The 56,336-nt window shown below is 62.1% G+C and carries 55 protein-coding genes and 1 tRNA gene (1 of these 56 running past the window's edge); 41 read left to right on the top strand and 15 right to left on the bottom strand.

Annotated elements, in window-relative coordinates; genetic code table 11:
* The 6 genes from F757_RS0117885 to F757_RS0117860 all read left to right on the top strand — a co-directional run.
* On the top strand, positions 1 to 1,330 hold the 3' portion of the coding sequence (locus tag F757_RS0117885; protein ID WP_027212585.1) for an acetolactate synthase 3 catalytic subunit. The gene continues 434 nt to the left of window position 1, outside the view; 1,330 of the gene's 1,764 nt are visible here — the last part of the coding sequence; its start codon lies off the left edge, out of view; its stop codon occupies positions 1,328 to 1,330.
* A gap of 112 nt (positions 1,331 to 1,442) precedes the next feature.
* Entirely contained in the window at positions 1,443 to 1,934 is a 492-nt protein-coding gene (gene ilvN, locus F757_RS0117880) for an acetolactate synthase small subunit (RefSeq protein ID WP_007175629.1), read from the top strand.
* Positions 1,935 to 2,052: 118 nt separating this feature from the next.
* Positions 2,053 to 3,069, top strand: a complete 1,017-nt coding sequence (gene ilvC / locus F757_RS0117875) for a ketol-acid reductoisomerase (protein WP_008920617.1) — start codon at positions 2,053 to 2,055, stop codon at positions 3,067 to 3,069.
* Positions 3,070 to 3,202: 133 nt separating this feature from the next.
* Positions 3,203 to 3,841: a phosphatidylserine decarboxylase gene (locus F757_RS0117870; protein ID WP_027212584.1), complete on the top strand. Its 639-nt coding sequence runs from the start codon at positions 3,203 to 3,205 to the stop codon at positions 3,839 to 3,841.
* 24 nt (positions 3,842 to 3,865) lie between these two features.
* The gene (gene pssA / locus F757_RS0117865; protein WP_013339882.1) at positions 3,866 to 4,732 is read left to right on the top strand and encodes a CDP-diacylglycerol--serine O-phosphatidyltransferase; all 867 of its coding nucleotides are present in this window, start codon (positions 3,866 to 3,868) and stop codon (positions 4,730 to 4,732) included.
* Between the two features lie 579 nt (positions 4,733 to 5,311).
* A complete protein-coding gene (locus tag F757_RS0117860) occupies positions 5,312 to 6,859 on the top strand; it encodes a 2-isopropylmalate synthase (RefSeq protein WP_027212583.1) in 1,548 nt (515 codons plus the stop codon).
* 130 nt (positions 6,860 to 6,989) lie between these two features.
* Here the strand turns inward: F757_RS0117860 and F757_RS0117855 are convergent, their stop codons facing one another.
* The 3 genes from F757_RS0117855 to F757_RS0117845 all read right to left on the bottom strand — a co-directional run bounded on the left by F757_RS0117855 (position 6,990) and on the right by F757_RS0117845 (position 10,067).
* A complete protein-coding gene (locus tag F757_RS0117855; protein ID WP_027212582.1) occupies positions 6,990 to 8,558 on the bottom strand; it encodes a SulP family inorganic anion transporter in 1,569 nt (522 codons plus the stop codon).
* Between the two features lie 75 nt (positions 8,559 to 8,633).
* Positions 8,634 to 9,269 (bottom strand): carbonic anhydrase, encoded by a 636-nt coding sequence (locus F757_RS0117850; protein ID WP_027212581.1) that lies wholly within the window; start codon positions 9,267 to 9,269, stop codon positions 8,634 to 8,636.
* A gap of 234 nt (positions 9,270 to 9,503) precedes the next feature.
* Positions 9,504 to 10,067, bottom strand: a complete 564-nt coding sequence (locus F757_RS0117845; protein ID WP_035467101.1) for a hypothetical protein — start codon at positions 10,065 to 10,067, stop codon at positions 9,504 to 9,506.
* Positions 10,068 to 10,277: 210 nt separating this feature from the next.
* Here F757_RS0117845 and F757_RS0117840 point away from each other — a divergent pair, with 210 nt between their 5' ends.
* From F757_RS0117840 to F757_RS0117695, 31 genes are all read left to right on the top strand, one after another.
* Positions 10,278 to 11,591 (top strand): branched-chain amino acid ABC transporter substrate-binding protein, encoded by a 1,314-nt coding sequence (locus F757_RS0117840; RefSeq protein ID WP_027212579.1) that lies wholly within the window; start codon positions 10,278 to 10,280, stop codon positions 11,589 to 11,591.
* A gap of 241 nt (positions 11,592 to 11,832) precedes the next feature.
* Complete coding sequence (gene rpsO, locus F757_RS0117835; protein ID WP_006048211.1) at positions 11,833 to 12,105, top strand: 30S ribosomal protein S15; 273 nt, start codon at positions 11,833 to 11,835, stop codon at positions 12,103 to 12,105.
* Between the two features lie 69 nt (positions 12,106 to 12,174).
* The gene (locus F757_RS0117830; RefSeq protein WP_035467066.1) at positions 12,175 to 12,393 is read left to right on the top strand and encodes a hypothetical protein; all 219 of its coding nucleotides are present in this window, start codon (positions 12,175 to 12,177) and stop codon (positions 12,391 to 12,393) included.
* A 214-nt stretch (positions 12,394 to 12,607) separates the two neighbouring features.
* Positions 12,608 to 14,749, top strand: a complete 2,142-nt coding sequence (gene pnp, locus F757_RS0117825) for a polyribonucleotide nucleotidyltransferase (protein ID WP_027212577.1) — start codon at positions 12,608 to 12,610, stop codon at positions 14,747 to 14,749.
* 243 nt (positions 14,750 to 14,992) lie between these two features.
* The gene (locus F757_RS0117820; RefSeq protein ID WP_027212576.1) at positions 14,993 to 16,009 is read left to right on the top strand and encodes an NAD(P)H-quinone oxidoreductase; all 1,017 of its coding nucleotides are present in this window, start codon (positions 14,993 to 14,995) and stop codon (positions 16,007 to 16,009) included.
* A 180-nt stretch (positions 16,010 to 16,189) separates the two neighbouring features.
* The gene (gene tpiA, locus F757_RS0117815; RefSeq protein ID WP_027212575.1) at positions 16,190 to 16,969 is read left to right on the top strand and encodes a triose-phosphate isomerase; all 780 of its coding nucleotides are present in this window, start codon (positions 16,190 to 16,192) and stop codon (positions 16,967 to 16,969) included.
* A gap of 80 nt (positions 16,970 to 17,049) precedes the next feature.
* Positions 17,050 to 17,436, top strand: a complete 387-nt coding sequence (gene secG / locus F757_RS0117810) for a preprotein translocase subunit SecG (RefSeq protein WP_027212574.1) — start codon at positions 17,050 to 17,052, stop codon at positions 17,434 to 17,436.
* A 112-nt stretch (positions 17,437 to 17,548) separates the two neighbouring features.
* Positions 17,549 to 17,633 (top strand) — tRNA-Leu (locus F757_RS0117805).
* A gap of 161 nt (positions 17,634 to 17,794) precedes the next feature.
* The gene (locus tag F757_RS0117800; RefSeq protein ID WP_013339872.1) at positions 17,795 to 18,154 is read left to right on the top strand and encodes an NADH-quinone oxidoreductase subunit A; all 360 of its coding nucleotides are present in this window, start codon (positions 17,795 to 17,797) and stop codon (positions 18,152 to 18,154) included.
* A gap of 63 nt (positions 18,155 to 18,217) precedes the next feature.
* Positions 18,218 to 18,697, top strand: a complete 480-nt coding sequence (locus tag F757_RS0117795) for a NuoB/complex I 20 kDa subunit family protein (protein WP_006052903.1) — start codon at positions 18,218 to 18,220, stop codon at positions 18,695 to 18,697.
* 21 nt (positions 18,698 to 18,718) lie between these two features.
* On the top strand, positions 18,719 to 19,321 hold the full coding sequence (locus F757_RS0117790) for an NADH-quinone oxidoreductase subunit C (protein ID WP_027212573.1): 603 nt from the start codon (positions 18,719 to 18,721) through the stop codon (positions 19,319 to 19,321).
* 9 nt (positions 19,322 to 19,330) lie between these two features.
* Positions 19,331 to 20,584 (top strand): NADH-quinone oxidoreductase subunit D, encoded by a 1,254-nt coding sequence (locus F757_RS0117785; RefSeq protein WP_027212572.1) that lies wholly within the window; start codon positions 19,331 to 19,333, stop codon positions 20,582 to 20,584.
* Between the two features lie 131 nt (positions 20,585 to 20,715).
* Entirely contained in the window at positions 20,716 to 21,201 is a 486-nt protein-coding gene (gene nuoE, locus F757_RS0117780; RefSeq protein ID WP_013339869.1) for an NADH-quinone oxidoreductase subunit NuoE, read from the top strand.
* Positions 21,198 to 22,526, top strand: coding sequence for an NADH-quinone oxidoreductase subunit NuoF (gene nuoF, locus F757_RS0117775; RefSeq protein WP_027212571.1), 1,329 nt, complete (start codon positions 21,198 to 21,200; stop codon positions 22,524 to 22,526). The genes nuoE and nuoF overlap by 4 nt, the downstream gene beginning before the upstream one ends.
* A gap of 170 nt (positions 22,527 to 22,696) precedes the next feature.
* On the top strand, positions 22,697 to 25,030 hold the full coding sequence (nuoG, locus tag F757_RS0117770; RefSeq protein ID WP_027212570.1) for an NADH-quinone oxidoreductase subunit NuoG: 2,334 nt from the start codon (positions 22,697 to 22,699) through the stop codon (positions 25,028 to 25,030).
* Positions 25,031 to 26,095 carry an NADH-quinone oxidoreductase subunit NuoH gene (gene nuoH, locus F757_RS0117765; RefSeq protein WP_027212569.1) on the top strand — a complete coding sequence of 355 codons (1,065 nt, stop codon included), beginning with the start codon at positions 25,031 to 25,033 and terminating at the stop codon, positions 26,093 to 26,095.
* A 15-nt stretch (positions 26,096 to 26,110) separates the two neighbouring features.
* Positions 26,111 to 26,599, top strand: coding sequence for an NADH-quinone oxidoreductase subunit NuoI (gene nuoI, locus F757_RS0117760; protein WP_013339865.1), 489 nt, complete (start codon positions 26,111 to 26,113; stop codon positions 26,597 to 26,599).
* Positions 26,600 to 26,812: 213 nt separating this feature from the next.
* Entirely contained in the window at positions 26,813 to 27,499 is a 687-nt protein-coding gene (locus tag F757_RS0117755) for an NADH-quinone oxidoreductase subunit J (RefSeq protein WP_027212568.1), read from the top strand.
* A gap of 20 nt (positions 27,500 to 27,519) precedes the next feature.
* Entirely contained in the window at positions 27,520 to 27,825 is a 306-nt protein-coding gene (nuoK, locus tag F757_RS0117750; protein WP_013339863.1) for an NADH-quinone oxidoreductase subunit NuoK, read from the top strand.
* Between the two features lie 17 nt (positions 27,826 to 27,842).
* Positions 27,843 to 29,912: an NADH-quinone oxidoreductase subunit L gene (gene nuoL / locus F757_RS0117745; protein ID WP_027212567.1), complete on the top strand. Its 2,070-nt coding sequence runs from the start codon at positions 27,843 to 27,845 to the stop codon at positions 29,910 to 29,912.
* Positions 29,913 to 29,926: 14 nt separating this feature from the next.
* Positions 29,927 to 31,417 carry an NADH-quinone oxidoreductase subunit M gene (locus F757_RS0117740; RefSeq protein WP_027212566.1) on the top strand — a complete coding sequence of 497 codons (1,491 nt, stop codon included), beginning with the start codon at positions 29,927 to 29,929 and terminating at the stop codon, positions 31,415 to 31,417.
* A 24-nt stretch (positions 31,418 to 31,441) separates the two neighbouring features.
* On the top strand, positions 31,442 to 32,914 hold the full coding sequence (gene nuoN / locus F757_RS0117735; RefSeq protein WP_035467062.1) for an NADH-quinone oxidoreductase subunit NuoN: 1,473 nt from the start codon (positions 31,442 to 31,444) through the stop codon (positions 32,912 to 32,914).
* Positions 32,914 to 33,210 (top strand): DUF2818 family protein, encoded by a 297-nt coding sequence (locus F757_RS0117730; protein ID WP_007175603.1) that lies wholly within the window; start codon positions 32,914 to 32,916, stop codon positions 33,208 to 33,210. The genes nuoN and F757_RS0117730 overlap by 1 nt, the downstream gene beginning before the upstream one ends.
* Before the next feature lie 43 nt (positions 33,211 to 33,253).
* Positions 33,254 to 33,844, top strand: a complete 591-nt coding sequence (locus F757_RS0117725) for an NUDIX domain-containing protein (protein ID WP_027212564.1) — start codon at positions 33,254 to 33,256, stop codon at positions 33,842 to 33,844.
* Between the two features lie 310 nt (positions 33,845 to 34,154).
* A complete protein-coding gene (locus F757_RS36635) occupies positions 34,155 to 34,412 on the top strand; it encodes a hypothetical protein (RefSeq protein ID WP_084530955.1) in 258 nt (85 codons plus the stop codon).
* Positions 34,413 to 34,449: 37 nt separating this feature from the next.
* Entirely contained in the window at positions 34,450 to 34,974 is a 525-nt protein-coding gene (locus F757_RS0117720) for a helix-turn-helix transcriptional regulator (protein WP_027212563.1), read from the top strand.
* A gap of 282 nt (positions 34,975 to 35,256) precedes the next feature.
* A complete protein-coding gene (locus tag F757_RS0117715; RefSeq protein ID WP_027212562.1) occupies positions 35,257 to 35,682 on the top strand; it encodes a DUF1178 family protein in 426 nt (141 codons plus the stop codon).
* A gap of 47 nt (positions 35,683 to 35,729) precedes the next feature.
* Positions 35,730 to 36,926: an acyl-CoA dehydrogenase family protein gene (locus F757_RS0117710; RefSeq protein ID WP_027212561.1), complete on the top strand. Its 1,197-nt coding sequence runs from the start codon at positions 35,730 to 35,732 to the stop codon at positions 36,924 to 36,926.
* A 10-nt stretch (positions 36,927 to 36,936) separates the two neighbouring features.
* Positions 36,937 to 38,064, top strand: coding sequence for an acyl-CoA dehydrogenase family protein (locus tag F757_RS0117705; RefSeq protein WP_027212560.1), 1,128 nt, complete (start codon positions 36,937 to 36,939; stop codon positions 38,062 to 38,064).
* A gap of 35 nt (positions 38,065 to 38,099) precedes the next feature.
* Positions 38,100 to 38,558, top strand: coding sequence for a MaoC family dehydratase (locus F757_RS0117700; protein ID WP_027212559.1), 459 nt, complete (start codon positions 38,100 to 38,102; stop codon positions 38,556 to 38,558).
* Positions 38,555 to 39,031, top strand: a complete 477-nt coding sequence (locus tag F757_RS0117695) for a MaoC family dehydratase (RefSeq protein ID WP_027212558.1) — start codon at positions 38,555 to 38,557, stop codon at positions 39,029 to 39,031. Before F757_RS0117700 ends, F757_RS0117695 begins: the two co-directional genes overlap by 4 nt.
* A gap of 135 nt (positions 39,032 to 39,166) precedes the next feature.
* Here the strand turns inward: F757_RS0117695 and F757_RS0117690 are convergent, their stop codons facing one another.
* From F757_RS0117690 to F757_RS0117665, 6 genes are all read right to left on the bottom strand, one after another.
* Positions 39,167 to 39,868, bottom strand: coding sequence for a glutathione binding-like protein (locus F757_RS0117690; RefSeq protein WP_027212557.1), 702 nt, complete (start codon positions 39,866 to 39,868; stop codon positions 39,167 to 39,169).
* Between the two features lie 258 nt (positions 39,869 to 40,126).
* Complete coding sequence (locus F757_RS0117685; protein ID WP_027212556.1) at positions 40,127 to 41,386, bottom strand: acyl-CoA dehydrogenase family protein; 1,260 nt, start codon at positions 41,384 to 41,386, stop codon at positions 40,127 to 40,129.
* Positions 41,387 to 41,469: 83 nt separating this feature from the next.
* Complete coding sequence (locus F757_RS0117680; RefSeq protein ID WP_027212555.1) at positions 41,470 to 42,576, bottom strand: phosphotransferase; 1,107 nt, start codon at positions 42,574 to 42,576, stop codon at positions 41,470 to 41,472.
* A gap of 20 nt (positions 42,577 to 42,596) precedes the next feature.
* On the bottom strand, positions 42,597 to 43,313 hold the full coding sequence (locus tag F757_RS0117675; RefSeq protein WP_027212554.1) for a histidine phosphatase family protein: 717 nt from the start codon (positions 43,311 to 43,313) through the stop codon (positions 42,597 to 42,599).
* Between the two features lie 20 nt (positions 43,314 to 43,333).
* Positions 43,334 to 44,122: an oxepin-CoA hydrolase, alternative type gene (locus tag F757_RS0117670; protein WP_027212553.1), complete on the bottom strand. Its 789-nt coding sequence runs from the start codon at positions 44,120 to 44,122 to the stop codon at positions 43,334 to 43,336.
* A complete protein-coding gene (locus F757_RS0117665; RefSeq protein ID WP_027212552.1) occupies positions 44,119 to 45,675 on the bottom strand; it encodes a 3-hydroxyacyl-CoA dehydrogenase in 1,557 nt (518 codons plus the stop codon). The genes F757_RS0117670 and F757_RS0117665 overlap by 4 nt, the downstream gene beginning before the upstream one ends.
* Before the next feature lie 127 nt (positions 45,676 to 45,802).
* Between F757_RS0117665 and F757_RS0117660 the strand changes: the two genes are divergently transcribed.
* Positions 45,803 to 46,450 carry a glutathione S-transferase family protein gene (locus F757_RS0117660; protein ID WP_027212551.1) on the top strand — a complete coding sequence of 216 codons (648 nt, stop codon included), beginning with the start codon at positions 45,803 to 45,805 and terminating at the stop codon, positions 46,448 to 46,450.
* A 118-nt stretch (positions 46,451 to 46,568) separates the two neighbouring features.
* On the opposite strand, the gene F757_RS0117655 is transcribed toward F757_RS0117660, so the two are convergent.
* Complete coding sequence (locus F757_RS0117655; protein ID WP_027212550.1) at positions 46,569 to 47,741, bottom strand: pyridoxal phosphate-dependent aminotransferase; 1,173 nt, start codon at positions 47,739 to 47,741, stop codon at positions 46,569 to 46,571.
* 168 nt (positions 47,742 to 47,909) lie between these two features.
* Entirely contained in the window at positions 47,910 to 48,461 is a 552-nt protein-coding gene (locus F757_RS0117650) for a putative toxin-antitoxin system toxin component, PIN family (RefSeq protein ID WP_027212549.1), read from the bottom strand.
* Between the two features lie 57 nt (positions 48,462 to 48,518).
* Between F757_RS0117650 and yaaA the strand changes: the two genes are divergently transcribed.
* Positions 48,519 to 49,301, top strand: coding sequence for a peroxide stress protein YaaA (gene yaaA, locus F757_RS0117645; RefSeq protein ID WP_027212548.1), 783 nt, complete (start codon positions 48,519 to 48,521; stop codon positions 49,299 to 49,301).
* A 51-nt stretch (positions 49,302 to 49,352) separates the two neighbouring features.
* Positions 49,353 to 50,507 (top strand): M14 family metallopeptidase, encoded by a 1,155-nt coding sequence (locus F757_RS0117640; RefSeq protein ID WP_027212547.1) that lies wholly within the window; start codon positions 49,353 to 49,355, stop codon positions 50,505 to 50,507.
* A gap of 211 nt (positions 50,508 to 50,718) precedes the next feature.
* On the opposite strand, the gene F757_RS0117635 is transcribed toward F757_RS0117640, so the two are convergent.
* The 4 genes from F757_RS0117635 to F757_RS0117620 all read right to left on the bottom strand — a co-directional run bounded on the left by F757_RS0117635 (position 50,719) and on the right by F757_RS0117620 (position 54,626).
* A complete protein-coding gene (locus F757_RS0117635; RefSeq protein WP_027212546.1) occupies positions 50,719 to 51,351 on the bottom strand; it encodes a BspC domain-containing protein in 633 nt (210 codons plus the stop codon).
* Between the two features lie 191 nt (positions 51,352 to 51,542).
* A complete protein-coding gene (locus F757_RS0117630; RefSeq protein WP_027212545.1) occupies positions 51,543 to 52,217 on the bottom strand; it encodes an energy-coupling factor ABC transporter permease in 675 nt (224 codons plus the stop codon).
* Positions 52,218 to 52,327: 110 nt separating this feature from the next.
* A complete protein-coding gene (locus F757_RS0117625; protein ID WP_027212544.1) occupies positions 52,328 to 53,206 on the bottom strand; it encodes a response regulator transcription factor in 879 nt (292 codons plus the stop codon).
* Positions 53,207 to 53,411: 205 nt separating this feature from the next.
* Positions 53,412 to 54,626, bottom strand: a complete 1,215-nt coding sequence (locus tag F757_RS0117620) for a DUF2863 family protein (RefSeq protein ID WP_027212543.1) — start codon at positions 54,624 to 54,626, stop codon at positions 53,412 to 53,414.
* 268 nt (positions 54,627 to 54,894) lie between these two features.
* Between F757_RS0117620 and F757_RS0117615 the strand changes: the two genes are divergently transcribed.
* Positions 54,895 to 56,010 carry an AI-2E family transporter gene (locus tag F757_RS0117615; protein ID WP_027212542.1) on the top strand — a complete coding sequence of 372 codons (1,116 nt, stop codon included), beginning with the start codon at positions 54,895 to 54,897 and terminating at the stop codon, positions 56,008 to 56,010.
* Positions 56,011 to 56,336 lie beyond the last annotated feature (326 nt).

The following is a 56,336-nucleotide window of genomic DNA, read 5'->3' as shown; positions in this document are numbered from 1 at the left end:
CAACTTCCTCGTGAAGGACGTGCGCGAGCTCGCCGCAACCGTCAAGAAAGCGTTCTTCATTGCCCGTACCGGTCGTCCCGGCCCGGTGCTGATCGACATTCCGAAAGACGTGTCGAAGGCGCCCTGCCAGTACGAGCCGATCAAAAGCGTGTCGCTGCGCTCGTACAACCCGGTCACGAAGGGGCACTCCGGTCAGATCCGCAAGGCGGTGTCGCTGCTGCTGTCGGCAAAGCGCCCGTACATCTACACCGGCGGCGGCATCATTCTCGCCGACGCCTCGCGCGAGCTGAACCAGTTCGCCGATCTGCTCGGCTATCCCGTCACCAATACACTGATGGGTCTGGGCGGCTACCGCGCGAGCGACAAAAAATTCCTCGGCATGCTCGGCATGCACGGCACGTACGAAGCCAACATGGCGATGCAGCACTGCGACGTGCTGATCGCAATCGGCGCGCGCTTCGACGACCGCGTGATCGGCGACCCGACGCACTTCGCGTCGCGGCCGCGCAAGATCATCCATATCGACATCGATCCTTCTTCCATCTCCAAGCGCGTCAAGGTCGACATTCCTATCGTCGGCGACGTGAAGGAAGTGCTCAAGGAGCTGATCGAGCAGTTGCAAACGGCAGAGCACGGCCCCGACACCGCGGCGCTTGCCGACTGGTGGAAGGACATCGAAGCCTGGCGCGCGAAAGACTGCCTGAAGTTCGACCGCAAGAGCGACATCATCAAGCCGCAGTACGTGGTGGAAAAGGCGTGGGAACTGACCGACGGCAACGCGTTCGTCTGTTCGGACGTCGGCCAGCACCAGATGTGGGCCGCGCAGTTCTACCGCTTTAACAAGCCGCGCCGCTGGATCAACTCGGGCGGCCTCGGCACCATGGGCTTCGGCCTGCCGGCGGCGATGGGCGTGAAGATGGCGCACCCGGACGACGACGTGCTGTGCATCACCGGCGAAGGCTCGATCCAGATGTGCATACAGGAACTGTCGACCTGCAAGCAGTACGACACGCCTGTGAAGATCATCTCGCTGAACAACCGCTATCTGGGCATGGTGCGCCAGTGGCAGCAGATCGAATACAGCAAGCGCTATTCGCATTCGTACATGGACGCGCTGCCGGATTTCGTGAAGCTCGCCGAAGCGTACGGCCACGTCGGCATGCGTATCGAACGCTCGGCCGACGTCGAACCGGCGTTGAAGGAAGCGCTGCGCCTGAAAGATCGCACGGTGTTTCTCGACTTCCAGACCGACCCCACCGAAAACGTCTGGCCGATGGTCCAGGCCGGCAAGGGCATCACCGAGATGCTCATGGGTTCGGAAGATCTATAACGACGGTCGCTAACGTCGGCTCCGTCGTGCGCGCCTTCATGAAAGGCGCGGGCGGACGAAGCGGCGCGCAACCGTTCGCAGACATCGACAAAACATCTGGAAGAAGCGAAACATGAGACACATTATTTCCGTCCTGCTGGAAAACGAACCGGGCGCGTTGTCACGCGTGGTCGGTCTCTTCTCCGCGCGCGGCTACAACATTGAAACCTTGACGGTGGCTCCGACCGAAGACCGTTCGCTGTCGCGCATGACCATCGTCTCCATTGGCTCGGACGACGTGATCGAACAGATCACGAAGCATCTGAACCGCCTGATCGAGGTGGTGAAAGTGGTCGACCTGACCGAGGGCGCCCACATCGAACGCGAGCTGATGTTGATCAAGGTGAGAGCGGTCGGCAAGGAACGTGAGGAAATGAAGCGGATGTCGGATATTTTCCGCGGCCGCATCATCGACGTCACCGAAAAGACCTACACGATCGAACTGACGGGCGCGAGCGACAAGCTCGACGCCTTCATCGAAGGACTCGACGCAACCGCGATTCTCGAAACCGTCCGCACGGGCAGTTCGGGCATCGGTCGCGGCGAGCGCATCCTGAAGGTATAGCCCGCAGCGTTTCGATCCGCGCCGGGCGGCGCTCGTCATTATCATCACGCCCGGCCTTGCAGCATCCCATTCGCAGTATTGAATCTCTGAATCATCCGAATCTAGCCAAGGAACCGACATGAAAGTTTTCTACGACAAGGACGCCGATCTCTCCCTCATCAAGGGCAAGCAGGTCACCATCATCGGCTATGGCTCGCAAGGCCATGCGCACGCGCTGAACCTGAAGGAAAGCGGCGTGAACATCACGGTCGGTCTGCGCAAGGGCGGCGCATCGTGGAGCAAGGCCGAGAACGCCGGCCTGCAAGTGAAGGAAGTGGCGGAAGCCGTGAAGGGCGCGGACGTCGTCATGATGCTGCTGCCGGACGAGCAGATCGCCGACGTGTACGCGAAAGAAGTTCACGCGAACATCAAGCAGGGCGCGGCGCTCGCCTTCGCGCACGGCTTTAACGTGCACTACGGCCAGGTCATTCCGCGTGCGGATCTCGACGTCATCATGATCGCGCCGAAGGCGCCGGGCCACACGGTTCGCGGCACCTACTCGCAAGGCGGCGGCGTGCCTCACCTGATCGCAGTCGCGCAGGACAAGTCGGGCGCGGCGCGTGACATCGCGCTGTCGTACGCAGCGGCGAATGGCGGCGGCCGTGCCGGCATCATCGAAACGAACTTCCGCGAAGAAACGGAAACCGACCTGTTCGGCGAACAGGCTGTTCTGTGCGGCGGTACGGTCGATCTGATCAAGGCCGGCTTCGAAACGCTGGTGGAAGCAGGCTACGCGCCGGAAATGGCGTACTTCGAGTGCCTGCACGAACTGAAGCTGATCGTCGACCTGATTTACGAAGGCGGCATCGCGAACATGAACTACTCGATCTCGAACAACGCGGAATACGGCGAGTACGTGACGGGTCCGCGCATCGTGACGGCTGAAACCAAGAAGGCGATGAAGGCCGTGCTGACCGACATTCAGACGGGCGAGTACGCAAAGAGCTTCATCATCGAAAACAAGGCGGGTGCTCCGACGCTGCAATCGCGCCGCCGTCTGACGGCCGAGCACCAGATCGAGCAGGTCGGCTCGAAGCTGCGCGCCATGATGCCGTGGATTGCAAAGAACAAGCTGGTCGATCAGTCGAAGAACTAAGAAGTCCGTTTTATCGCACAAAGCCGGCGCGGTGCATCGCCGCATGCGCCGGTCATGCAAAAAGCCGCCCAAGGGTGCTGAACCCTGGGCGGCTTTTGCTATCCTACGGTTTTACAAAATACTGAAGCCATCCATGAATTACCCACATCCGATCATCGCGCGAGAAGGCTGGCCGTTCATTGCCATCGCGGCCGTCGTTGCCTTGCTGGTTCACGCTTTCGCGGGGTTCGGCTTTGCTTGGATCTTCTGGCTGATCCTGATCTTCGTCGTGCAGTTCTTCCGCGATCCTGCGCGCCCCATTCCCACTCAGGCAAACGCCGTGCTGTGCCCCGCCGACGGTCGCGTCGTCGCAGTGGAAACCGCGCATGATCCGTATGCCAATCGTGAAGCGCTCAAGATCAGCGTGTTCATGAACGTATTCAACGTGCATTCGCAGCGCTCGCCGGTGGACGGCGCGATCTCCAAGGTCGAATACTTTCCGGGCGCCTATCTGAATGCGGCGGTGGACAAGGCTTCGCTCGAAAACGAACGTAACGCGGTGGTGATCGAAATGGCCGGCGGCCAGACGGTGACCTCAGTGCAGATTGCCGGTTTGATCGCGCGGCGCATTCTTTGCTACGTCCGTGCAGGTGAGCCGCTCACGCGCGGTCAACGGTACGGCTTTATCCGCTTCGGCTCGCGCGTCGACGTGTATCTGCCGGTGGGCAGCCGTCCGCGTGTGTCGATCGGCGAGAAGGTGTCGGCGTCGTCGACGATCCTCGCTGAACTGTAAAGCGGCACTAAGGAGGTTGTCCGAATGGCCGCATTCAAACCGCGCCGCCCGCGCCCCAGTGGACCGTTGCCGCGCCCGTTCCGCCGCAACAAGCCGATCGTCACGGAGTCGCCGGCCGTGGACAGCCGGCGTGCACAGCGTCAGCAGTTCCTGAGAAAGCGCGGCATCTATCTGCTGCCGAACGCGTTCACCACCGCAGCGCTCTTTTGCGGATTTTTCGCCGTCGTGCAGGCCATGAACGTGCGCTTCGAAATTGCCGCTATCGCGATCTTCGTGGCGATGGTGCTAGACGGCATGGACGGCCGGGTCGCCCGCATGACGCACACGCAAAGCGCCTTCGGCGAACAGTTCGACAGTCTGTCGGACATGGTGTCGTTTGGCGTCGCACCCGCGCTCGTCATGTATGAGTGGATCCTGAAGGACCTCGGGCGCTGGGGCTGGCTTGCGGCGTTCGTCTATTGCTCGGGCGCGGCGTTGCGGCTTGCGCGTTTCAATACCAACATCGGCGTGGTCGACAAGCGGTTCTTCCAGGGCATGCCGAGCCCGGCGGCGGCAGCGCTGATCGCGGGCTTCGTATGGCTTGCCACGGACAATCGCGTGCCGCTCAAGCTTGTCTGGCTGCCCTGGGTTGCCTTCGTGCTAACCATTTACGCGGGCGTGACAATGGTTTCGAACGCGCCGTTCTATAGCGGCAAGGCGCTTGACGTGCGGCATCGCGTGCCGTTTGGCGTGATTCTGCTCGTGGTGGTGGCGTTCGTGCTGGTGTCGTCCGATCCGCCCTTGATGCTGTTCGGCCTCTTCGTGCTGTACGGCTTGTCCGGCTATGTGTTCTGGGCCTACCAGGCGATGCGAGGCAGGGCTAATCCGGCGCGTTCGGTCGCACACGACTGATGGATAAGCGATAGCTTTTCAGCGCGTGCTTGCAGGCGAAACGCGCGCATCAGACAGCGGCGTCCTTCGGGGCGCCGTTTCTTTTTGACGAGTGCCCTTGCGAGGCTCTTTGCAAGCTACCGTCGGACGCTGCTGCCAACGCCCGCCCAACGCTTGCGCACTGCTCATCAAGCGCAGGCACGGTGCCGAGCAACGGTGAAAAAACGCCTGCCACGCAGGCCTGGCGCCAATTGCACGGCGGGTGGATTGTCGATATAGTCGGTGAATGACTGCGTCTACGTCCCCTTTTTGGGGCGGCGCCGCGGCTGTGAGCGAGGCGGGCATTAAAGTGCGCTGACGCGCGCGAACCGGCGGCAAGCATCGTGGCAATTGCTGTGGTAATTGCTGTGACAACTTCGGTGGCAACAGTCTGTCAACCTTGGTGGCAATGACCGTGGGCAATTCACCGCAGTAATCAACTTGACCGGTAATGTCGCTGTCCGCCTCGCAGGCCCGTGCGCCGCTGCGGTACCGACCGCAACAGCTTCCCGATTCCCATATCTACCTCCCCAATTGAACGACTCCGCAGGAGACTCCGACATGTCCGACAAACTCATCATATTCGACACCACGCTGCGCGACGGCGAGCAATCGCCTGGCGCGTCGATGACGAAAGAAGAAAAAATCCGTATTGCGAAGCAACTCGAGCGGATGAAAGTGGACGTGATCGAAGCAGGTTTCGCGGCCAGTTCAAATGGGGACTTCGACTCGATTCACACCATCGCGGGTCTGATCAAGGACAGCACGATCTGCTCGCTCGCCCGCGCGAACGACAAGGATATCCAACGCGCGGCGGACGCACTCAAGCCCGCCGAGCACTTCCGCATTCACACGTTTATCGCAACGTCGCCGTTGCACATGGAAAAGAAGCTGCGCATGACGCCGGACCAGGTGTTCGAGCAGGCGAAGCTTGCCGTGCGCTTCGCACGCAAATTCACGGACGACGTGGAGTTTTCGCCCGAAGACGGCAGCCGCTCGGACATGGACTTCCTGTGCCGCGTGCTGGAAGCGGTGATCGCGGAAGGCGCGACCACCATCAACATCGCGGACACGGTTGGCTACGGCGTGCCGGAGCTGTACGGCAACCTCGTCAAGACGCTGCGCGAACGCATTCCGAACTCGCACAAGGCGGTGTTCTCGGTGCATTGTCATAACGACCTGGGCATGGCGGTCGCTAATTCGCTCGCAGGCGTGCAGATTGGCGGCGCGCGTCAGGTGGAGTGCACGATCAACGGTCTCGGAGAGCGGGCGGGCAATACGTCGCTCGAGGAAATTGTGATGGCCGTGAAGACCCGCAAGGATTATTTCGGGCTCGAACTGGGCCTCGACACGACGCAAATTGTCCCGGCTTCCAAGCTGGTATCGCAAATCACCGGTTTCGTCGTGCAGCCGAACAAGGCCGTGGTGGGCGCCAACGCATTCGCGCATGCGTCGGGCATCCATCAGGACGGCGTGCTCAAGGCACGTGACACCTACGAAATCATGCGCGCGGAAGACGTGGGCTGGAGCGCGAACAAGATCGTGCTCGGCAAGCTGTCCGGTCGCAATGCGTTCAAGCAGCGTCTGCAGGAACTGGGCATTGCGCTCGACAGCGAGGCGGAACTCAACACCGCGTTCGCACGCTTTAAGGAACTGGCCGATCGCAAGGCAGAGATTTTCGACGAAGACATTATCGCGATCGTCACCGAAGAATCCGCCGAGGCGCAGGAGAAGGAGCACTACAAGTTCGTGTCGCTGTCCCAGCATTCCGAAACCGGCGAGCAGCCGCACGCGAAAATCGTGTTTGCAGTGGAAGGCAAGGAGATCACCGGCGAGGCGCGCGGCAACGGCCCCGTGGATGCCACCCTCAACGCGATCGAAACGGAAGTGGGCAGCGGCTCGGAACTGCTGCTGTACTCGGTGAACGCCATCACCACCGGCACGCAGGCGCAGGGCGAGGTAACCGTGCGGCTCTCGAAGAGCGGGCGCATCGTCAATGGTGTGGGTACCGATCCGGATATCGTCGCGGCGTCGGCGAAAGCCTATATCTCGGCGCTCAACAAGCTGTACTCGAACTCCGACAAGCTCAATCCGCAGCGTTCCGAGTGAGGTTCCACGAGGCCGAGCTCCCCGGCAGGCGCTGACTGCACAAAACATGAAGCCCCGCACCTCGAAAGGCGCGGGGCTTTTCTTTTTGATGCGGCGTGCGCGGGCTGCTCGACGCCGCGGTCTCCCCACGTTACTCGGTTGCCGCGCGTCGCATCGCCCAGCCGCGCGCCGCGCGCGCCTGAGTGCGGACCTGATGCCGCACTTCCACCGAGATGCCGCGGCGCGGCGCGTCTTCTGCGAAGCTGTCGAGCATTTCACGCACGTCGTGATCGACGAAATCGGCGCGCGTCGCATCCACGATCAGCGTTGCGCCATCGGGAATCTGCTGCAGGTAGTGCTTGAGCGGCACTTTGCCCAGAAACGACACGTCCTTGCGAAACGACAGCAGATAGTGGTCGCCATGTTGCGCCAGCACGATGGGGCGGCGCAGATTCGCATACAGCGCGAACAGCACGCTGCACAGAATGCCGAGCACGATGCCGATCAGCAGGTCGGTCGCGAGCACTCCGACCAGCGTGACGATGAACGGCGCGAACGGCGCCAACCCCTGTTTCGCGACCGCGACGAACAGCGACGGCTTGGCGAGCTTGAGCCCGGTGAAAATCAGAATCGCTGCAAGGCAGGCCAGCGGGATCAGGTTGATGACGCTCGTCAACGCGAACACACTGACGAGCAACAGCACGCCGTGAATGATCGCCGACAGTCGGCTTTGCGCGCCGGCATGGACGTTCGCCGAACTGCGCACAATCACGGCAGTGATCGGCAGCCCGCCAATCGCGCCGGCAATCAGATTGCCCACGCCTTGCGCCTTCAGTTCGCGGTCCGGCGGCGCGGGGCGGCGTTCAGGGTCGATCTGCTCGACCGCTTCCAGACTCAGCAGGGTTTCGAGGCTGGCGACGATTGCGAGCGTAATGGCCACGCGCCACACGTCTGGATTGACGAGCTGGGCGAAATGCGGACCGAAGTCCGCCCATTCGAGCGCGACGCGCAAGGCCGCGAACGACTCGAGCGACGGCAGCGCGACCCGATGCTCGGCCGGCGGCGCGAGCGACGGCGCGAGCATGTTCAGCAGCAGCGTCGCGCCGATTCCCAATAGTACGACGGCAAGCGGCGCGGGAACGATGCGCACCAGCGCGAAGCGGCGCATGGGTCGCGTTTCCCACGCCATCAGGATGGCCAGTGATAGCACCGTGATCGCGCACGCCACCACCGAAATGCCGCCGAACGACGCCATCAGCGTGCCGTCCGCCGGTGCGGCGCCTGACGCCTGCCCGTTGCCGAGCCCGAGTGCGAGCGGGAACTGCTTGACGATCAGCAGGATACCGATGGCGGCCAGCATGCCCTTGATGACCGGCGAGGGCACATACGCGGCGAAGCGGCCCGCCTTGAGCATGCCGAAGCCGAACTGGATCGCGCCGGACAGCAGCACGGCCGCGAGGAACGCGGAAAAGCTGCCGAGCTGCGCAATGCCGTCGACGACGATCACGACCAGACCCGCAGCCGGTCCGCTGACGCTCAGCCGCGAGCCGCTCAGAACCGCGACGACCAGCCCGCCGACGATGCCCGAGACGAGCCCGGCGAACGGCTCGACGCCGGATGCATTGGCAATGCCGAGGCACAGCGGCAGAGCCACGAGGAAAACGACGGTGCCCGCAAGCGCGTCGCGCTGAAACGTAGAAAAGAATGCTCGAAGATTCATGGTGTCGGTGCGCATGGGTTGATGCCTGATGACAGGCGAAGGCTGTACCGGATAAGACTCGAGCCAGGCGGCGCGCTAGGCTGCACTGTGGGCCGCTGTCTCACACGTCATGGCGTCGTCCGTCTCGTAGCCCGAAGTCAGCACCTTGAGGCGTCCGTCTTCGAGCGCGAAGATCCAGCCGTGCACGAGCGTCGCCGGCTCTGCGTCGCGCACGATTGGATGTGCGCGCAGCTGGCGCACCTGCTCGAGCACGTTCAGTTCGGCGAGGCGGTCGACGCGCTCGCGTTCGCTACCCTTGGCGTCGAGCTCGTCGCGATGGGTTTGTGCGAGCGAGCAGAGCGGGGCGATGCGGCGGTTCACGTGCGGCAGACCGGGATCGGGCGGCAGCAGCGAGGCGCGCACGCCGCCGCAGCCGTAATGCCCGCAGACAATCACATGGCCCACCTTCAGCACGCGTACGGCGTACTCGAGCACGCTCGCGGAGTTGTCGTCTCCGGCATGAAAGAGGTTGGCGATGTTGCGGTGAACGAACAGGTCGCCCGGCTCACAATGCGTAATGGTTTCAGCGGGTACGCGGCTGTCCGAGCAGCCGATCCACAGCACATGCGGGTTCTGGCCGCGCGCCAGATCGCGGAAGAACTCGGGGTTGCGCTCGGCGGTGTCATGCGCCCATGCGACGTTGGCGACGAGAAGGCGTTTGGGACGATTCATCGATAGCGGCTCCGTAAAGGGCGCATCGTCCGGCGCGGGAATCACAGCCGTGCCGTGTGGCCGCGCTTCTTTTCGAAGCCCGGCCAGCACCGGATCAATGCTTACAAAAGCCTTTCTATCAAAAAATTAATCGCTTGTGTGTGAAACAAAATTCGTCGCCATGCGAAATAAATAAAAAAAAGCCGCTTCGGGAGCGGCTTTTGGAGATGCATGCATACTGAATGACAGCGTGGGCTAGAACAGGTTCCGGCGATCGGGATCGTGCAGCGGATCGGGCGTTTTCTGCGTGAGGCGCAACACGCCCTGGTCGTCGAAATAAAAACTGAACATCATGTACCAGTAGTTGTCCTCGAGATAGCGGTAGGTCCAGACTTCGCGCTTCATCAACGGAAAGTACGAGGTCTCCACGGGGCGGCCAAAATTCACCAGCACGTCGCCCTTGGTCCACTTGCCGACCTCGGCGCGATAGAACTCGTTGGGCTGCAGGACCTGGCGCACGTTGACGATCTTGCCGGACGCGTCGATGTCCGCCGCAGTGGTGGTCTCGCCCATCGGCTGAGTGGGCCACATGAGGCGCTTGCCGCCGTTTGGCAGATCGTAGGTTTCGCGAGGCGGGCCAAGGCGCGCGACGATGGTCGACGCGTCCGCGCCTTGCTGGTACTGCTGCCAGGGCTGCGCGCAGCCGGCGAGCGTGAGCGCGGCGAGGCAGGCGAGCGCCGCGCGGCGCGCGCGGCCGGCAGGCGGCGCCCCCACAAAGGCCGCCGTGCGGCAATGGCGGGCAAGCAGGCGGTTGAGCATGAATTCCTCCAGGACTTTTTTAAAAAGCAGGTTCTTGTTGTCGACACGGACCATTTTGACATGCGCCGCCGTAAAAGATCTGCCTGCTCGAGCGGCGGCGGATTGCATGCGTGCCGGCGGAGGATCGCATGCGTGCTGTTTCACCGGCTTGCCTATTATGTTGCGAACGCCCTATGATCCGCGCTTTGACGAATCAGACGGACGCGGACGATGGCGAAGTGGCACAGCAAGACGGCAGTGATATTGGCGGCAATCTCGGCGGCGCTTGCTGGCCCGGCCGTCGCGGCCGGCATGACCGCCTCCGGGCCCGCGGCGGCCGCGGGGTCCAGGCCGGCCGGCGCGCCGATCCAGCTCGCGTTGATCGAGGGCATGTCCGGTCCGTTCGCGAACGCGGGCGCCGCGGTGGAGCGCAATCTGCGCTTCGGCGTCGAGCAGGTCAACGCGCGCGGCGGCGTGCGCCTTGCCGACGGTGCTCATCCGCTCGAGCTTGTGGTGCTGGACAGCAAGGGCGGCACCGAAGAGGCGCTCACGCAGTTGCGCGCGGCAGCCGACCGGCACATCGGCTACATCCTGCAGGGCAATAGTTCGGCGGTCGCCGCTGCACTGATTGGCGCGATCGACAAGCAGAATGCCCGCGAGCCGGACAATCGCGAGCTGTTCCTGAATTATTCCGCCGACGATCCCGCGCTGACCAACGCCAACTGCAGCTTCTGGCATTTCCGCTTCGACGCGCATGCGGGCATGCGCATGGACGCGCTCGCCGACGTGATCCAGCGCGACAAGGCAGTGAAGAAGGTGTATCTGTTGAATCAGGACTACAGCTTCGGGCATGACGTGAGCCGGCTGGCGCGCGCCGCGCTGCAAGCGAAGCGTCCGGACATCGCGGTGGTCGGCGACGAGTTTCACCCGATTGGCCGCGTGAAGGACTTCGCGCCGTACATCGCCAAACTGCGCGCGAGCGGCGCCGATGCGGTGATCACAGGCAACTGGGGCAACGATCTGACGCTGCTCGTGAAGGCGGCGCGCGAGCAGGGCCTCGACACGAAGTTCTACACGTTCTACGGCAACAGCCTGGGCGCGCCGGCCGCGCTCGGCGAAGCGGGCGTCGGCCGGGTGATCGCGGTGGCCGACTGGCATCCGAACGCGGGCGGCCCGGCTTCGGACGCCTGGTATGAGGCGTTCCGCGCGCGCTTCCCGGCCGCGCAGGACGACTACCCGGTATTGCGCATGCCCTTGATGATCGAAACCCTCGCGGCGGCGATGAACCGCGCGAAGAGCGCCGACCCGACGGCGGTCGCGCGGGCGCTGGAAGGCATCCGCTTCGACAACGGCTTTCACGCGTCGTGGATGCGCGCGGACGATCATCAACTGATGCAGCCCCTTTACGTCATGGAAATGGACAAGGCCGGCACGCGCGGCGTGCGTTTCGATAACGAAGGCTCGGGCTTCGGCTTTCGCACGGTGCTCGCGCTGCCGGCGCAACTCACGGTGCCGCCGACCACGTGCAGGATGAAACGGCCGTGAGTCCGTGAGTCCGTGAGTCCGTGACTCGCGCCGCGGCAGCATCTGCGGTTGCTATCTGGCCTTACTCAGCGGGGCTTCGCGGCGGATTCGCGCTGTGCTACAATACGCGTCCCGTTGCGGTACCGGCTGTGCGCAAACTCTCTGAAAGGTGGTTTGCAGCGCCAGTTCGCATGGGTAAATCGCAAATCCACGGCACGGCCTTTCTTCCGTGACCGCCTGTCCAGTTCTCAAGGAAATCGACATGTCCGCAGTTGACACAAGCAAGAAATCCGAAGTCGTCGCGCAATTCGCACGCGCAGCCAACGACACCGGCTCCCCCGAAGTTCAGGTCGCGCTGCTCACGACCCGTATCAACGAACTGACCGTTCACTTCAAGGCTCACGCGAAAGATCACCACAGCCGCCGCGGTCTGCTGCGCATGGTGAGCCGTCGCCGGAAGCTGCTCGATTACCTGAAGGGTAAGGACGCGGATCGTTACCGCGCACTGATCGAGAAGCTGGGTCTGCGTAAGTAAGCGGCCGGTAAGCGGCTAGTCGTTCAGCAAGATGCCTGTGTCAGTTCTGCTGATGCAGGCATTTTGTTTTTGCGCGGTCTGCTTCGTGTGAAGCGCGTCGCGGCGCTGCGCAGCAGCGTGCCGGTTCGTGCGGCGCAGCGGCAGGTGGTGACGGTAGTACGGGCAGTACAGGCAATAAATGAAACACAGGCGGTAAATGCAGCACAGGCTGCCGAAGCAGCAGAGGCAGTCAAAGCAATCAAGGCAGCAGGAGCGGTGAAACCGACTTCAGGCAGCAAAAAGCAGTAGTACAACAAGCAAAAATAGCAAGATGGCCGGGCTTCAGGGCGGAGCTTTGTGTCATTCCAGCGGTTCGCGCGCTCAGCCGGCGTTCACCTTACCGGCCAGGCAGCACGTGGCTCTCTGGAATGGCATAACACTACTCTTCCCATGCGGCGCCGGTCCTGGCGTTGCCGCGCCGCTTCTGTTCCGCGCGGCATTACGATGAGGAAAAGCAATGACTATGTTCAGCAAGGTCGTCAAAGAATTTAAGTGGGGACAACACAACGTTCGCCTCGAAACCGGCGAAATCGCTCGCCAGGCGAGCGGCGCGGTGATCGTCGACGTCGAAGACACCGTGGTTCTGGCGACCGTGGTGGGCGCCAAGACGGCCAAGCCGGGCCAGGACTTCTTCCCGCTGACCGTCGACTATCTCGAGAAGACTTACGCCGCCGGCAAGATTCCGGGCGGCTTCTTCCGCCGCGAAGGCCGTCCGTCGGAAGGCGAAACCCTCATTTCGCGCCTGATCGACCGTCCGTTGCGTCCGCTGTTCCCGGAAGGCTTCTACAACGAAGTGCAGGTCGTGATCCACGTTTTGTCGCTGAACCCGGACATTCCCGCTGACATCCCCGCGCTGATCGGCGCGTCGGCGGCACTCGCCGTGTCGGGTCTGCCGTTTAACGGCCCGGTCGGCGCAGCGCGCGTCGCTTACATCAACAACGAATACGTGCTGAACCCCACGCGTGCGCAAATGAAGGACTCGGCGCTGGACCTCGTGGTCGCCGGTACGGAGCGCGCGGTGCTGATGGTGGAGTCGGAAGCGCAGCAACTGAGCGAAGAAGTGATGCTCGGCGCCGTGGTGTTCGGCCACGAGCAGATGCAAGTGGCGATCGACGCAATCCACGATCTGGTCCGCGAAGGCGGCAAGCCGGAATGGGATTGGCAGCCGGCCGCGAAAAACGAGCCGCTGATTGCCCGTGTGACGGAACTGGCGCAAGCGGAACTGCTCGCTGCTTACCAGATCCGCGACAAGCAGGCCCGTTCGGCCAAGCTGAAGGAAGTCTACGCAGCGGTTTCGGCGAAGCTGGAAGAAGAAGCCGCGGCAAGCGGCACAGTGGCGGCCGACAAGGCGACCGTCGGCAATGTGCTGTTCGACATTGAAGCGAAGATCGTTCGTACGCAGATTCTGAACGGCGAACCGCGTATCGACGGCCGCGACACCCGCACGGTGCGCCCGATCGAAATCCGCACCGGCGTGCTGCCGCGTACGCACGGCTCGGCGCTCTTCACGCGCGGCGAAACGCAGGCGCTGGTGGTGGCCACCCTCGGCACCAAGGGCGACGAGCAGAACATCGACGCGCTCGAAGGCGAGTACCGCGAACGCTTCATGCTTCACTACAACATGCCGCCGTTTGCGACCGGCGAAACGGGCCGCGTGGGTTCGCCCAAGCGCCGTGAAATCGGTCACGGCCGTCTCGCCAAGCGGGCGCTGGCCGCGTGCCTGCCCAGCGCAGACGAATTCGGCTACTCGATCCGCGTCGTGTCTGAAATTACGGAATCGAACGGTTCTTCGTCGATGGCTTCGGTGTGCGGCGGCTGCCTTGCGCTGATGGACGCCGGCGTGCCGATGAAAGCGCACGTCGCCGGCATCGCGATGGGCCTGATTCTGGAAGGCAACAAGTTTGCCGTGCTGACGGACATTCTCGGCGACGAAGATCACCTCGGCGACATGGACTTCAAGGTGGCGGGCACCGAGCAAGGCGTGACCGCGCTGCAGATGGACATCAAGATCCAGGGCATCACGAAGGAAATCATGCAGGTGGCCCTCGCGCAAGCGAAGGAAGGTCGCATGCACATTCTCGGCAAGATGACCTCGGCTGTGTCGGGCGCGAACACGCAGTTGTCCGAATTCGCACCGCGCATGATCACCATCAAGATCAATCCGGAAAAGATCCGCGACGTGATTGGCAAGGGCGGTTCCGTGATCCGTGCGCTGACGGAAGAAACCGGCACGACGATCGATATTTCCGACGACGGCATCGTCACCATCGCAAGCACCAGCAGCGAAGGCATGGCCGAAGCGAAGAAGCGTATCGAGAACATCACGCTGGAAGTCGAGGTGGGCCAGGTGTACGAAGGTACGGTGCTCAAGCTGCTCGATTTCGGCGCGATCGTGAACATCCTGCCGGGCAAGGATGGTCTGTTGCACATTTCCGAAATCGCCAACGAGCGCATCAAGGACATCAACGACTACCTGAAGGACGGCCAGCAAGTGAAGGTCAAGGTCATCCAGACGGACGAAAAGGGCCGTGTGCGTTTGTCGGCGAAGGCGTTGCTGAACGAAGGCGCGCCGGGCGCCCCGGAAGGCGAGCCGACGCAGCAGTAACGCGTTAGCAGTACGACGGCCGGCAGCGCGAATGCGCGCCGGCCGTTTTTCTTGGTGGCCACAGGGTGGATTGCGTTGCAGGCGGATGCCGCGCGCAGGCGATACGCTGCCGGCATTGGGCGGTTCGGTGAAATGAGGGTGACTCGCACGCGATTGCCGCGATCCGGCGACAATGCGAAGGACGTCCGGATCCGCACGGACGAATCCGGTATGCAACGCAATCCAATCTTGGAGTTGACGCAGATGAAAGCGATTGAAATCACGGAATTCGGAGCCCCGGAAGTGCTCAAGCTCGCCGAGCGGCCCACGCCGCAGCCGAAAGCGGGCGAGGTGCTGATCAAGGTGACGGCTTTTGGCATCAATCGTCCCGACGTGTTTCAGCGCAAGGGCGCCTATGCGCCGCCTCCGGGCGCGTCCGACCTGCCGGGGCTGGAAGTGGCGGGGGAAATTGTCGGCGGCGACATCGACGGGAAGAACAATCCGTTTGGGCTGAAAATCGGCGATCGCGTGTGCGCCTTGCTGGCAGGTGGCGGTTACGCCGAATTCGCCGTGGCGCCGCTGCTGCAGTGCCTGCCGGTGCCCAACGGTCTGTCGGATGTCGAGGCGGCCTCGCTGCCGGAGACCTTCTTCACCGTGTGGAGCAACGTGTTCGACCGCGCGCAGCTTGGCAAGGGCGAGGGCGGTGCGAACGAAACGCTGCTGGTGCAGGGCGGTTCGAGCGGGATCGGCGTGACTGCGATCCAGATTGCGCACGCACTTGGTTTTCGTGTGTTCGCGACCGCGGGCTCGGACGAGAAATGCCGCGCGTGCGAAGCGCTGGGCGCGGAACGGGCGATCAACTACAAGACCGAAGATTTCGTCGAAGTGATCAAGTCGCTCACCAACGACCGTGGTGTCGACGTGGTACTCGACATGGTGGCGGGCAGTTACGTGTCGCGCGAACTGACGGCGCTCGCGGAAGGCGGACGCATCGTGCTGATCGCGCTGTTGGGCGGCGCGAAGGCGGAACTGAATCTGAACGAGGTGCTGCGCCGCCGCTTGACGCTGACGGGTTCGACCTTGCGTCCCCGGCCGGTGGAGTTCAAGGCGAAAATTGCCGCGCAGCTCAAGCAGCAGGTGTGGCCGCATCTCGAAGCTGGGCGGATCAAGCCGGTCGTGCATCGCGTATTCCCCGCTGCCGAGGCGGCCGACGCGCACACGCTGATGGAGAGCAGCACGCACGTCGGCAAGATCGTGCTGACCTGGGGGCAGGAGGGTTGATCCGAGCCGTTCCGTGACCATCGGCGCGTACGTGTTCGTTTGACCCGATCTCCCCCACGCAGTAAAATTGCGCGTTTTGCGCGCGCCGCATGAATCCGAAAGGCGGACTGTAAGCGCAACGAAACACGCGCCAACAAGGCCCGCCGTTTATCAAAGACGACGAGACGACAAGACGAGACGATGTCGACACAACGAGCCAAACTGGTAGTGGGTAACTGGAAAATGCACGGGCGCCTCGCCGATAACGCAGGGCTCTTGCAGGCCGTCGCGAAAGGCGCGTGCGAACTGCCGGCCACGGTGCGCGTGGGTGTGTGCGTGCCGAGCCCGTATCTCGCCCAGGCGCATTCGCTGCTCGACGGCAGTTGCGTGGCGTGGGGCGTGCAGGACGTCTCGGCGTTCACGCACGGCGCCTATACCGGCGAAGTCGCTGCGCAAATGGTGACGGATTTCGGCGCCACGTTTGCCATCGTCGGGCATTCGGAGCGCCGCGCGTATCACCGCGAGAGCGCCGAACTCGTCGCGATCAAGACGCAGCGTGCGCTGGAAGCGGGTTTGACGCCGATCGTTTGCGTCGGCGAAACGCTCGAAGAGCGGGAAGCCGGCGCGACGGAGCAGGTGGTTGGCGCTCAGCTGGATGAAGTGCTGGCAAAGTTGTCGGTGCAGGAAGCCGCGCGTATCGTGGTCGCCTATGAGCCCGTCTGGGCAATCGGCACGGGCAAGAGCGCGAGTTCGGAGCAGGCGCAGGCGGTGCACGCATTCCTGCGCGCGCGTCTCGCGGCAAAAGGCGCGGAGGTTGCAGACGTGCCGCTGCTGTACGGCGGCAGTGTGAAGCCCGACAACGCGAAAGAGTTGTTCTGTCAGCAGGATATCGACGGCGGCCTGATTGGCGGCGCGTCGCTGAAGGACCAGGATTTTCTGGCGATCTGCAAGGCGGCGGCCGAAGCGACGGCCGCTGGTTGAGCGGGGCGCCTCGTCGAGGATGACCCATCCCGAGCCTCGCAGCCGCGAGCCTCGGCTAAATAAAGACTCAGGTGAGTGTGATGCTGTATTTGAAAACTTTGATTATCGTCGTTCAGCTGTTGTCGGCACTCGGGGTCATCGGCCTCGTTCTGCTGCAGCACGGCAAGGGCGCCGATATGGGCGCGGCGTTCGGCAGCGGCGCGTCGGGCAGCCTGTTCGGTGCGACGGGTTCGGCGAACTTCCTGTCTCGCACTACGGCCGTGCTTGCGGCAGTGTTCTTTGTCACTACCTTGACATTGACGTACCTCGGTGCATATCGGGTGAAGCCTTCTGCCGGCGTGCTCGGCGCCGCGGTCACCGCGCCGGTCGCGGCTTCTGCTGCTCCTGCCGCGTCGGCAGCGGCTGGCGGTTCGGCCGCATTGGCGGCCTCGGCTGCGTCCGTGCCTGCTACAGACGTACCGAAATAAATTTTCGTAGAAAGTGCTTTTGTGCGTTGAACAAACTGTTTAAAGCAGTTACAATCTAAGTCTTGAAGCGATTCGCGGGTTTTATAAGTTGTTTTCCCGGATTGCATACAGTGCCGACGTGGTGAAATTGGTAGACACGCTATCTTGAGGGGGTAGTGGCGAAAGCTGTGCGAGTTCGAGTCTCGCCGTCGGCACCAAATGTTATCTAAATGCCAGCCGCTTGCTTCGCTTCGGCTGGCATTTTTCACTTCTGGCGCGCGGTTTGCGTTGGTCTGTGGCGTGTACGTCCCGGAAGTGATTTCGCGTCAGGGGTGCTATGCTCCTGACGGCACTCAGAACCAACCGATTGAGGATAGTCTTGAACCTCGCAGCCTATTTCCCCGTCTTGTTGTTCCTCGTTGTGGGCACTGGTTTAGGCGTAGCACTGGTCAGTATCGGCAAGATCCTCGGTCCCAACAAGCCCGATACCGAGAAAAACGCACCGTACGAGTGCGGCTTCGAAGCATTCGAAGATGCGCGCATGAAGTTCGACGTGCGCTATTACCTCGTCGCCATTCTCTTCATCATTTTCGATCTTGAAACCGCGTTCCTGTTCCCGTGGGGCGTTGCCCTGCGTGACATCGGCTGGCCTGGCTTCATGGCAATGATGATTTTCCTGCTCGAATTCCTGCTGGGCTTCGCCTATATCTGGAAGAAGGGCGGCCTCGACTGGGAATGATGGTTTAATCGCCGGTTTGCGTGGGTGGCCAAGGCTTGCCGCCCCGTCTGGAGTGGAAAGCAAATGAGTATCGAAGGGGTCTTGAAGGAAGGGTTTGTCACCACAACGGCTGACAAACTGATCAACTGGACGCGCACCGGCTCCCTGTGGCCGATGACGTTCGGTCTGGCGTGCTGTGCAGTCGAGATGATGCATGCGGGCGCGGCCCGTTATGACCTCGACCGTTTCGGCGTGGTGTTTCGTCCGAGTCCGCGTCAGTCGGACGTGATGATCGTCGCCGGCACGCTCTGCAACAAAATGGCGCCGGCTCTGCGCAAGGTGTACGACCAGATGGCCGAGCCGCGTTGGGTGATCTCCATGGGTTCGTGCGCGAACGGCGGCGGCTACTACCACTACTCGTATTCGGTGGTGCGTGGTTGCGACCGCATCGTGCCGGTCGACGTCTACGTGCCGGGTTGTCCGCCCACAGCGGAAGCGCTGGTCTACGGCGTGATCCAGTTGCAGGCCAAGATTCGCCGCACCAACACCATCGCCCGTCAATAAGGCAACGCCTCTCCCCACAATATGGCAAGCAAACTCGAGACCCTGAAAGCGAACCTCGAGGCGGCCTTTGGCGGCCTCCTGCTGAGCACTACCGAGGCAATCGGTGAGTTGACGATCGTCGTGAAAGCGAGCGACTACCTCAACGTGGCAACGCGTCTGCGCGACGACCGCTCGCTCGGTTTCGAGCAGATGATGGACCTGTGCGGCGTCGACTATCAGACCTACGCGGACGGCGCTTACGACGGTCCTCGTTTCGCGGCCGTGCTGCATCTGTTGTCGGTGCAAAACAACTGGCGTTTGCGCCTGCGCGTATTCGCTCCGGACGACGACCTGCCGATCCTGCCCTCCGTAGTCGATATCTGGAATTCGGCGAACTGGTACGAGCGCGAAGCATTCGACCTGTACGGCATCGTCTTCGAAGGTCATCCGGACCTGCGCCGAATTCTGACTGACTACGGTTTCATTGGTCACCCGTTCCGTAAAGATTTCCCTGTCTCCGGTTACGTCGAAATGCGTTACGACCCGGAAGAGAAGCGCGTCGTCTATCAGCCTGTGACGATCGAGCCGCGGGAAATCACGCCGCGCGTGATTCGCGAAGATCGCTATGGCGGTCTGAAACACTAAGAGAACGCCATGGCAGAGATCAAGAATTACACGCTCAATTTTGGCCCTCAGCACCCCGCAGCGCACGGCGTGCTGCGCCTCGTGCTGGAGCTCGACGGCGAAGTTATCCAGCGCGCCGATCCGCACATCGGCCTGCTGCATCGCGCGACTGAAAAGCTCGCCGAAACCAAAACGTTTATCCAGTCCGTGCCGTATATGGACCGTCTCGACTATGTGTCGATGATGGTCAACGAGCACGGCTATGTGATGGCGATCGAAAAGCTGCTCGGCATCGAAGTGCCGGTGCGCGCCCAATACATCCGCGTGATGTTCGACGAAATCACGCGCGTGCTGAACCACCTCATGTGGATCGGCGCGCACGCGCTCGACGTCGGCGCAATGGCTGTGTTCCTGTATGCGTTCCGCGAGCGTGAAGATCTGATGGACGTGTACGAAGCGGTGTCCGGCGCGCGCATGCACGCGGCGTACTACCGTCCGGGCGGCGTGTATCGCGACCTGCCTGACGCAATGCCGCAATACAAGGCGTCGAAGATTCGCAATGCGAAGGCATTGTCGAAGATGAACGAAAACCGTCAGGGTTCGCTGCTCGACTTCATCGACGACTTCTTCACGCGCTTCCCGACGTACGTCGACGAATACGAGACGCTGCTCACCGACAACCGGATCTGGAAGCAGCGTCTGGTCGGCATCGGCGTGGTCAGCCCTGAGCGTGCTTTGCAACTCGGCATGTCGGGCGCCATGCTGCGCGGCTCGGGCATCGAATGGGATTTGCGTAAGAAGCAGCCGTACGAAGTGTATGAAAAGCTCGACTTCGACATTCCGGTCGGCGTGAACGGCGACTGCTACGACCGTTATCTGGTTCGCGTCGAAGAAATGCGTCAATCCACACGCATCGTGAAGCAGTGCGTCGAGTGGCTGCGCAAGAATCCGGGCCCTGTGATGATCGACAATCACAAGGTTGCTCCGCCGTCGCGCGTGGGCATGAAGTCGAACATGGAAGAGCTGATTCACCACTTCAAGCTGTTCACTGAAGGGTTCCATGTGCCGGAAGGCGAGTCTTATGCGGCCGTCGAGCACCCGAAGGGCGAGTTCGGTATCTACCTGATTTCGGACGGTGCGAACAAGCCCTATCGCCTCAAGATTCGCGCACCGGGCTATGCGCATCTGTCCGCGCTCGACGAAATGGCGCGCGGTCACATGATCGCCGACGCCGTGACGATCATCGGCACGCAGGACATCGTGTTCGGCGAAGTCGATCGCTAGGACGTAATCATCGGCGCGCGTTTTCCAGTATGCCGGAGGCGCGCGTCAAGCAAAGGAACGCCGGGTCTGTCGCAGCACGAAGTGAGCGGCAGGTTTTCGTTCGGTAGGAATTGAAAGAGTCGTGTCTGAAAATGATCTCAGCTGAAGGCCTGAAAGAAATCGATCGTGCGATCGCGAAGTATCCCGCCGATCAGAAACAGTCCGCCGTGATGTCGGCGCTGGCCACTGCTCAGGAAGAGCATGGCTGGCTGTCGCCCGAACTCATGCAGTTCGTCGCGGACTATCTCGGCATGCCGGCGGTCGCAGTGCAGGAGGTGGCAACCTTCTACACGATGTACGAGACCTCGCCGGTCGGCAAGTACAAGATCACGCTCTGCACGAACCTGCCGTGCCAGCTCGGCCCGGACGGCGGCTCGGAGAGCGCCGCTGAATATCTGAAGCAGAAGCTCGGCATCGACTTCGGCGAAACCACGGCGGACGGCAAATTCACCCTGAAAGAAGGGGAATGCATGGGTTCGTGCGGCGACGCGCCGGTGATGCTGGTGAACAACCATCGCATGTGCAGCTTCATGAGCCGCGAGAAGATCGACCAGCTGCTCGAGGAACTTTCGAAATGACGTCTTTACACGATCGTCACATCAAACCGCTGATTCTCGCTGGCCTGAACGGCGACAACTGGCATCTCGAAGATTATGTGGCGCGCGGCGGTTACGCCCAGCTGCGCCGCATTCTGGAAGAAAAGATTCCGCCCGAGCAGGTGATTGCGGACGTCAAGGCGTCGGGCCTGCGCGGCCGTGGCGGCGCGGGCTTCCCGACAGGCCTGAAGTGGAGCTTCATGCCGCGTCAGTTTCCGGGGCAGAAGTACCTGGTCTGCAATTCGGACGAAGGCGAACCGGGCACATTCAAAGACCGCGACATTCTTCGCTTCAACCCGCACTCGCTGATCGAAGGCATGGCGATTGGCGCGTACGCAATGGGCATCACGGTCGGCTACAACTACATTCACGGCGAAATCTGGGAAGTCTACAAACGCTTTGAAGAAGCGTTAGACGAAGCGCGCCGTGCAGGGTTCCTCGGCGAGAACATCATGGGTTCGGGCTTCTCGTTCGAACTGCATGCGCACCACGGTTACGGCGCTTATATCTGCGGCGAAGAAACCGCGTTGCTCGAGTCGCTGGAAGGCAAGAAGGGCCAGCCGCGCTTCAAGCCGCCGTTTCCGGCGAGCTTCGGCGTGTACGGCAAGCCGACCACGATCAACAACACCGAGACGTTTGCCGCAGTGCCTTTTCTGCTTGCAATCGGCCCGCAGAATTACCTGGAAATCGGCAAGCCGAACAACGGCGGTACGAAGATCTTTTCGATCTCCGGCGACGTCGAGCGTCCGGGCAATTACGAAGTTCCGCTCGGCACGCCGTTCGCAAAACTGATGGAACTGGCGGGCGGCATGCGCGGCGGCAGGAAGATCAAGGCGGTCATTCCCGGCGGGTCGTCGGCGCCTGTGATTCCGGGCGACATCATGATGCAGACCGACCTCGACTATGACTCGATCGCCAAAGCGGGCTCCATGCTGGGCTCAGGCGCGGTCATCGTGATGGACGAGACGCGCTGCATGGTGCGGTCGTTGCTGCGTCTGTCGTACTTCTACTACGAAGAGTCGTGTGGTCAATGCACGCCTTGCCGCGAGGGTACAGGCTGGCTGTACCGCGTCGTGCATCGCATCGAGCATGGTCTTGGCCGTCAGGAAGATCTGGATCTGCTGAACTCGGTCGCGGAGAACATCATGGGCCGCACGATTTGCGCGCTCGGAGATGCAGCGGCCATGCCGGTTCGAGGCATGCTCAAGCACTACTGGGACGAATTCGAATATCACGTCGCTCATAAGCATTGCCTCATCGGCGGCCATGCGGGCGCTGCGGCGGCCGCGGAAACCGTGGCTGCCTGAGCAGGCCCGCAGTTGCCCGAGCACGCCCACACGTGCCCGGGCAAGCGCCTGAAAGAGCAGCATGCCTGACAGGTACGCACCAGAACACGTCAACCACGGGGCTCATTGTCTGAGCGGCAATGAACGGGGCGAACGATTGAGCGGTAACAGGTTAAGGAAGATTGACCATCATGGTTGAACTTGAAATAGACGGCAAGAAAGTAGAAGTGCCCGAAGGCAGCATGGTGATCCAGGCTGCCCATAAGGTCGACACGTACATCCCTCACTTCTGCTATCACAAGAAGCTGTCGATTGCGGCCAACTGCCGGATGTGTCTCGTCGATGTCGAAAAGATGCCGAAGGCCGTGCCTGCGTGCGCGACGCCCGTCTCGGCCGGCATGGTCGTGCGCACGAAGTCGGAAAAGGCAGTGAAGGGCCAGCAAGCCGTGATGGAATTCCTGCTGATCAACCACCCGCTGGATTGCCCGATCTGCGATCAGGGCGGCGAGTGTCAATTGCAGGATCTGGCGGTGGGCTACGGCAAGTCGTCGTCGCGCTATAGCGAAGAAAAGCGTGTGGTCTTCCACAAGAACGTCGGTCCGCTGATCTCGATGGAAGAAATGTCGCGCTGCATCCACTGCACGCGCTGCGTGCGCTTCGGCCAGGAAGTGGCCGGTGTGATGGAGCTGGGCATGTTGGGCCGCGGCGAGCATTCGGAAATCACGTCGTTCGTCGGCAAGACGGTCGACTCCGAGCTCTCCGGCAACATGATCGACCTGTGCCCGGTCGGCGCGCTGACCAGCAAGCCGTTCCGCTACAGCGCGCGTACATGGGAACTGTCGCGCCGCAAGTCGGTAAGCCCGCACGATTCCGTCGGCGCCAATCTGGTGGTGCAAGTGAAGAACAATCGCGTGATGCGGGTTCTGCCGTTCGAAAACGAAGCGATCAACGAGTGCTGGATTTCGGATAAGGACCGCTTCTCGTACGAAGGCCTGAACAGCCCCGAGCGTCTCACGCAGCCCATGCTGAAGCAGGGCGGCAAGTGGGTCGAAACCGACTGGCAGACGGCGCTGGAATACGTGGTGAAGGGCCTGAAGGGCATCACCGGCGACCACGGCGCGAACGCGCTGGCGGCGCTCGGCAGCGCACACAGCACCGTCGAAGAACTGTTCCTGCTCAAGCAACTTGCGCAAGCGGTCGGCACGCCTAACGTCGACTTCCGTCTGCGTCAGTCGGATTTCTCCGCGCCGGTGAGCGGCACGCCGTGGCTCGGCACTGCGATTGCAGACCTGTCGAATATCGACTCGGCGCTCGTGATCGGCTCGGACCTGCGCCGCGATCATCCGCTCTTCGCCGCGCGTCTGCGTCAGGCTGCAAAGGGCGGCGCGAAGCTCACGCTGCTGCAGGCCACTGGCGACGACGCGCTGATTCCGCAGGCGCAGCGCATTGCCGCAGCGCCGTCGGCATGGATCGAGGCGCTCGGTCGCATTGCATCGGCGGTCTCGCCGGCGAACGGCGCCGCGCTGCCCGAAGCCTTCTCGGACGCACAAGCCACGGAAGCCGACAAGCAGGCCGCTCAGTCGCTCGCGACCGGCGAACGCCGGCTTGTGCTGCTCGGCAATGGCGCCGTGCGTCATCCCGACTTCGCAGCCATTCATGCTGCGGCCCAGTGGATCGCCGACGCAACCGGTGCGACGCTCGGCTTCCTGACGGAAGCGGCGAATACGGTTGGCGCGCATCTCGTGAACGCATTGCCGGGTGAGGGCGGACTGAACGCTCGCGAAGTGTTCGAGCAACCGCGCAAGGGCTACCTGCTGCTGAACCTCGAGCCCGAATTCGATACGGCAAATCCGGCGCAGGCTTTGGCGGCGTTGAAGCAGGCTGAGATGGTCGTCGTGATGTCGCCGTTCCAGACCGGCGCCGAATACGCAGACGTGCTGCTGCCGATCGCGCCGTTCACCGAGACAGCCGGCACTTTCATCAATGCAGAAGGCACGGTGCAGACGTTCAACGGCGTCGTGCGTCCGCTCGGCGACACGCGTCCCGCATGGAAGGTGTTGCGCGTGCTCGGCAGCCTGCTGGGCGCGCCGGGTTTCGAATACGACACGGCGGAACAGGTTCGCGATGCCGCCCTCGGCGACGGCGATGTGCAAGCGCGTCTGTCGAACCGCACGGGCGTGGCGGTTGCTCGCGGCAAGGCGGCAAAGGCAGCAGAAGGCAAGTTCGAGCGCATCGCCGACGTGCCGATCTACCATGCCGACGCGCTGGTCCGTCGCGCGGAATCGCTGCATCTGACCGCAGCGGCGCGCGCCGCGAACAAGGTCGGGCTGCCGGCGGCTCTGTTCGACAAACTTGGTTTGAAGGAAGGCGACGCGGTTCGCGTGCGCCAGGGCGAGCAATCGGTGCAGTTGCCGGCCGTGCGCGACGCGAATCTTGCGGAGACGGTCGTCCGCGTGTCGGCGGCTACGCCTGCCGGTGCAGCGCTGGGCAGCCTGTTCGGTGAACTGGTGGTGGAGAAGGCGTAAATGAGCTTGTTCGATACGATCAACTCGGGCGGCACCCAGCTTCTCGGTGTGGCATGGCCCACGGTGTGGGCACTGGTGCGCATCCTGGTGGTGGCCGTCGTGATCCTGCTGTGCGTGGCTTACCTCATTTTGTGGGAGCGTAAGCTGATCGGCTGGATGCACGTGCGTCTCGGCCCGAACCGCGTGGGCCCTGCAGGTCTCCTGCAACCTATCGCCGACGTGCTGAAGCTGCTGCTCAAAGAAGTGATTCAGCCGAGCCAGGCAAGCCGCTGGATCTACATGATCGCGCCGATCATGGTGGTGGTGCCGGCATTCGCGGTCTGGGCGGTGATTCCGTTCCAGGCGGGCGCGGTGCTGGGCGACATCAACGCGGGCCTGCTGTATGCGATCGCGATTTCCTCGATCGGCGTCTACGGCGTGATTCTGGCCGGTTGGGCGTCGAACTCGAAGTACGCGTTCCTCGGTGCAATGCGGGCCGCAGCGCAAATGGTCTCGTACGAAATTTCGATGGGCTTTGCGCTGGTGGTCGTGCTGATGACCGCCGGCACGCTGAACCTGTCGGACATTGTCGGCTCGCAGGAACGCGGCTTTTTCGCAGCCCACGGTCTCAACTTCCTGTCGTGGAACTGGTTGCCGCTGCTGCCGATGTTCGTCGTCTACTTCATCTCGGGCATCGCCGAAACGAACCGTCACCCGTTCGACGTGGTGGAAGGTGAATCGGAAATCGTCGCGGGTCACATGATCGATTACTCGGGTATGGCGTTCGCGCTGTTCTTCCTCGCCGAGTACATCAACATGATCGTGATCTCGGCACTGGCATCCACGTTGTTCCTCGGCGGCTGGAGCGCACCGTTCGGTTTCCTGTCGTTTATCCCGGGCATCTTCTGGCTCGTCCTCAAGGTGTTCCTGTTGCTGTCGGTGTTCATCTGGGCGCGCGCCACGTTCCCGCGCTACCGCTATGACCAGATCATGCGTCTTGGCTGGAAGATTTTCATTCCGGTGTGCGTGGTGTGGCTGGTGGTGGTCGGCTTCTGGATCATGTCGCCGTTGAATATCTGGAAATAAAGGGCGGATGAACTCATGACCGCAATCCAAAACTTTTTCAAGACCTTCTTTCTGACGGAACTCGTCAAGGGCCTCGCGCTGACCGGACGTTATACGTTCCAGCGCAAGGTGACGGTGCAGTTCCCGGAAGAGAAGACGCCGATCTCGCCGCGTTTTCGCGGACTGCACGCGCTGCGCCGCTATGAGAATGGCGAAGAGCGCTGCATCGCCTGCAAGCTGTGCGAAGCAGTGTGTCCGGCGCTTGCCATCACGATTGAATCGGAGACGCGTGAAGACAACACGCGCCGTACCACGCGCTATGACATCGATCTGACCAAGTGCATCTTCTGCGGTTTCTGCGAAGAAAGCTGCCCGGTGGATTCGATCGTCGAGACGCACATTCTCGAATATCACGGCGAAAAGCGCGGCGATCTGTACTTCACGAAGGAAATGCTGCTGGCTGTGGGCGATCGCTACGAAGCGGAGATCGCCGCCAACAAGGCTGCCGACGCGCCGTATCGTTAAAGCGTTCAAGTGAAACGATAGATGCGGCAGTCGCGCATCGAGTAAATGCAGCAGTAACACGGCCTGTTGTCGGGCCGAGCGCCGCGGCGTGAATGCCGCGGCATGGCGCACCTGTGCGGTTGTGCTGGCGGTTTTGCGCTGTTGCCAGTGCGGTCGCCAGATGCACGTGCCAAAGAAAATGCCTGACGATGGCCTAACGATGAACCGGTAATCATGGAATTCACGACCGTACTGTTCTACATCTTCGCGCTGCTCCTGGTGGTTTCAGGGCTGAAGGTGATCACCTCGCGCAACCCGGTGTCGTCCGCACTGTTTCTCGTGCTGGCGTTCTTTAACGCGGCGGCTATCTGGATGCTGCTGCAGGCCGAGTTCCTCGCCATCCTGCTGGTGCTGGTCTACGTGGGCGCGGTGATGGTGCTGTTCCTGTTCGTCGTGATGATGCTGGACATCAACCTCGACGTGCTGCGCAAGGACTTCAAACGTTTCGTGCCGATGGCCACGCTGGTGGGCGCGATCATCGTGCTCGAAACCGCTCTGATCCTGTGGCACGGCTACGGTGCGACAAGCACGGTGGTGCGCGATACGACCGCCGCCGCGAGCGGCATGGGCGACTGGTCGAACACCCGCCTGATCGGCAAGGTGATTTACACCGACTACATCTTCGCGTTCGAAATTGCCGGCCTCGTGCTGCTGGTGGCAATCATCGCAGCCATTGCGCTGACCACGAGCCACAAGAAGGACAGCAAGCGCCAGAAGATCAGCCAGCAGGTCAAGGTGCGTGCGCAGGACCGCGTGCGCGTCGTGAAGATGCCGTCGGAAAAGAGCGCGGCGACTGTCGCTGCGGAAGAAGCCGCAGCGGCGGCAGCAGCGGCCGAGTCGGCGTCTGCGAAGAACAGCTGAGCGGACAGGAGATAGAAATCATGTTGACCCTCGCCCATTACCTCGTGCTCGGCGCGATTCTGTTTGCGATCAGCGTCGTCGGTATTTTCCTGAACCGCCGCAACGTCATCATCATCCTGATGGCCATCGAATTGATGCTGCTCGCGGTGAACACCAATTTCGTCGCGTTCTCGCATTACCTCGGCGACGTGCATGGCCAGATCTTCGTGTTTTTTGTGCTGACGGTGGCGGCAGCGGAAGCAGCGATCGGCCTCGCAATTCTGGTGACCCTGTTCCGTAGCCTCGACACGATCAATGTCGAAGATCTCGATCAGCTCAAAGGTTAATCTCAGGAAAAGCGGTTATGTCCACGATACTCAATGAAAACCTGCTGCTGGCGATTCCGCTGGCACCGCTGGCCGGTTCCCTGATCGCGGGGCTGTTCGGGAAGGCGGTAGGGCGCGCGGGTGCGCACTCGGTCACGATTCTCGGCGTCGCCATCTCCTTCGTGCTGTCGATGATGGTGTTCTTCCAGGTGCTGGACGGCGCAAGCTTCAACGCCACCGTCTACGAATGGATGATGATCGGCAAGACGAAGTTCGAGATCGGCTTCCTCGTCGATTCGCTGACGGCCATGATGATGTGCGTCGTCACCTTCGTGTCGCTGATGGTGCACATCTACACGATCGGCTACATGGCCGACGACGATGGGTACCAGCGCTTCTTCTCGTACATTTCGCTCTTCACGTTTTCGATGCTGATGCTCGTGATGAGCAACAACTTCCTGCAGCTGTTCTTCGGCTGGGAAGCAGTGGGTCTGGTGTCGTACCTGCTGATCGGTTTCTACTTCACGCGCGAGTCGGCCATCTACGCGAACATGAAGGCGTTCCTCGTGAACCGCGTCGGCGACTTCGGCTTCCTGCTGGGTATCGGTCTGCTGTTCGCGTTTGCCGGCTCGATGAACTACGGCGACGTGTTTGCCAAGCGTACGGAACTTGCCGCATTGAGCTTTCCGGGTACGGATTGGGGCCTGCTGACCGTGGCCTGCATTTGCCTTTTCATCGGCGCAATGGGTAAGTCCGCGCAGTTCCCGCTGCACGTGTGGCTGCCCGATTCGATGGAAGGCCCGACACCGATTTCCGCGCTGATTCACGCGGCAACCATGGTGACGGCTGGTATCTTCATGGTCACGCGCATGTCGCCGCTGTTCGAACTGTCCGATAGCGCGCTGTCCTTCGTCACGGTGATCGGTGCGATCACTGCGCTCTTCATGGGCTTTCTGGGGATCGTGCAGAACGACATCAAGCGCGTGGTGGCTTACTCCACGCTCTCGCAGCTTGGCTACATGACGGTTGCGCTCGGCGTCTCGGCTTACCCCGTTGGCGTGTTCCACCTGATGACGCACGCGTTCTTCAAGGCGCTGCTGTTCCTCGGCGCGGGTTCCGTGATCATCGGCATGCACCACGATCAGGACATGCGCAACATGGGCGGCCTGCGCAAATACATGCCGATCACCTGGATCACGTCGCTGATCGGTTCGCTCGCGCTGATCGGCACGCCTTTCTTCTCGGGCTTCTACTCGAAAGATTCGATCATCGACGCGGTGAAGCTGTCGCATCTGCCGGGTTCGGGCTTCGCGTATTTCGCGGTGGTGGCCAGCGTGTTCGTCACCGCGTTGTATTCGTTCCGTATGTATTTCATGGTCTTCCACGGCGAAGAGCGTTTCCGCCATCCGAAGCATCCGGATTCGCCGATGGGCGCCGAAGCCGCGGCACACGGTCATGCCAACGGTCACGACGCGCACGGCCACGGTCACGACGATCACGGTCACGCACATGAGCCGCATGAAACGCCGTGGGTCGTCTGGGTACCGCTGGTGCTGCTGGCCATTCCGTCTGTCGTGATTGGCGCGATTGCGGTCGGTCCGATGTTGTTCGGCGACTTCTTCCAGCATGGCGTGGCGTTCGAGAAGGTTATCTTCATCGGCGAAAACCATCCGGCACTGCATGAAATGGCCGAAGAGTTCCACGGCTGGGCGGCGATGGGCTTGCACTCGGTGACGGGCCTGCCGGTCTGGCTGGCGCTCGCGGGCGTTCTCGTGGCGTGGTTCCTGTATCTGCTTCGTCCTGAACTGCCGGCTACCATCAAGCGCGCATTCGGGCCGATCTACACGCTGCTCGACAACAAGTACTACATGGACAAGATCAACGAAGTCGTGTTCGCGCGGGGCGCGGTGGCAATTGGCCGTGGTCTGTGGAAGGAAGGCGACGTCGTCGTGATCGACGGTATCGTCAACGGCAGCGCACGCTTTATCGGCTGGTTCGCCGGCGTGATCCGCTTCCTCCAATCCGGCTACATCTACCACTACGCGTTCGCCATGATTATCGGCATGTTGGGGCTCCTGACCCTGTTTGTAACGCTCGGCGGCAAATAAGGCGAGGGACACTAATGCACGCTTATCCGATTCTCAGTATTGCCATCTGGTTACCGATCCTTTTTGGCCTGCTGGTTCTGGCCATCGGTTCCGACCGTAACCCTGGCCCTGCGCGCTGGGTCGCATTGATCGGCTCGGTCATCAGCTTCATCGTCACGATTCCGCTAATCACCGGTTTCGATTCGAGCACCGCCGATCTGCAGTTCGTCGAAAAGGCCAACTGGATCGAACGATTCAACATTACCTATCACCTGGGTGTCGACGGCATCTCGATGTGGTTCGTGGTGTTGACGGCATTGATTACCGTGATCGTCGTGATCGCGGCATGGGAAGTGATCACGAAGAACGTGGGCCAGTATCTGGCTTCGTTCCTGATCCTGTCGGGCATCATGGTCGGCGTGTTCAGCGCGGCCGACGGCATGTTGTTCTACGTGTTCTTCGAAGCCACGCTGATTCCGATGTACATCATCATCGGCGTGTGGGGCGGGGCGAACCGCGTCTACGCGGCGTTCAAATTCTTCCTCTACACGCTGATGGGCTCGCTGCTGATGCTTGTCGCGCTGCTTTATCTGTACATCCAGACGGGCACGTTCGACCTCGCCAGCTGGCAGCATGCGCAAATTGCGATGACGCCGCAGGTCCTGCTGTTCATAGCGTTCTTCATGGCGTTCGCCGTGAAGGTGCCGATGTGGCCGGTGCACACGTGGTTGCCTGACGCACACGTGGAAGCGCCGACGGGCGGCTCGGTGGTGCTGGCCGCCATCATGCTGAAGCTGGGCGCCTACGGTTTCCTGCGCTTCTCGCTGCCGATCACGCCGGACGCAAGCCATTTCCTCGCGCCGGTCGTCATCACGCTGTCGCTGATCGCGGTGATCTACATTGGCCTTGTGGCGATGGTGCAGGCCGACATGAAGAAGCTGGTCGCGTATTCGTCGATCGCGCACATGGGTTTCGTCACTCTCGGCTTCTTCATCTTCAACCAGCTCGGCGTAGAAGGCGCGATTGTGCAGATGATCTCGCACGGCTTCGTGTCCGGCGCGATGTTCCTGAGCATCGGCGTGCTGTATGACCGCATGCACTCGCGTCAGATCGCAGATTACGGCGGCGTCGTCAACGTCATGCCGAAATTCGCGGCCTTCGTGATGCTGTTTTCGATGGCCAATTGCGGCTTGCCGGGCACCTCCGGTTTCGTCGGCGAATTCATGGTGATCCTGGCCGCCGTCCAGTACAACTTCTGGATTGCGGGCGGTGCCGCCGTGACGCTGATTCTCGGCGCGGCCTATACGTTGTGGATGTACAAGCGCGTCTACTTCGGCGCGGTCGCAAACGACCACGTGAAGAGCCTGCTCGACATCGGCCGCCGCGAATTTTTCATGCTGGCAGTGCTCGCTGCACTGACGCTCTTCATGGGCCTGTATCCGAAGCCCTTTACCGATGTGATGCACGTATCCGTGGAAAACCTCCTCTCCCACGTTGCGCAGTCCAAGCTGCCGTTGTCTCAGTAACGCAGAGCGGAGGAATTAAAGACCATGCAAAACGCCCCTATGACTGCTCTGTTGCCCGACGCGCTGGTGATGCTCGCCGTTGTCGTCGCGTGGCTCAACGACACGTTCGTCGGCCAGGCCGGTCGCCGTACCACGTACTGGATCGCCGTGCTGTCGACGCTCGTCGCCGGCATCTGGTTCGCGGTCAATGCGTTCGACCCGTCCGTGCACTACTTCTTCAGCCGCATGTACGTGGTGGACTCGTTCGCGAGCCTGATGAAAGCGGTGGTGACGCTCGGCTATACCGTCACCATCGTGTATTCGCGCCGCTACCTCGACGATCGCGGCCTGTACCGCGGCGAGTTCTTCCTGCTCGGCATGTTCTCGCTGCTCGGCCAGCTCGTCATGATTTCCGGCAACAACTTCCTGACGCTGTACCTCGGTCTCGAACTGATGTCGCTGTCGCTGTACGGCGTCATTGCGCTGCGCCGTGAGGCCGCGCCGTCGAACGAAGCGGCGATGAAGTACTACGTGCTGGGCGCGCTGGCTTCGGGCTTCCTGCTGTACGGCATTTCCATGCTGTATGGCGCCACCGGCTCGCTGGAGCTGAACGAGGTCTTCAAGGCAATCGGTCAGAGTCACTATGACCCGAGTGTGCTGCTGTTCGGCGTAATCTTCATCGTCGCGGGCGTCGCCTTCAAGATGGGCGCGGTGCCGTTCCACATGTGGGTGCCCGATGTCTATCAGGGCGCGCCGACCGCAATGACGCTGCTCGTTGGCGGTGGCCCGAAGGTGGCGGCATTCGCATGGGGTCTGCGCTTCCTGGTGATGGGCCTGCTGCCGCTCGCGGTCGAATGGCAGCAGATGCTGGTCATTCTCGCGGCGCTGTCGCTGATCGTCGGCAACATCACGGGTATCGTGCAGCGCAACGTCAAGCGCATGCTGGCGTACTCGGCGATCTCGAACATGGGCTTCGTGCTGCTCGGTCTGCTGGCCGGCGTGGTCGACCACAAGACGACGGGTGCGGCCAGCGCCTATGGCTCCGCCATGTATTACAGCATCGTCTATCTGATCACGACGATGGGCACGTTCGGCGTCATCATGCTGCTGGCGCGCCGCGAGTTTGAAGCTGACACGCTCGACGACTTCAAGGGCCTGAATCAACGCAGCCCGGTGTTCGCGTTCGTCATGATGGTGATGATGTTCTCGCTCGCCGGCATTCCGCCCGCAGTCGGTTTCTACGCGAAGCTCGCCGTGCTGCAGGCGACGATGAACGCCGGCCTGACGTGGCTGACCGTGCTGGCCGTGATCACGTCGCTGTTCGGCGCGTTCTACTACCTGCGTATCGTGAAGCTCATGTACTTCGACGAGCCGCAAGACAAGTCGGCCATTACTGCTGACACCGGCACGCGCGCGTTGCTGGCGCTCAACGGCGTGGCCGTGCTGGTGCTCGGCATCGTGCCTGACCCGCTGTTGAAGGCGTGCCTGCAAGCTATCCAGCACACGCTGTCGTTCTGATGTCCGCTGCTGGCTGGTTTATCGTGCTGTTGGCGCTGGTCGGCGCCAACCTGCCGTTCCTGAATCAGCGGCTCTTCGCCGCCGTACCGCTGAAGGCGGCGAAGAAAAGCGCCTGGATCCGCATTGCCGAGCTGATCGTGCTGTACTTCGTGGTCGGCGCGCTCGGCTTTCTGCTTGAAGCGCGCGCCGGCAATCGCTTCGAACAGGGTTGGCAGTTCTACGCCATCACGTTCGCGCTTTTCGTTGTCTTCGCCTTTCCCGGCTTCACCTTCCAGTATCTCGTCAAACGCCGCTGACGGCCTCGCGCCGTCGCGCACCAAGCTGTTCCGAGGTCCGCATATGGCTGAACTTCCCGATCACGACGCCGTCCTGACCGAGACCTGTGTCGACAGCAAGACGGTTCATCAAGGGCCGTTTCTGACGCTCAAGTGCGATACCGTTCGCCTGCCGGACGGCAAGCACGCTACCCGCGAATATGTGCAGCATCCGGGTGCCGTCATGGTGATTCCCTTGTTCGACGATGACCGCGTGCTGCTGGAAAGCCAGTACCGGTATCCGATGGGTAAGGTCATGGTTGAATATCCCGCAGGCAAGCTTGACCCGAACGAGGGCGCGCTCGCTTGCGCGATTCGCGAGTTGCGCGAGGAAACGGGATACACGGCGCGCGAGTATGTGTACCTCACGCGCATCCACCCGATAATTTCCTACTCGACCGAGTTCATCGACATCTATCTGGCTCGGGGACTCACGTCCGGCGAGCGCAAACTCGACGACGGAGAGTTCCTCGAAATGTTCACCGCGACGCTTCCCGAGGTATCGGAGTGGGTGCGAACCGGCAAGATCACCGATGTCAAAACGATTATCGGCACGTTCTGGTTGGAGAAAGTGCTATCGGGCGAGTGGCCGATGGCGCAGCCCAGTAGTTCTTGAGGTACGCTGGCGCATAAGATACTTGTGCCATATTCAGAAAGCCCCTGCCGGTTCCTGACCGTCAGGGGCTTTTGTCATTCTCAGACGTGATATGACTTACCGCTTTCCTATGGCGTCTGAACAAATGCGCTGTTGTCCTAGGCCATCCGACAGTCTCGCGTCATTGCTGCGGTAACCGTAGTATGGAACGCAGGAAGAGCGCTCTAGCGTTCGGTTTAATCGGGATACCGAAATATCACCGATACGCCAACTGGCGTGCGTAAGTTGTCACTTGACAACTTACGCGGGCAGCATTAGATTGGAGGGCAGGATGGTTCGTGGAGTCCACGCTAAAAAAGAGATCGAGGCCGCGTTGGCATATGCAGAGCGGCGTGGGTGGCGCATAAAAGGCGGCGGCAAGGGCCACGCGTGGGGAAAGATGTATTGCCCTTACAAAGACGCGGAGTGCCGTTGCGGAGAATTCTGCATCTCAAGCATATGGAGTACGCCGAAGAATGCCGTTAATCACGCGCGGCACTTGCGTCGCGTGGTCGACAACTGCACGGCACACCGTGCGCATCGGCAATAAGTAAGAAGGTGTTGGCTGAACAGAGCAGGAGTGGCAAATGGAATATACGTTTACGCTGAAATACAGGCTTGCCGCGCAAGACTGCGATCTTGACGCAATTGTCGAGCGCCTGGGCGAAGCCGGGTGTGACGACGCCACCGTCGGCGTGGGACAAGCGGGGCGGCTTGCGTTGGTTTTTTCCCGGGAGGCCGCGTCCGCATTCGAGGCGCTCGTCAGTGCGCTTGGTGACGTCAAGCAGGCGGTGCCGTCGGCGCGGCTAGTCGAAGCCGGTCCGGACTTTGTGGGCCTAACCGACGTCGCGGAGATTGCCGGCGTATCGCGGCAAAACATGCGCAAGCTCATGTTGAACCATGCGGTGGAGTTTCCGTCGCCGGTGCATGAGGGAAGTGCGTCGGTCTGGCATCTGTCGGACGTGTTGGACTGGCTGAATTCGCGCGGTGGATACGACATCAAGCGAGACGTGGTCGACGTCGCGAAGTCGGCAAAGCAGATCAACCTTGCCAAAGAAGTGCGGGAACTCGAACCTCGGCTCAATCGTCGGCTGGAATGCCTGGTAGCGTGAGCGTTAAACATTGAACGGCAGAATCGTGCGGCGTGCTCGGCAAGCTTCCGGAAATCGGCCAGGCCGTCGGGTAGGTGAGTACGCGGCGCTCAGCGGGGGCTATACGGCATTTGATAGCATGCGGCAGCTGTCGGCAGCGGTTTGCGCAAAGCGTTAAAATCGCCCACCGCTTCTGGTTTCTGACCGAGCCTTGGCATTGGCGGGTCGCCCCTGAACATTTTGCGAACGACCGTTCACATATTTTCGTTTTGCGCTAAACTGGCACGCAAGCCCTAACTCAACATGAAGGTCCTCGATTTACAGTGTCCGCACGGCCATCGGTTCGAAGGCTGGTTTGCTTCGGCTGATGACTTTGAGTCGCAGCAGTCCCGCAAGCTGGTCGAATGTCCAATGTGCGGAGCGAACGAGGTGAGCCGTTTGCCGTCGGCTCCGCGCCTGAATCTCTCGGGTGCGGTACAGACGAAAGCGCCCGCGGCCCCCAACGAGCTGCAAGCGCGTGTCATGCGAGCATTGCGCGAGGTACTGGAAAAGACCGAGAACGTGGGCGACCGCTTCGCCGAGGAAGCGCGGCGCATTCACTATAACGAAGCGCCTGCACGCAACATTCGTGGCGTCACGACGCCAGAAGACGCGCGAGCTTTGGTTGAAGAAGGCATCGAAGTGATGCCGCTGCCGGTCCCGGCTGCCTTGAAGGAACCGCTGCAATAGCGCGGTGGTTCCTGGCCGCGGGTCGTAGCGGCCAGGAGACACTACGCATGAATCTGGATTATTCCCCCGCTGAGAAGGCGTTCCGCGCCGAAATCCGCGCCTGGCTCGAAGCCAGTCTACCTCGCGAACTGAGCGAGAAGGTGCTCAACCACAAGCGCTTGAATCGCGAAGACTTCGCGAGCTGGCACAAGCTGCTGGGAACGCGCGGGTGGTCTGCCGTGGCGTGGCCGAAAGAATACGGCGGTCCTGGCTGGGACGCCACCCAGCGCCATATCTGGGACGAAGAGTGCGCGCGTGTCGGCGCGCCTACGGTGTTGCCATTCGGTGTGTCGATGGTCGCGCCGGTCCTCATGAAATACGGCAACGAGGCGCAAAAGCGCTACTACTTGCCGCGCATTCTCGACGGAAGCGACTGGTGGTGCCAAGGCTATTCGGAGCCCGGATCGGGTTCGGACCTGGCGTCGCTGCGCACGCGCGCCGACCGGGTCGGTGACCATTACGTGGTGAATGGCCAGAAAACCTGGACCACACTCGGGCAACATGCGGACATGATGTTCTGCCTCGTACGCACCGACAGCGGCGCGAAAAAGCAGGAGGGAATTTCGTTTCTGCTTATCGACATGAAAACGCCGGGCCTCACGGTCCGGCCGATTATCACGCTCGACGAGGATCACGAAGTCAACGAGGTCTTTTTTGAAGACGTGAAAGTGCCCGTCGGAAACCTGGTGGGCGAAGAAAACCGCGGCTGGACGTACGCCAAATATCTGCTTGGGCATGAGCGCACAGGCATTGCACGCGTCGCGCAGTCAAAGCGCGAGCTTGTCTTTCTTAAGCGCCTCGCGCTCAATCAGAATAAGAGCGGTAAGCCGCTTTTGCACGACCCTGTGTTCGCTTCAAAAGTCGCGAATCTGGAAGTCGAGCTCATGGCGCTCGAAGTCACCGTGCAGCGCGTGGTCGCGAATGAAGCTGGCGGACGCGGACCGGGCCCCGAAGCTTCGATGCTGAAGATCAAAGGCACCGAAGTGCAGCAGGCGTTGACGGAGCTCATGTTCGAAGCCATCGGGCCGCTTGCCGCCCCGTTCGACGTGCCGTTCCTGGAAGGCGAGCGCGAGCACAGTCTTGCCGAAGACGACGATGCGGCACCGTTGGCCGCGTATTACTTCAACTTCCGCAAGACGTCGATTTACGGCGGCTCGAACGAAATTCAAAAGAACATCATCGCGCAGATGATTCTTGGACTTTGAGGAGCGGCGCATGGACTTCACTTTCAACGACGAGCAACAGCAGTTCGCCGACGCGCTGCGCCGCTATCTGGACAAGAACTACGGCTTCGAAGCGCGCCAGGCCATCGTGCGCTCGGACGCCGGTGTGTCGGAAGCTCACTGGGCGGCATTCACAGAACTGGGCCTCACGGCATTGCCGGTGCCCGAAGCTCACGGCGGTTTCAACGGCGGGCCGGTAGACATGCTGGTCGTCATGCAGGAGCTTGGCCGTGCTCTGGTCGTCGAGCCGTATTGGGCGACGGCGGTGGGCATCGAGGCCTTGCGCCTTGCCGGCACCGGGCACGACCAGGACGCATCGCTGCTACAGCGTGCTGCTCAGGGCGAGATCAAGCTTGCGGTCGCCTTCCACGAGCCGCACGCACGCTACGATCTTTTCGCTGTCGCCACCACCGCAAGCGGAACGGGCGAACAGCAAACCCTCAGCGGCAAGAAGTCGGTGGTGCTGCATGGCGCACAGGCGCAGTACTGGATCGTTCCAGCGCGCGCCAACGGCGAGATCGCTCTATTTGTCGTGGCGCGCGAGGCCGCCGGCGTGAAGCTCACCGAGTACCGCACTATCGACGGGCAACGCGCCGCTACGCTCGTGTTCGACAACGCGCCGGCACGCCGGCTGAGCGGCTTGCATTCAGGCGCCGCGGCACTCGAGCACATCGCGGACTATGCCACGCTGCTGCTGTGCGCGGAGGCGATCGGCGCACTCGACGCATTGAATACAGCCACCGTCGAGTACACCAGAACGCGCCAGCAGTTCGGTCAGCCCATCGCGCGCTTTCAGGTCTTGCAGCACCGCATGGTCGAGATGCTCATTCATACCGAGCAGGCGCGCTCCATCACTTACCTGGCGGCCATGCGCTATTCGAGTGAAGACGCCGACGAGCGCCGCCGCGCAATCTCCGCAGCCAAGGCGCGCGTGGGTCAAGCTGCGCGTTTCGTCGGCCAGCAGGCGGTCCAGTTGCACGGCGGCATGGGCGTCACGAACGAGGTGGCGGCTGCACATCTCTTCAAGCGTCTCTCTATCATTGAAACGACCTTGGGCGATGTGGACCGTCACCTCGCACGGTTTGCCGCGCTGCCCGGGTTTGTCAGCACCGAAGTCTGATTGGCCGATTCAATCGCCAGCAAGGAGATAACGAGATGGGTCTGAGTTACGAAGACATGACGGTCGGCTCCACGACCGAAATCGGCAAGCACACATTCACGCGCGAGGAGATTGTCGAATTTGCGGAGAAATTCGATCCGCAGCCTTTCCATGTCGACGAGACCGCCGCTGAGTCCTCTCCGTTTCGCGGCCTGGTCGCGAGCGGCTGGCATACCTGTTCGGTCATGATGGGCATGCTGGTGCGCAACGCGCTGGCAGGCTCCACGTCAATGGGGTCGCCTGGCATCGACGAAATACGCTGGCTCAAGCCGGTGCGTGTGGGCGACACGATCACCATGACGAACTCCGTGCTCGACAAGCGCATTTCGGAGAGCAAGCCGGACCGCGGCATTGTGTCGACGCAATGGGCCGGCATCAATCAGCATGGCGAAACGGTTATCACGGTCCGCTCCAAAGCGCTGTTTGGCTTGCGCAATCCGGGCGCTGCTTCGTGAGCACCCGGAGCGCATTGCCGGCGACGTTTCACGACGCAGCGGCGTTGCGGGGGCTCGTCGGCGGGCCGCCGCTTGTCAGCGACTGGGTGACGATCGACCAACCGAGCGTGGATCGTTTCGCCGAAGCCACGGGCGACCAGCAGTGGATCCACGTCGACCCAGAACGGGCGCGACGCGAGTCGCCGTTCGGCGGTGCCGTTGCGCACGGCTTCCTGACGCTTTCCCTGATTCCCGCGCTGCTGCAACAAACCGTACGCATCGAGCAACGCATGGCCGTCAACTATGGGTTGAATCGTGTGCGGTTTACGTCGCCGGTATTGGTGGGCTCGCAATTGCGCGCACTGTTCGCAGTCGCGTCCGTCGCCGATGTCGACAATGCAGGCGTGCAAGTGGTCTGGAACGTCACAGTGGAGCGGCAAGACGATGGCCGGCCCGTGTGCGTCGCCGAGTTCATCACGCGCCATTATTTCTGACGCTTGGCCCGCTGCATGATAAAGCGCATGGCGTGGCAGCCTGGGAGCCGCCTCGCGCCCTATGCGTCACAAAGCAACCGCGAGGAGGCGTGCACCACACGCATAGCAACACGCCGCGGTAGTACTCTCGGCACTCTAATGCTTCGCGTACTGCGTCGCGCCGAATAGCATTTCCTTGGCCTTATCGTCCATTATCGGCTTGCGAGCCGAGGCGAGCACTTCGACGCCGCGCATCACCGCTGGGCGCGCGGCAATCTCCTCATGCCATCGCTTCACGTTCGGAAACGCGTCGAGATCAACGCCCTGGTTCTGCCATGAGCGGGTCCATGGAAACGATGCAATGTCCGCAATCGTGTAGTCGTTTCCAGCGAGATACTGTGACTTGCCAAGTTGCTTGTCCATTACGCCATACAGGCGCCGCGTTTCATTTGTGTAGCGGTTGATCGCGTACTCGATCGGCTGAGGCGCGTAGATGCGGAAGTGATGCGTCTGCCCGAGCATGGGGCCGAGGCCGCCCATCTGGAACATCAGCCATTGCAGCACGCAATAGCGGGCAGAGGGGGCGGTCGGCAGGAAGCGGCCGGTTTTCTCGGCGAGGTAGATCAGTATCGCACCCGACTCGAACAGCGCGAACGGCTTGCCGTCTGCGCTGCGTGGTCCCTCGGAATCCGTGATCGCCGGAATCTTGTTGTTGGGGCTGATGTCGAGAAATTCGGCCTTGAACTGATCGCCGGCGCCGATGTCGACTGCATGCACGGTGTACTCGAGACCGGTTTCCTCGAGCATGATATGAACCTTGTGGCCGTTAGGTGTTGCCCAACTGTAAACGTCGATCATCCTCGCTCCTTTGTTCGTGACGGCGGCGCCACGGTGGGCGCTGCGCGTGCCGAAAATTAGAGCATAGATCGGGCGATGTTGCTGGCGATGCAAACGGTCACGGTCACGCTCGGCTCACCGCCGGCAAGCGGCCAGCAAGCCGCCGGTGACCCGCGGCGACCCGCGAAAAAGCGTGAAAAAGCGTGAAGAAGCGGAAAAAGCGCCCACTGAAGCAGAGCATCAAATCCGCGCAATGTGCCCGCGCATCGAACCCACCCATCAAACCCGCGTAACCGGCGTCTCCACATTGGCCGCTGCGCCAGGATCCATGTAACGCGCGAGTTCCAGTTTGGCGATCGCATTGCGATGCACTTCGTCCGGACCGTCGGCGAAGCGCAGCGTGCGTGCCGACGCATAAGCGTACGCGAGCGGGAAGTCGTCGCTGACGCCGCCGCCGCCGTGCGCCTGGATCGCCCAGTCGATCACCTGGCACGCCATGTTAGGCGCGACCACCTTGATCATCGCGATCTCGCCGCGCGCGGCCTTGTTGCCGACCGTGTCCATCATGTACGCCGTTTTCAGTGTGAGTAAGCGCGCCTGTTCGATCATGCAACGTGCCTCGGCAATGCGCTCCTGCGTAACGCCTTGCGTCGCTACCGGCTTGCCGAAAGCGACGCGTAGCAACGACCGTCTGCACATCAATTCGAGCGCGCGTTCTGCCAGGCCGATCAGACGCATGCAATGGTGGATGCGTCCCGGTCCGAGGCGGCCTTGCGCAATTTCGAAGCCGCGCCCTTCGCCCAGCAGCATATTGGTTGCCGGCACGCGCACATTGTCGAGCGTGATTTCCATGTGCCCATGCGGCGCGTCATCATAGCCAAAAACAGAAAGAGGGCGGTGCACGGTGACGCCGGTCGCGTCGGAGGGAACCAGAATCATTGACTGCTGCTGATGGCGCTGCGCCTCGGGATCGGTCTTGCCCATCACGATGTAAACCTTGCAGCGCGGATCGCCCGCGCCGGAGGACCACCACTTGTGACCGTTGATCACGTAGTAGTCGCCGTCGCGCACAATGCTGGTCTGGATATTGGTGGCATCCGACGAAGCGACTTCGGGCTCCGTCATCAAAAAGGCAGAGCGGATGTGCCCTTGCAGAAGCGGCTCTAGCCATTCGCGCTTGTTTTCCTCGCTGCCGTAGCGCTCGATCGTTTCCATATTGCCGGTGTCGGGCGCATTGCAGTTGAACACCTCGGGCGCCCACGGCACGCGTCCCATGATTTCGCACAGCGGCGCGTATTCGAGATTCGTCAGTCCGGCGCCGCGTACGGAATCGGGCAGAAACAGATTCCACAGTCCCGCGTCGCGCGCTTTCTGCTTGAGCGTTTCGATCAGTTGCGTCGGCTGCCATGCGTTGCCGTCTTGCCGGTTGCGGGCGATCTCCGCGTAAAACGCGTGTTCGTTCGGATAAATGTACTCGTCGAAAAAGGCGAGCAGCTTTTCGCGCAGCGCCTGGACCTTCGGTGTGTAATCGAAATTCATCTATGACCTCGCGGATAACGGCTGACATTTAGGGTGCGCGCTGCGGAAAACGCGCGAGCTTGTCTGTTGCTTTCGGAGCGCGCTCAGCGCACCTTTTGCGCGTAGCGCCAGGCGAGTTCGGCCATCGGCCGCGCGCGCCGGCCAGCATCGAGTGCTTGCGCGCTGGCCGCGGTGCCGTCGACGACACGCTTCATGATTCCCTGCAGGATCGCGGCGATGCGAAACATGTTGTACGCCAGGTAGAAGTTCCAGTCGCCCCGAATCTCGAACCCGGTGCGTTTGCAATAGCGCTCCACGTATTGCTGCTCGCCGGGTATGCCCAGCGCCGCCCAGTCCAGACCCCCAATGCCACGGAACTGCGCAGGATCGACGTGCCACGCCATGCAGTGATAGGCGAAATCCGCGAGCGGATCGCCGAGCGTCGACAATTCCCAGTCGAGCACGGCAAGCACTTTCGGTTCCTCGCGATGGAAGATCAGGTTGTCGAGGCGGAAGTCGCCATGCACGATCGACACACGCTCGCTGGTTTCAGCCGGCATATGTTGCGGCAGCCATTCGATCAGGCGTTGCATGGCCTCGATCGGTTCCGTTTCGGACGCCGTGTACTGCTTGCTCCACCGTCCGATCTGACGCGCGAAATAATTGCCGGGCTTGCCGTAGTCCGAAAGACCTACGTTCTGCGGGGCGACGCTGTGCAGCGCGGCGATCACGCGATTCATTTCATCGTAGACCGCGGCTCGTTCACCGGCGTTCATGCCAGGCAGCGACGGGTCCCACAGCACACGACCCTCGATGAACTCCATCACATAGAAGGCACGGCCAATCACGCTCTCGTCTTCGCACAACGCGAGCATCCGGGCAACCGGCACGTCGGTGTCGGCAAGCGCGTGCATCACACGGTATTCGCGCTCGACGGCATGCGCGGACGGCAGCAGTTTCGCCGCTGGCCCAGGCTTCGCGCGCATCACGTAAGCGCGTGACGGCGTGACGAGTTTGAAGGTGGGATTCGACTGACCGCCCGCGAACTGTTCGACCGTGAGCGGCCCCGAGAAGCCATCGACATGCTGGCTCAGCCACGCGGCGAGCGCCTCTCCGTCAAAGCGCTGACGCTCGTTGACCGGCCGCGTGCCCTCGAATGCCGAGTAATCTGCTTGTGCTTGCGGCTCGCCGCTTTTTGACGCTTGCACCATGTGTCTCCTCCGGTTCGGGTTCAGCTACGCGTGTATTGGATGAATTGTGCGTAGAGAATTTCCATCGTCGTATTGCGGATGTCGCGATGCAGCGGCGACGGCGGTGAATAGTTGATTGCGCGCAGCACCCAGTCGCGTGGTGCCGAGCCGACGTCGAGCGCGTTGATGCAGCCCGTGGCCTGAGCAAGATGGCCGAAGAAAGTGCGTCCCCCGGCCGTGAGCGCATGCGAGAGAATCGCGCGATTCACGCCGCCATGTAGCACGAGCAGTACCGTGTCCCACGAACTGTCCTTGCGCAAGGCGGCAAGCGCCGGCAGTACGCGATCGAACAGCTCGCCGATCGTCTCGCCGTCAAGAAAGCGCGTGCTTTCCGGCACGATGCCGTCGAACACCCCGAGAAACGCCGCTTCGAGATCTTGCAGCGGAATCTGCCGCAGCTTGCCGCCGCGAATCTCCTGCCACGCCGGCTCGATTTCGAGTTCGATCTGCTGGCCCGTCTCGGCCAGCACGCGCTGCGCGGTTTCCACCGTGCGCGGCAGGCCGCTCACGATCACACGATCGAAGCGCACCTGCTGCTCTGCGAACACCCGGCCCGCCGCGCTTGCCTGGTCGCGGCCGTTGGCGTTCAACGGTACGGTTTCGGGGTCGATGGTGCGGCCCGAGTCGTCGAAGTACGTCACGTCGCCGTGACGCATCAGGAATATGCGGCGACGCTTGGGTAGCTGATAGGCTGGCATGTTGCTTGGCTCGGTTGTACTCACTTGTAGACGGGCGCGCGCTTCTCGAGGAAAGCGGAAATGCCCTCGAGCCCGTCGCGGTGATGCAGCGAAGCCACGAAGTTATCGCGCTCCGCAACTAGATGCGTGGAAAGCGGCTGCGTGCCGGCGGCGCAGACGAGGGTCTTGATGCGCGCGACCGAATTGGGCGAGAGCTTGCCGAGTTCGTCGGCCCATGCGACGGCGGCCTCGCGGGCGGTGCCGGGCTTCGTCAGCTTGTTGACGACGCCCAGTTCGTGCAAGCGCGGCGCGCCGATCGGCTTGCCTTCGATCAGCACTTCGGTTGCCAGCTGGCGAGGCAGGGCCTGAGCGAGGAACCATGAGCCGCCGCCGTCCGGAGTGAGACCGACGCGCGCATACGACATCACGAATTTGGCGTCTTCCGCTGCGACGATCAGATCGCATGCAAGCGCAAGCGAAAAGCCGGCGCCGGCTGCTGCGCCGTCGACCGCCGCAATCACCGGCTTCGACGAAAAGCGCAGCGCGGAAATCCATTCGCCTAGCAGATCGATGCTTTGCGCCTGCACGGAAGGATCTTTCGCGCCGTTTTCCAGCAGACGGTTCAGGTTGCCGCCCGCGCAAAAAAAGTTGTCCGCGCCCGCGATCACGACGGCGCGAATGGACGGGTCGCGTTCCACTGAATCGAGTGCTTCGATCCCGGCTGCGTACATGTCGGGATGCAATGCATTGCGTGCGCCCGGGTTGGACAGCGTGAGGACGAGCGTCGACTCGCTTTCGGCTGGGCGCGAGGTGAGCAGTTCAGCGCTCATGGCTGAGTCTCCGTAGGGTTGTCTGCGGCGTCGCATTGAGTCAGCGACATGCCCAGTTGCGCGCGGCGCGCGAGCCACGGCGAGGGCCGGTAGCGCGGATCGCCGAGCACGTCGAACATATTGCGCAGGATGGTGAGAATGGTGTTGGCGCCGAGCGCGTCGCCCAGTGCGAGCGGCCCGCGCGGGTAGCCGAGGCCGAGCATCACGGCGAGGTCGATGTCTTGCGGCGACGCAATCTGTTTTTGCGCGATGTCGCAGCCGATGTTGATGATCGTAGCCACCACGCGTTGCGCCACGAAGCCCGTCGAGTCACGGATGACCGTGACGGGCACGCCGTCGGCGGCAAAGAGCGCGTGGCCGGCATCGCGCGCGGCGCGGGTGGTGGCGGGCGTCGTCATCAGCGTGCGGCGTTGCGCGCCGACGAACGGAAAGAGCGTGTCGACTGCGACGACGCGGCTTGCGTCCAATGCTTCATCGACGGCTGCGGTGGTGGCGTCGTGACCGAGCGGCGTCACCACGATCAGCGACTCGGCCGCGGGTGTCGCGCCTTCGTCGAGCTTCACACCGGCCTTGCCGATGAGTTCGACGACGGCCTGACGGGCCTGCGGATAGCGCCTGCTGACCCACACGCTTGCCGGCAGCGCGGTGGGCGCCGGCGCTTCGGGGGCCGCTTGCTGCTTGCCGTCCTGATAGCGGTAAAACCCTTCGCCGCTCTTTCTGCCCAGCAGTCCGCCCGCGAGCCGCGTGCCGGTGATAGGCGAAGGTGTGAAGCGCGGCTCTTCATAGAACTGGTGATAGATCGACTCCATCACCGGATGCGATACGTCGAGCGCGGTCAGGTCGAGCAGTTCGAAAGGCCCGAGGCGAAAGCCCGCTTGCTCGCGCATAATCCGGTCGATGTCTGCGAAACTCGCCACGCCTTCGCCGGCCACGCGCAGGCCCTCGGTATTCATGCCACGGCCCGCGTGATTGACAATGAAGCCCGGCATGTCTTTGGCACGAACCGGCGTGTGACCCATGCGCCGCGCGAGGTCCATCAGGGCGTCGCCCACCGCGCGGTCGCTGCGCAAGCCGTCGATCACTTCGACGACCTTCATGAGCGGCACCGGGTTGAAGAAGTGATAGCCGACCACGCGCGTCGGGTCGGTACAGCCGGCCGCAATTGCCGTGATGGACAGCGACGACGTGTTCGACGCGAGCACGCAGCGCCCGCTCACCACGGTTTCCAGTTCGCGAAAGAGCGCCTGCTTTGCGTCGAGTTTTTCGACGATTGCCTCGATTACGAGGTCGCAATCGGCCAGTTCGCCGAGCGCCTGCGCTGCCTTGACGTTGGCGAGCGCCGCGAGCGAGCGTGCGTCGTCCAGCTTGCCCTTGGCCGTGAGTTTGGCGAAGGTGTCGGCGAGGTAGTCGCGTGCGGCTCCGACGGCGGCAGGATTCGCGTCGTAAAGGCGCACGCTGAGCCCGGCGAGCGCCGCGATTTGCGCAATGCCGCGGCCCATTGCTCCGCTGCCGACAATGCCGATGGTTTCGATGCTGCTATAGCGAGAGGTCATTTCGGTTGCTCGACTCCATGGTTATTCTAGAATGGCACGCTCGTGCAATTTACCTGATGTGTGTGCGGCGAGGGCCGCATCTGCGCGGACCAGCGGTCTTACCTACCGAAAAAGCAAGGAGACAACGATGATCAAGCTCTGCGGTTTTGCGCTTTCCAACTACTACAACAAGGTGAAGTTCGTGCTGCTCGAACACGGCATCGAGTTCGAGGAAGTGTTTGTCGAACCGAGCCAGGACGAGGCCATACTTGCTCACTCGCCGCTCGGCAAAGTGCCTTACCTGCAGACGGAAGAGGGCGACCTGTGCGAGTCGCAATGTATCGTCGAGTATCTGGCCGCGCGCTTTCCCGACAAGCGGATTTTCTCCGCCGATCCGTGGGAAGCGGCGAAGGAGCGCGAGCTGATCACGTTCGTCGACGTGCATCTGGAACTGACGGCGCGCAACCTCTACAAGCAGGCGTTTTTCGGCGGCAGCGTGACGGAGGCGACGAAGGGCCGCGTGGAGAAACTGCTCGCACACCACATTGCGGGCTTCAGGCGGATCGCGAAGTTCGCGCCGTATTTGCGCGGCGAACAGTTTAGTGTCGCGGACGCAGCCGGGTATGTGAGCCTGCCGCTCGTCGGCATGGCGACGCAGGCCGTCTACGGTCGCGATCTTCTGCTCGACGCCGGTGTGGACTGGAAAAGCTATGTGAAGGCGATCAACAGCCGGCCTGCCGCACAGCGCGTGACGGAAGACCGCAAGGCTTATATCGCGGCATCGCGTCCGGCCTGATGCCTCGTGGGTCGAACAGGGCGTGGCATGAAGCGGGCTGCGGCGGGCGGCGCACGCACTAGCCGCTGCGCGCGATGGCGAGGAACGTGGGTTCGTTCGCAGCATCGCGCGTGATCTCCTAGAGCCGCGCCAGCCGCTCGAGCGCGGTGGCGAGCGTGCTTTCCTGCTTCGCAAAGCAGAAGCGCACCACGCCGGACTCGTGCGCCTCGTGATAGAACGCCGAAACCGGAATGGCCGCGACGCCTATCTCGCCCGTCAGCCATTGCGCGAACTCCGCTTCGGGCAGGTCGCTGATCGCCGAGTAATCGACGCACTGGAAGTACGTGCCCGTGCAAGGCAGCAGCCTGAAGCGCGAATTGGCGAGCCCGGCGCGAAAGAAGTCACGCTTCTTCTGATAGAACGCAGGCAGTTCCAGATAGGGCGCCGGGTCTTTCATGTACTCGGCGAGGCCGATCTGCATTGGCGTGTTTACGGTGAACACGTTGAACTGGTGCACCTTGCGGAATTCCGCGGTGAGCGCGGCCGGCGCAGCGACATAGCCGACTTTCCAGCCTGTCACGTGATAGGTCTTGCCGAAGCTCGACACCACGAAACTGCGCTGCGCCAGCTCGGGGTAACGCGCGACGCTTTCGTGCGGCGCGCCGTCGTAGACCATGTGTTCGTACACCTCGTCGGAGACGATCAGCATGTTGGTGCCGCGCACGATGTCTTCCAGCTTGCGCATGTCTTCTGCGCGCCACACGGTGCCGGTCGGATTGTGCGGCGTGTTGATCAGCAGGAGCCGTGTTTTCGGCGTGATTGCAGCGGCGAGCCGGTCGAATGGAATCGCGTAGTCCGGTGCCTCGAGTGTGACGAATACCGGCTTGCCGCCCGCCAGTTCGATTGACGGAAGATAGCTGTCGTAGGTCGGCTCGATCACGACCACTTCGTCGCCGGGATGAACCGCGCACAGGATCGCGGTCAACAGTGCCTGAGTCGCGCCGGCCGTGACGGTGATTTCGGTGGTGGCATCGTAGCGGCGGCCGTACAGGTCGGCGATCTTGCCGGCGATTGCTTCACGCAGCGGCGCGACGCCTGCCATCGGCGGATACTGGTTGTGGCCGTCGCGCATTGCGTTGGCGACCGCCTCGACGATGCGCGGATCGCAGCCGAAGTCGGGAAAGCCCTGGCCCAGATTCACCGCGCCTTTCTCGGCGGCGAGCGCGCTCATCACAGTGAAGATCGTGGTGCCGACGTTCGGCAGGCGCGAGGGAAACGAGGGAGTCATGGGCGTGTCGTGCGGTGCATTCATGGCGCTGTTCGGGCGGTGCGGGTGAGTGGGCGAAGGCATCGTTTTCAAACCGGCGAAGCCTGATTGTAGGGAATCCCGGGGCTGCGTGCGCATTCGCGGTGTGCGGCAGGCGCTGAGGCCGGGCTTATACCAGGTCTATATCAGGTCTATAGCGGGTCTGTGCCAGGCCTATATCAGGCTTTGCACGGCCGTTGCTGCCGGGTCTGTCGAGCCGCCGGGCACGTTGCTGGGCGAAGCGCCCGGCGCGCCCGGCTGCGAATCCGTCAGCAACGCGGCAAACGGCGCCGGTTGGGCGATCCGGAAGCCGAAATCGCGGGCGATCCGCTTCGCGAGCTTCAACACGGCGCGATCTTTCGAGATCAGCCAGTGCGCCTGAGCGGCGTGCGCCAGTTCGAGGAATTTCTGGTCGTCGCGGTCCTTGCATTTCGGCAAGGGCTGCGCATTTTCAGGTTCCGTTGCCGGTTCGACAAGCTGCGCGAGCCGGGCGACCACCGCCAGCGCGGCGGCTTTGTCCACGCGACGTGCGACGAATTGCGGATAGTCGAGCACGTAGGTCAGTTCGGCGAGGCAACGGGCGTCGATCAGCGCGGCGAGGGCGCCGCTTTCGAGCGCGGCGCGAATGGGCCGCGTGTGCGGATCGTCGAATACGAGAATGTCGATCCAGACATTGGAATCGAGAACGACGCGCAAAGCGCCGCGTGAGGCATGGGAACCGGGCATTCGTTACAATCTGGCTTTCGTCTTTGACCGCCAGGCACGGCGTGCCTGCAAGCCTCTATGATAATCGTTCTGTCGCCGGCGAAATCGCTCGACTACGAAACCCCGCCTCACGTCAAGAAGCACACCATCCCCGATTTCATCGACGACGCCGCGGAACTGATCAGCGGACTGCGCCGTTTGTCGCCGCAGCAGATCGCTTCGCTAATGAGCATTTCGGACCAGTTGGCGCACCTCAATTTCGAGCGTTATGCGCAGTGGTCGCCGCGCTTCGGCCCCGACAACGCCAAGCAGGCCGTGCTAGCGTTCAATGGCGACGTGTACGAGGGCTTCAATGCAAAGACCTTGTCGTCGTCGGATCTGGACTTCGCGCAGAACCATGTGCGCGTGTTGTCGGGGCTTTATGGTCTGCTGCGTCCGCTGGATCTGCTCCAGCCGTATCGTCTGGAAATGGGCACTCGGCTTGCCAATCCGCGCGGCAAAGATCTCTACGCGTTCTGGGGCGAGCGCATCACGCAGGCCTTGAACACGCAGTTGAAGAAGCGCGCTGCGGGCTCGCGCGTGCTCGTGAACTGCGCGTCCGGTGAGTATTTCAAGTCGGTCAAGCCGAAGCTGCTGGAGGCGCCAGTCATCACGCCCGTGTTCGAAGACTGGAAGGGCGGGCGTTACAAGATCATCAGCTTTCATGCAAAGCGCGCGCGCGGTCTGATGGCGCGCTACGCGGTGGAGAACCGCCTCGACCAGGCCGAGCAACTCAAGGCGTTCGACTCGGAAGGCTATGCGTTCGACGCGGAAGCCTCGAACGATTCCACCTACGTCTTTCGCCGCCGCGTCGCTGAATAGGCGGTGCGCGGTCCGCGGCGCTGCGCCGCCTATCATGCAGGGAACCCCACCATGAGTTTATCGATCACGAGCAACTTCGACGCAGGCGCGATCGAGGTGCTGTCCTGCGCGAAAGCCTCGGACATCCGCTTGCGTGTCAGGCCCGACAGCCATGCGGAATTTGCACAGTGGTTCTACTTCCGGCTCTGCGGCGCGGCAGGCGAGCGCTGCGTGATGACGTTCGAAAACGCGGCGGCGTGCGCGTTCGCGGAAGGCTGGCGCGACTACCAGGCCGTGGCCAGCTACGACCGCGTGAACTGGTTTCGCGTACCGACGTCCTACGACGGTCGCGTGCTCACCATCGACCACACCCCGCAGTTCGACAGTATTTACTACGCGTACTTCGAGCCGTATAGCGAGGAGCGTCACTCCGAATTCCTGGGCGCAGTTCAACAGATGCCGCAGGCCACACTGACGGAACTTGGCACGACGGTCGAAGGCCGGCCGATGTCGCTGCTCACACTTGGCACGCCGCAAAGCAGCGATACGCCGAAAAAGAAAGTCTGGCTGATCGCCCGTCAGCATCCCGGCGAGACCATGGCCGAATGGTTTATCGAAGGGCTGGTAAAGCGGCTCGCCGGCTGGGGCGATTGGGCGGGCGATCCGGTCGCGCGTCAACTGTATGAGCACGCCGTGTTCTACATCGTGCCGAACATGAACCCGGACGGCAGCGTGCGCGGCAACCTGCGCACCAACGCAGCGGGCGCGAATCTGAATCGCGAGTGGATGGAACCGGACGCCGCGCGCAGTCCCGAAGTGCTGGTGGTGCGTGACGCGATTCACGCAACTGGCTGCGATCTCTTTTTCGACATTCACGGCGACGAGGCGCTGCCCTATGTATTCGTGGCCGGCTCCGAGATGTTGCCGGGGTTCACGGAGCGACAAGCCGCTGAGCAGAAAGCGTTTATCGAAGCCTTCAAACAGGCGAGTCCCGATTTCCAGGACAAGTACGGTTACGCCGCGAGCAAGTATCGCGAAGATGCGCTGAAGCTCGCTTCGAAATATATCGGCAAGGAATTCGGCTGCCTCTCGTTGACGCTCGAAATGCCGTTCAAGGACAACGCCAACTTGCCCGACGAGCGGGTAGGCTGGAACGGCGAGCGCAGCGCCTCGCTTGGCGCGGCGATGCTCCAGGCCATCTTGCGGCATGTGCAGACGTTTGCCTGATTCGCGACGTTGAACAAAAGGCACGCACTGAGCGCGTGTGTGCCCTTTTGTATCGAGGAGGCGGCGTCACAATCATGGGCTGCGCGATGAACGCCGCGTGAAGGTGGCGCCCGCTCTGATCGAAAATAGCCCTGCTGCTGTATTCCCGCGCCCACGGCAAAGTACATACTGCAGTTGCCGTGGGCCGCGCGCAGTCGGTGGCGCCTGTCGCTCAATGCTTCTTCTTCGCCGGCGCTTTCTTGCTGGACGATTTGCTCGGGGCGCTTTTCGAAGATTTGGCGCTGCTCTTCTTCGCACTCTTGCCGCTTGCCGCCTGCTTGCCCTTGCCGCCACGGTGCTTGCCCGAGGTCGCTCGCGACGACGAATGCTCGGCACTGCGCGCGGCCCGCGCCGGCGGCACGGGGTCGTTCCAGCTGAACGCGAGCATTTGCGAGCCGACATAGCCGCAGCGGAATTTCAGGTCGGCTGCGTCGCCTGCGCCATTCGGGCGGATGCCGAGTCCTTCGACAGTGACAATGTTATCGACCTTCACGCGTTGCTTGCCCTCGTCGAAGGAATCGTTCCATGGTGTGATCGAGGCGTGCGCGCTGTCAAAGGAACTGGGCGGGAATTCGACGTGATCAAAGGCGGTGGAGGTGCTCGCGACGAAATTGCCATGCGCAGCGCAATCCGCGACGAGCGGGTCGGCGCGCATTTCATTGACAAATTTGTTGACGAGATCGTTGTGCTGTTCGAGTTGGTCGGCGAATGCGGGCGCAGTGCAGGCAAGCGAAAGGCTCGCTGCGAATCTTGCCAACCGGCCGACCAGCCGCAGCAATCGGCGCGGTGCGTTGGTGCAATCCATCAAGTTCGTTAGACGCTAATGAGACGTGAGGCACGTAAGATGCGTCGCGGCACGGTTGAGTTCAATCGTGCCGCAACTATTTTTCGACTGCTGTTTTGCCGGCTTTGCGCATGCTGACGAGGCGCTCGTGCAATCTGTGCGAGATAAGTGCTCACGTGCACGCGAGCCGCACGTGCAAGCTTGCACCGGGCTCACGTGCGCGGTCCGCCGAGCCGGTATCGTCGAACATCATAAGTGGTGACCCACGCGGGGCGATAGACGGCGATCAAGGCCGTGGACATTCCCGTGAACCATGCCTCGCCGGTGGCCAGCAAAAGCACGCTGAGCGCGTAGCCGGCCGGCACGACCGTGGGTGAGCCGCCGGCAAGCGCGACATGAACGCCGAGCGCCGCGGCTGCCGTGAGCGACACCGCGATTGCCGGCGACACGAAGCCCTGGCCGAAGATAAACATAAAGAGATTACGCGGTAGCCACGCAATACTGGCCCGTTGAAGCAACGTGGAGATGCCGACCGGCACCGCGCCGAACACGAGGAATGTGAGGGCGATGCCTTGCCAGGGTGCGTCGAAGATCAGGCCCGCGAGGCCCGTGACCACCGCCATCGCAATCAGCGCCAAGGCCCAGTCGAACAGCGTGACGACCAGCGTGGCGCCCAGCAGATGCATGACGGTTCCGTCGTCGAGCCACGCGTTGCTTGCCCACAGTACCGACACGGCGACAATGATGGCCAGCCAGACATGCTGCAACGTGCCGTCCTGAAGACGTTTGAAAGGGTTTTTCCACAGCGCGAGCGCGACCACTATCGCAGTGACGATCCAGCCACCGACAGCGACCCACAATGGAAGCGGTGTGTAGAGGAAACCCATGAGTCTCATATTACTCGTTGGACGACAAAAGGTGTGAGCGGATTCCATGCCAGCCGGTGTTGGCACCGGCAGAAATCGCGCTGCACGCTGCACGCACGCGGTGCGCTATGTCATGAGGAGCCTTCCGCTACGGGCTCGGAGGCAAGCTCGGCGGCGGGCCCCTCGTCATAAGCTGCGCTGGGCTCGGCTGCCATTGGCAAGGGCGCGGCCGTGCCACTGGTCGAGAGCGGGTATTCGAAGCGCCGCTGCGAAGCGCGCCGCAGCGGCACCGCGCCGGCTTGACCCATGACCGGGCGCAGCAGGGTCTCGCCTTTGTTGCGCAGTACTTGCAAATGGTTCGCCAGCCAGCCGTTGTACAGGGCGACCGCGGCGGCGCGATTTGGCGCGCCCAACTGCTGGAATATGCTCGTCAGATGGATCTTGACCGTGCCCTCGCTAATGCCGAGCGTGCGCGCGATCATCTTGTTGGTGCTGCCCATATGGACGCAGCGCATGATCTGCTCCTGGCGCGGCGACAGACCGTTCGACAGCCTCGCGCGGCGCGGCGGCGGGTTCTTTTCGTCGAACGGCCGGATGGCGGTGTCGGCCGGCAGAGGCGGGTTGAGCGGCAACGCGCCCGAAGGCACATAGTGCCCGCCGAGCAGCACCATTTCGAAGGCGCGCACGATCAGGCACGGATCGGTCTCGCGCGCCACCACGCCGCGCACGCCTTCGTCCATGAGCTCGCCCACCACCTCCGGCGAGATCCTGTCGGTCAGCACGGCAATGCGCAGATCCGGGTAATAGCTGAGCAGATGCCGGACATCCGCGACGGACATCCAGTCCTGCCAGTCGATCACGAGCAGGTCGGGCCACTGGCGCTTGAGCCCGCGTTCGACCTGGCGCCAGTCTTGTGCTTCGTTAAAGCGCGCGAGCCGGTTGATCTGCCGTAGCAGCGCCTTGAGGCCGTCGCGTCGTTCCGCGTCTGAATTGAGTATCGAGAATCGCATGCATGTCTCCAGATGAATCGGGCGAATTGGCGCGATGCACTCGCCCGGCGTCGGGCCGGGCGTTGCGATGCGTCGCCGTGACTATGATGACAAATTCCCTTCGGTTTGACGGCTGTCCGAAAGGCATAGGAGCGACGAGCCATGAAAAAGCCCCGCACGCGGCGGGGCTTTTGTAGAGACGGAAACGCGCTCCTCGCGCGCTTCTTCAGTGGAAGTGCGGCTGAGCGGGCTCGGCGTCTTCGGGCATTTCGGCGTGGACGATTTCGCCGAGCGGGTCCGCGTACAAAGGCACGCCGCAGTCGTCGCAATATTCAGGCTCGAACCGGCCCGCGTGGCGGCGCACGTCCGTGACGCCGGTTTCCTTCAGCAATGCAACGATTTCTTCGAGCGGTGCGTCCGGCGGGGCGGATTCCTGCGGCTCTTCGTCGCTGCCGGCTTCGCCGTTCTCCCGGCCGTAGAGCGGCCACACGACGCCGTAGATGACGTCGTTGCTGCCGCGGCGTGTGAAGCCCACGCGGTATTCGTCGATACGACGCTCGCCGAAGCCGGCAACCACCGCGCGCAGGTCTTGCGGCGCCGCGCCAATTGTGTCGAATAGATAACGCACGGCGGTGCGGACGGTGTGAGGGCGCACGCGTTCGTCGGCGTCGCGGCACGCGGAATAATAGGCATCAGGCAGCAGGCACTCGAATTCGCAGCCCGGCAGCACGAGCGAAAGGTTCGCGCCGCCTTGGGTTGTCCACTGCTCCAGACATTGGCCGCGCTCGATACGGCTGCCGTGTTCCTCTTCCTGCCAGCGGAAGGTCGGCTCGCCGACCGGCGCAGCCACTACCGCGAGGAGAAAGCGCGGGTCGGCGAGAATCGGGGAGGTTTCCGGGAGCTCGCCGAAGTTCAGCTTGAGATTGCCGCCGGCCATGGCGGCTTGCGCGAGCTGCTGGGCAATGCGCCAGGTTTCGACGTGATGGCGGGGCAACTGGTCGATGCTGTACAGGAACGGAGCCATGGCGACGCGCGTATTGGCCGCGAGCACGTGAGCTTGCAGATGCGCGCGCAAGGCTTCGGCCGCGTCGGCTTTCAGCGGACCGGAGGGGATCATGTAGCGGGTCCACGCAAGGATCGGCGCGGCAATCAGCAATGCCTCGTACGACACGCCTTCATGCTCGATCACGAACGACTCGCTGTGCGTTTCGGCCATGTCGGCGAGCGCGCCGTACGCGTCGGGGTGGTTCTGCTGCAGATGGTCGAGCGCTGCGTCGAGCGTGGTCTGGTTGGCGGTGCGCACTATCCTGGCGAGCAGCGCGTCGAGTTTCGCTTCCCAGAAGCGGTCTTCGGTGCGGCTGCCCGACGCGAAAAGCGCGAGCGAAAGACCGACAAGCTTGTCGGCATCGGGGGGGAGACGTTTGGCGATTCGCGAGCGCATAAATCCGGAAGTTTGGGTGCACAGAACCTTATATTCTAGTCGTTTCCGTGGCGGTACATGACTCGGCGCGCACCGCCGCATCGATTCGGACGTTTCAACGCGAAAAATAAGACCGCGGGCGTGTGTCCCGCTGACCCCGCGCCGCGACTTCGTCAAATAATATAAGACGGCAAGCGGGCGGAAGTCGCTTCTATATACTGACCGCTTTTTACGGACGCCGATATGCGCCCGGGCCGCTCGCCGCGGTCTGGCGCGACAGGAGATGCATGTGAAATCCGACCAGTTGATCGAACGTCTTGCGGCGGTGTTTGCGCTGATTATCCTGGTGGGCGGTTCCTTGCTTGTTCTCGCGCCTTTCACGACAGCTCTGTTGTGGGGTGCAATTCTGAGCTACAGCTCGTGGGGGCTTTACCGGAGGCTGACTGCGGCAGTTGGCGGCAGGCGCAGGTGGGCGGCCACGTTGATGGTCTTCGTTATCCTGATCGTGGTGCTGGGGCCCTTCGTCTACGCGGGTTTCGCGTTTGGCGCGCACGTTCACGACATAGTTGCACTTGTTCAAAGACTGTTCGAAGCAGGCTTGCCGGACTTGCCGCCGTGGGTGGCGCGAATTCCGGTTGTCGGTTCGAGCATCCAGAGTTTCTGGGAAACGGCGACGAGCAGCAATTCCGAACTGATTGCCCAATTGCGGACCCTCGCGGCGCCGGCCGGCAAGTGGATCCTTTCTGCCGCGATCGCCGTTACGCACGGTCTCGGCCTGCTCGCGTTGAGTATCGTGCTGGCCTTCTTCTTTTACACGGGAGGAGAGGGGGCGGGCGCATGGCTGAACGCGGGCATGCGGCGTATCGCCGGCGAGCGCGCCGATTATCTGCTGGCGCTGGCGGGCAGCACTGTCAAGGGTGTGGTCTACGGAATCCTCGGCACTGCGCTGGTTCAAGGCATTCTCGCTGGCTTTGGCTGCTGGATTGCCGGTGTGCCCGCGCCAGCGTTATTGGGACTGGCGACATTTTTTCTCTCGGTGATACCGGGAGGTCCGGTAATCGTTTGGCTGCCCGCGGCGATCTGGCTGTATCACGGCGGCGCGACCGGGTGGGCGATCTTTCTGATCGTGTGGGGCGTGCTGGTTGTCGGCATGTCGGACAATGTCATCAAGCCAATTCTGATCGGCAAGAACAGCGACATGCCGTTGATTCTCGTCATGTTGGGTATTCTCGGCGGCGCTTTCGCGTTTGGCTTCCTTGGCGTTTTCATCGGCCCGACGCTGCTCGCGGTTGCGTACACGGTATTGCATGACTGGACCATCGGAGCGCCCGCATCACGCGCCTTGTTGTCTGACGCAACACCGCCTGCGACGGAAGAAATGCGCCCTATAAAAAAGACGCCGTGAAGAAATACAGATAGGGCTTGCAAGGCGTCGCCGGGCTCGTTAGAATCTCGCTCTTTCGTGCTCCGGACGCCGGGGCACGGGAAGCGGGAAAGCCAGTCGTGGCAAGGCTTCCAGCGGCGGCAGCAGGTTCAGGCGGTAGCAAAAACCTGTTGACGGCNCAGCGGAAGTTCTTCATAATCTCGTTTCTCTGCTGCTGATGCAGCAACGCAGAACGAAGTGGTGCCGGGTAGTTGAAGCAGGCGCTGCGGAGTGAGCGGACCGATCTTTAAAAACTAGCAGCCGATAAGTGTGGGCGCTTGATGCGCGACGCGAGCCGGGTTCTTCGG

Origin of the sequence: Burkholderia sp. WSM2232, from assembly GCF_000472545.1 — a bacterium.
Lineage (GTDB): Bacteria > Pseudomonadota > Gammaproteobacteria > Burkholderiales > Burkholderiaceae > Paraburkholderia.
Note: the sequence above shows the minus strand (reverse complement) of the source record. Positions and strands in the feature narration are given on the sequence as shown.

Coding starts and splice junctions, on each gene's coding strand:
- F757_RS0117635 (WP_027212546.1), bottom strand. CDS start 51,351: ATGGATTGCACCAACGCACCGCGCCGATTGCTGCGGCTGGTCGGCCGG.
- F757_RS0117680 (WP_027212555.1), bottom strand. CDS start 42,576: ATGGTGCAAGCGTCAAAAAGCGGCGAGCCGCAAGCACAAGCAGATTAC.
- nuoK (WP_013339863.1), top strand. CDS start 27,520: ATGTTGACCCTCGCCCATTACCTCGTGCTCGGCGCGATTCTGTTTGCG.
- F757_RS0117850 (WP_027212581.1), bottom strand. CDS start 9,269: ATGAATCGTCCCAAACGCCTTCTCGTCGCCAACGTCGCATGGGCGCAT.
- F757_RS0117795 (WP_006052903.1), top strand. CDS start 18,218: ATGAGTATCGAAGGGGTCTTGAAGGAAGGGTTTGTCACCACAACGGCT.
- F757_RS0117845 (WP_035467101.1), bottom strand. CDS start 10,067: ATGCTCAACCGCCTGCTTGCCCGCCATTGCCGCACGGCGGCCTTTGTG.
- F757_RS36635 (WP_084530955.1), top strand. CDS start 34,155: ATGGTTCGTGGAGTCCACGCTAAAAAAGAGATCGAGGCCGCGTTGGCA.
- ilvN (WP_007175629.1), top strand. CDS start 1,443: ATGAGACACATTATTTCCGTCCTGCTGGAAAACGAACCGGGCGCGTTG.
- F757_RS0117675 (WP_027212554.1), bottom strand. CDS start 43,313: ATGCCAGCCTATCAGCTACCCAAGCGTCGCCGCATATTCCTGATGCGT.
- F757_RS0117655 (WP_027212550.1), bottom strand. CDS start 47,741: ATGAATGCACCGCACGACACGCCCATGACTCCCTCGTTTCCCTCGCGC.
- nuoE (WP_013339869.1), top strand. CDS start 20,716: ATGATCTCAGCTGAAGGCCTGAAAGAAATCGATCGTGCGATCGCGAAG.
- F757_RS0117715 (WP_027212562.1), top strand. CDS start 35,257: ATGAAGGTCCTCGATTTACAGTGTCCGCACGGCCATCGGTTCGAAGGC.
- F757_RS0117660 (WP_027212551.1), top strand. CDS start 45,803: ATGATCAAGCTCTGCGGTTTTGCGCTTTCCAACTACTACAACAAGGTG.
- F757_RS0117740 (WP_027212566.1), top strand. CDS start 29,927: ATGCACGCTTATCCGATTCTCAGTATTGCCATCTGGTTACCGATCCTT.
- F757_RS0117620 (WP_027212543.1), bottom strand. CDS start 54,626: ATGCGCTCGCGAATCGCCAAACGTCTCCCCCCCGATGCCGACAAGCTT.
- nuoI (WP_013339865.1), top strand. CDS start 26,111: ATGACCGCAATCCAAAACTTTTTCAAGACCTTCTTTCTGACGGAACTC.
- F757_RS0117730 (WP_007175603.1), top strand. CDS start 32,914: ATGTCCGCTGCTGGCTGGTTTATCGTGCTGTTGGCGCTGGTCGGCGCC.
- F757_RS0117670 (WP_027212553.1), bottom strand. CDS start 44,122: ATGAGCGCTGAACTGCTCACCTCGCGCCCAGCCGAAAGCGAGTCGACG.
- F757_RS0117820 (WP_027212576.1), top strand. CDS start 14,993: ATGAAAGCGATTGAAATCACGGAATTCGGAGCCCCGGAAGTGCTCAAG.
- F757_RS0117685 (WP_027212556.1), bottom strand. CDS start 41,386: ATGAATTTCGATTACACACCGAAGGTCCAGGCGCTGCGCGAAAAGCTG.
- tpiA (WP_027212575.1), top strand. CDS start 16,190: ATGTCGACACAACGAGCCAAACTGGTAGTGGGTAACTGGAAAATGCAC.
- F757_RS0117650 (WP_027212549.1), bottom strand. CDS start 48,461: ATGCCCGGTTCCCATGCCTCACGCGGCGCTTTGCGCGTCGTTCTCGAT.
- F757_RS0117690 (WP_027212557.1), bottom strand. CDS start 39,868: ATGATCGACGTTTACAGTTGGGCAACACCTAACGGCCACAAGGTTCAT.
- nuoH (WP_027212569.1), top strand. CDS start 25,031: ATGAGCTTGTTCGATACGATCAACTCGGGCGGCACCCAGCTTCTCGGT.
- nuoG (WP_027212570.1), top strand. CDS start 22,697: ATGGTTGAACTTGAAATAGACGGCAAGAAAGTAGAAGTGCCCGAAGGC.
- F757_RS0117840 (WP_027212579.1), top strand. CDS start 10,278: ATGGCGAAGTGGCACAGCAAGACGGCAGTGATATTGGCGGCAATCTCG.
- F757_RS0117860 (WP_027212583.1), top strand. CDS start 5,312: ATGTCCGACAAACTCATCATATTCGACACCACGCTGCGCGACGGCGAG.
- F757_RS0117700 (WP_027212559.1), top strand. CDS start 38,100: ATGGGTCTGAGTTACGAAGACATGACGGTCGGCTCCACGACCGAAATC.
- rpsO (WP_006048211.1), top strand. CDS start 11,833: ATGTCCGCAGTTGACACAAGCAAGAAATCCGAAGTCGTCGCGCAATTC.
- pssA (WP_013339882.1), top strand. CDS start 3,866: ATGGCCGCATTCAAACCGCGCCGCCCGCGCCCCAGTGGACCGTTGCCG.
- F757_RS0117855 (WP_027212582.1), bottom strand. CDS start 8,558: ATGAATCTTCGAGCATTCTTTTCTACGTTTCAGCGCGACGCGCTTGCG.
- nuoF (WP_027212571.1), top strand. CDS start 21,198: ATGACGTCTTTACACGATCGTCACATCAAACCGCTGATTCTCGCTGGC.
- F757_RS0117870 (WP_027212584.1), top strand. CDS start 3,203: ATGAATTACCCACATCCGATCATCGCGCGAGAAGGCTGGCCGTTCATT.
- ilvC (WP_008920617.1), top strand. CDS start 2,053: ATGAAAGTTTTCTACGACAAGGACGCCGATCTCTCCCTCATCAAGGGC.
- F757_RS0117705 (WP_027212560.1), top strand. CDS start 36,937: ATGGACTTCACTTTCAACGACGAGCAACAGCAGTTCGCCGACGCGCTG.
- nuoL (WP_027212567.1), top strand. CDS start 27,843: ATGTCCACGATACTCAATGAAAACCTGCTGCTGGCGATTCCGCTGGCA.
- F757_RS0117710 (WP_027212561.1), top strand. CDS start 35,730: ATGAATCTGGATTATTCCCCCGCTGAGAAGGCGTTCCGCGCCGAAATC.
- F757_RS0117725 (WP_027212564.1), top strand. CDS start 33,254: ATGGCTGAACTTCCCGATCACGACGCCGTCCTGACCGAGACCTGTGTC.
- F757_RS0117755 (WP_027212568.1), top strand. CDS start 26,813: ATGGAATTCACGACCGTACTGTTCTACATCTTCGCGCTGCTCCTGGTG.
- F757_RS0117630 (WP_027212545.1), bottom strand. CDS start 52,217: ATGGGTTTCCTCTACACACCGCTTCCATTGTGGGTCGCTGTCGGTGGC.
- F757_RS0117790 (WP_027212573.1), top strand. CDS start 18,719: ATGGCAAGCAAACTCGAGACCCTGAAAGCGAACCTCGAGGCGGCCTTT.
- F757_RS0117640 (WP_027212547.1), top strand. CDS start 49,353: ATGAGTTTATCGATCACGAGCAACTTCGACGCAGGCGCGATCGAGGTG.
- secG (WP_027212574.1), top strand. CDS start 17,050: ATGCTGTATTTGAAAACTTTGATTATCGTCGTTCAGCTGTTGTCGGCA.
- F757_RS0117625 (WP_027212544.1), bottom strand. CDS start 53,206: ATGCGATTCTCGATACTCAATTCAGACGCGGAACGACGCGACGGCCTC.
- yaaA (WP_027212548.1), top strand. CDS start 48,519: ATGATAATCGTTCTGTCGCCGGCGAAATCGCTCGACTACGAAACCCCG.
- pnp (WP_027212577.1), top strand. CDS start 12,608: ATGTTCAGCAAGGTCGTCAAAGAATTTAAGTGGGGACAACACAACGTT.
- F757_RS0117720 (WP_027212563.1), top strand. CDS start 34,450: ATGGAATATACGTTTACGCTGAAATACAGGCTTGCCGCGCAAGACTGC.
- nuoN (WP_035467062.1), top strand. CDS start 31,442: ATGCAAAACGCCCCTATGACTGCTCTGTTGCCCGACGCGCTGGTGATG.
- F757_RS0117665 (WP_027212552.1), bottom strand. CDS start 45,675: ATGACCTCTCGCTATAGCAGCATCGAAACCATCGGCATTGTCGGCAGC.
- F757_RS0117785 (WP_027212572.1), top strand. CDS start 19,331: ATGGCAGAGATCAAGAATTACACGCTCAATTTTGGCCCTCAGCACCCC.